A 57,671-nucleotide genomic window follows, 5' to 3' on the forward strand; every position below is an offset into this window, starting at 1 on the left:
ATGCTGCCTGCTGCTTGAACTCAGGGGAAAATGTACGTCTTTGCTTGCTCATCAAACACCTCTCCATGGCGAGCATTCTCGCCTAAATTGGTGTCCGGGTACATTAAACCACTACAATGCTCAGCGCTCCGGCCTTGTTTCGCTACCCTCGCTGAAACGGCAGCTGCAACATATAACTTTGCACATGTCGCAGTATTACGCCAAGGGCTCCGGCTTCGCGACCAACTTTATTGGCATAGGTCATGGCCACGGCGAGAGGCATTTCGGCGAGGAGTGGCAAGAGGCCCAACCAGTTAGCCAGTTCCTTGCTTATGCGTCAAATGTCTTGCTAGAGGATCCAGGGAATCTTTATGGTGGGCATACACACTGGCTTAGGATGCGGCTTAGAAGCAGGGATGGTCTGATGCTGGAGGATCGTGCTACAACACTTCGCCGCTTTCAAAAGGGTGAGTTGGCGTATAAGGTCACGCCTGTGGGGGGCTGCGCGAATCCCGGGCCGTGCGACAAGAATCCGATCGACGTGCTTCACGTCGGGTGCGTTTCCGAAAACTGCAAACACTTGGCCGGCAATCTAAAGAAGACAGAGCGCGTGGTAGCCGTCAAATCGCGCGAGCTGGAAATTCTCAGGTCAACGAATATAGGCTTGCCCGAGTTGATTCACGAGGAGACTGAATTCAAAAGACTAGTTGCCGGCTACAGCCTGGCTAGATCAGTGCAGACGCCGTCGAAAGGCAATCAATGATTAATGAACCTATGGCTCCATATTTTGAGGCGTTGGATCGGCTGAAGGCCGGCAAGCCACAAAATGTTGCAAAAGGCACCAAGATCTCCAACGATGCGGTTTCGTTGGAAGCGGGGCGAAAAAAGGGCAGTATCAAAAAATCGAGGTTGGGCTTTACTAGACTTATCGCGGATATCGATATTGCTGCTGCCGCTGCAGGATCGCCTCTGAAAACCCAAACGCAGATTGCTGACAAAGCCAGGAGGAAAATTCGCGATTTGCAGGTGGAACTCGATGCAGCACTTGGACGAGAACAGTCACTACTCATGGAGCTTTTTGAGGTCCGAACAAAGCTCAACAAGTTGACCGGTGAAAGAATTCTTCCGCTAAGGAGAAAATCTGCTGCCGTGCTGAAGTAACTTAGGGCATCAATCGTTGTGATCCCCCGGTCTGCTCGTCTTTTCGATGACTTTCCATGAAAGGCGTAGATTGGGGTGTCGAGACACGGGCGCTTCCAGCACCGCTGCCTCTCGCCTGAAATCGGTGCCAAAAAATTAAGGCCGTGGGATGTGCAGATCGCTGCGCCTCGGTGCATTTCGCTATTTTGGCTGAAACGATATGGACCTCACAGCTGATAGGTGCCACTGAGGAATCAATCTGCCACTTGAGAGAGAAATTTCCGCGCTCTTGTTTCGGTGTGTTAAGGTCGACTATCTCTATTTTAGAACAATGGAAACTGGACATATCTATGACCTCCTTACTTCAAGCGTGGCCAGCAATCCGCGCTAGCCTTCAGACCGCGAGCTTTTCTGAAATCAAAGAAATCACAGGCCTTGCGGGCCTCGATATCACCCAACTTGCCCATCTTGACCAGAAGCCTGAAAAAGGCGCAACTAAGGGGCAACTGACCACTGCTATTGATGGAATATTTGGACGGATGTCCTTGGTTGACCAGTCACGGTTTTTATCGATTGTCGCTGAAGAAATCCTCCGCCGCAATCCAGCCACAAAGGAAACCCTGGTCGAAAATCTTTCTAGACTGGGCTGGGTGTTTATAGACAAAGCGCTGATACCGATTCGCGTATTCGACCCATCAGATCTAGTGGAATTGCCCAACGCAACTCGACAAGACCTGGTCAAGGCCGCGCAACGGTTCCGCGACGGCGATCTGAGCGGCGCAATCTCCGCAGCTTGTGGCGCCGTCGATGCGGCTACTTCATTTGTATATCAAACTGCGCAACTTGGCGACCCGGCCGGAGCTTCCTTTCAAGAACGTTGCAAGCGTGCATTATCAGCCAGAGGTGTAGTACCCGCGTTGGCCGAACAACTAGGGGCGCTTGGGTGGTCGGAGGCGGAAACATTACCATTCAAGAAAAATTTTGAGGGTTCACTCATCCAGGGGGCCTATGTACTACAAAGTCTCCGCTCAAGAATGGGCGATGTTCACGGGACTAAACCAATCCTTAAACCATTGGTCTTCGATAGCCTAAAATGGGCCGAGCTCTTAGTTCGGTCGCTCTCGGAATGAACAATTTCGGTCCCGTACCTGCATGCAAATATCAAATTTGGAAATTTTGATATCTAACTTTCTGAAAACTTACAGAAAATAGAATCTTGAAAAGACTACGTCGAAATCGAATTATGGAAAGGGCAGGGGTGAACGCTGCCAGGGCTTTTTTCGAGGAAAATGGATGTACTTTCGTAGAGGTAGATTTAGCGAGCGATTATGGGAAAGATGCATATGTCGATCTAGGAGACGGGAAAAATGTAAGCCCGATCTGCTCAGCCCTTCAAATTAAATCTGGCCTTTCGTACAAGGTCGGAAACAACTACGTTATCCCTGGTAACGAAGAAGATATGTCGATGTGGAAGGATTCCACTATACCAATCATCGGGCTTGTTTTTGATCCCGGCGACAAACAGATTCGTTGGGTGAATATAAGCGAATATTTATGCGCTCATGAAGGGAAAATAACATCAATTCCGATTGCGGCTTCAGCCATATTGCAGAGTAGTAGATTGGTGGAATTTGCCAACTCAGTACGTCGTTCCGCTAAATTAAACAAAGAGAACCCGCTTTTGCAACTAAGCGATGACAATGAGGACAGGCAACGGCGAGCCATCGTTGACTGCTTCTTATTTGCGCGCACAGATTATCGATATTTCATTGGAATCAGAAATATGCTCCACTCGTTTCCACGAGAAACACGACGACTTGCTCTTCACGCACTCGGGCACTTGACATCACATCCTGATATATTCTGGACGGACAACAACTGGATACCTTCATTCATAAAGACGAGGGTACAGCCTTTTCTCCGATGGTCTTCGTATGAAGTCATTTCGATACTCCAAGTTGTAGAGCTGGAGGAGTATTCTCGTGGCTCACTTGGACTTACCGCTTTCATGTTGCTAACCGCGGATCCAAGTATTGAGAAGACTTTGGATGAGGTAATAAGCATGCTCAAATCAAGCTGCGATGATACATTCCACGCCGCAGTAATGCTGCGGCTATATCTCGCAGAAGAGGGGGCAGAAAGCGTCTTTTTACGCCTTGTCCGTGAAAGTCCTTGGCTTATGGATGAACCACTCATGCAAGAGGTTAAAGGAATCCTTGACGATCATGGATCGATTACCATTTTTTGAGGAGGCCTATCTCTCTTGCTGCTACCACGAAACTTCTGCTGTGTTTACTATAATTAGAAGGACTTGCTATGAATGACAATCTTTCCGTTGATGAAATTGCAATCTTACTCACCTCGCTTGAGTATTCAAGACAAAGAATCCGGGATGCGGATGGGACTCCTTTAAAGATTCGCAATGACGAGTTGACTGCACTGGAAAAAATCGCTGAAAAACTTCGCATCAACAAGAAAAGATTGTCCGATCCTTAACTACGCAAGGTGAGGCCAAAGCCTTGAAATCGAGTCTTTCGACTCCTTTCCTCCGACCCACCAACCGGCGAGCCGTTCGACATATGGTTTCCAAAGCCGAATTTGAGCTTCTTGCAAAAGCCGCAAATACGTAGCGTCGGTGCGTAGTGCTTTCCATTCGCCACCTGCAAAATTCGATAGCAAGAAGTCAATGCACAATACTGCTTCCATAGGCGGTGAAGCCATCCTGGGTGCTGGCAACAAAAGAACTTTGCCAAGTGAATCTGCAAGCTCATTCATCTCATGTCCGCCATGTTGAAAATGGAAGAGGGGATGAGCATCTCCTGATTCGTCACCTTCATCGAAAATATGTCGATCGAAATGCCAAGAACACATATTTCTACCATCCTCGGTTTCAATCCGGACCTTAAGTATAAGTTTTTCAAAAAAGTTTTCCGCTTCCTCATCGTAGGTGCCACAGAGGTCTAGATCAATCGTTAAATTCAACTTCTTTCCCAGATCCTTTGGGAGCGCTTTTTGAGGGGCATCGACATTTAGCATCAGGCCTGCAATTTGATACTCCCAGTAGCCGCCACGATCCTGTAAGCATTGATTGGCTGCGGACTTCAGCACATCTGCATTTAGGACGACAGTTGAGGAATTGCGTCCCAAAACTTGGGACAAACTTAGTAGATCATTTGACAATCTACGCCGAATCTCAGCCGGCTTTATTCGCTTAGCCATCTTAGTTCTTCTTCAAACGGTCAAATCTGTCGCGATCAACGGTACTAATTCTCCATCTATTCTTTTCAATACGATTTAGCGCTGCAAAAGCAGAAACATACCCCGTATCCTGCCACGCCCTTACGTTCATCTCGGCAACGCGGAAACCGTCCGCTGGATCTAGTGCTTTACCTGTTGCGACACAGACGCAGAAGAACTTATCACTGTATTTTTCTTCAATTGGCGCGGCTGCCTTTAGGTTGAGCTTAAATTTTCCGTTCAGAAGTTTCACTCGTTCGGTAGCTCCAATTCTACGGAGGTTGGGTTGTTTGGCCGCTAGACCAGACCACCAGACCTCAACGTTGAACCACCACCATCGCTGCCAACCCGCGTGAAATGGACCAGAATATTTAGAGGTCACCATTTTATTAAGAAGTTGTGTCCAGCTTTCGCCGGATTGATCGATATCGATACCAAGTCGTGCGGCGAGAAGTTTCTCATCAATAAGTAAGCCACTGGGAAGAATTAAATTATTAATTAGATATGTCGCAATCTCATGAACAGCTTTGCTCTCAACAAAATATCTAAATTCTTCAATAAAGGACTCGTGCAAACCAACATCATCGTCCTGCTTGAAGCCAAGCATCGTGCCGATTAGTTTTCCTTTTTTCGAATTTGCAATTTGCCTATACCCATCTACGAGCGAAATCATCTGCGCAGCAACTAGTCCAGGTTTGTCAATGATCTGGTCATCCTTCCCAAATACAGCGTCAAACAAATCCTGCGAAGTCTCATCAAACGATTTAACGAACTTCTCGGTAATCGACCAAAGTACTATCGGAAAAGGGGAGATTTTCTTTTCCGCCATCCGAGTACGCAGTTCTTGGGCCAACGTTGGTCCTCGGTAAGGAACCCTCGGGTGATCTTCGGTTGCCTCTTGATCTAAGCGCAGGTCCAACAAGAGCCCAAAATTATCTGCCTTGCTCGCGGCAGATATTTTTTTAATCTGCACCGCTAGATCTACTGGCGTATTCCTCACCACGATTAAGGATGGATTGCTGCGACTTAGAAGAGATAAAAGGTCGTCTATGGTTTTGTCTTGTTGGTCGTCAATGCATAGAAAGTTAGTATTTGGCATCGCCGATTTCCTCTTCTTTGGCTTTTGGAATTTCTATTCTGATACAGGTCGTATAACCAATGGGCGGCTCGATAACTTCAATTTCACCATTCGCCCCCTCTAAAATGTCGCGAACAATTTTCATACCAAGCCCAGTGCCAACCAATTTCTCGGAATCGCTAGATAAGACATTTGCTGGCGTACTAGTAGTGAAAAAAGCGTCAAATATTTTCTCACGATTTTCGATAGGTATGCCATCTCCAGTGTCGGAAAATTCGAGAAACAATCGCTCGTCAGCTGTTCCAGCCGAAATCAAAATCTTACCCTTGCCCCCTGCACGATGAATTGCCTTCATTGAATTCGTGAACAAGTTCAAAAAGATCGATGCCCACTCGGATTTATGCATTGGTCGAGTGAAAAGATCATAACCGTCAAAGTGCGTTTCGATATCAATTTTCTGTCGACCTAAGGTGGGTTTGACGACCGACGAGAATTCATTCACAAGATCTCGTAGTTCATGCACACCAAGTTCTCTGTGTGAATTATGAATCACTGCGTTATCAAAATATCGCACGTAACTACGCAGGAGCTCAATATTCCCTTTCATTGACTCACTTGATTGATGCAGAGAGGAGCCAGGAGGGACCTCGCTTTCAATAAGTGTCGCAGTAGCGCTCAAAGCAGCAATCGAATGTCTCACCTCATGGGTGAACTCTCCGATTGTAAGTCCTAGGCTAGCTAAGACTCTCAACATTCCGTTCTCTTCCAGAAAATCCTGTGATTCTTGTCCGAGCCTCTCCACGTCATCAGCCAATTTTTTAAATGTTTCTGAAAATGATTCTCCCGCCCCGGTTTGACCTGGAGGATCGTTTTCTTGATCCGGGTCAGGTTCTTGCTTAGGTTCCTTACTCGGGTCGGCATTTGGACTTTGGGGGGCAGCCGAAGCGGCGTTGGCCGCCGCCCTAATAGTTTCCGCAAGTTCAGCAGCTTTAGACATGGGTGATTTTTTTTCTGTAGATGTGTTTTCCCTGCCTTCCCCGGCAAAAATCTTCTTTTTCCGCGCGCGACCTAGTTCTATTACAGCCATCATGAGGGCGCGATATACGAAGTCTTGAAGTTGAAGAAAGGCATCATTTTCGATTAAGCCTTCTCGACTTGCAGTTTCCTCAAACCTGTCTCCACCGACGTCAATGATCTCGACGAATCCCAAGAAGTTTGTATTATGATGAGGTGGAAGTAGTTGGCGCAATGCACTCGATCGCTGAAGTCCCAGCCAATCATCAAATTGTTCGCCATACGGCAAGACTCTGAATCCATTGCGATATACTCGTATGCCGCCTTGCCTATTTAATACGTCTCGCGCCAGACTTCGGGTCCCCGGAGGCAACTCGTCTGTAATAAAATAGTGAGCATTGAATCGAATTCCTGCGATGAGTGGATATTTATCTATCGCAAGACCCGTTTTGGACCTGACTCTCGGATCAAAAACGATTTTTCTGTCGCGAATATCAATTTTATATTTTTCTGAAAGTAAATTGAGGACAGGCATTCCAGCGGCATCGACTTCAACCGATATCATGGCCAACGCGTGAGCAAAGATGCTTTGCTCTGCACTGGCAACGACTTGCACTTGCTGACCTTGGCGTCTGGAGAATTCGACCAGAAACCCTGGGTCAACGTTGGCCGCGCCATCACCTTTTTCGCTTAAAGGAAACGGCTGCAACAACTCCGAAACAAAACGAAATGTGCGCTGAATTTGCGCTTCGCTCCAGGCATCTCGGAGGTTAATTATGCGTAAAATTGTGCCTTTTTGAGGCTGCTTTGCACGTCGGTTAATTTGGTTGGAGATTAAATTTAGGTCTTTCCCACCCTCAAAGGTGTTCCAATCAATCTCTACCTCTAATGAGAAATCCTCTGCCTCTTGCTGTGTTGTGATGAGTAGCTTTGTTCCAAGTCGCTGCGCGGCAAAGCGTCCAATTCCTTTACGGCCGGCTCGTTGGCGCTTAAATACTGTGGAAACAGGTGAATCAACTTTCTCTTGTGTAGAAATGCGCATGAAACCGTTTATCAATTTCTCGCGGGACATTCCCTCCCCCTTATCCACTACTATTAACTCGCCTCCCTTCGATAGCGAATTGCTAAACGTAAGGTTTACTTCGGTCGCGTCGGCATCGAATGCGTTCTTAATTAACTCGGCTACCGCTGTCTCTTGCTTGGAAACAAGTTCTATGCCCAGACGATATACGTGACTAGCATCGACGGAAAATCGTACATTTTCTTCATCAAGTTTTGCTATATCAGCTGCAAGCGAAAGGATTTTTCCATAATTGACCTGGTTTCCTTTAAGCTCCTGTGTAAGTGAATCCTTTAAGACCTGAAGTGTCGTCATATCTTCTACCTAGTTAGGTTTTTCTTAGCATTTCGTAGCTGTTCAGGTCACTCCACCCGTCAGCCTTTCTATATCACTCGAAAATTAAATTGCGATTCGCGCTTCTTTGTAAATACTATAAACCGAAAAGGATTAACGAATTCGTCTTTGTCTAACCGTGGAAAGGCCTGCCCTAAGGCTTGGTAGTGTATTGGCCAAGTCCGTATCTGAGAAAAGAAAGTCATCTGCTATAACGCGAGCACCTTCTAGATCAGATTCACGTAATCTTGAGTCTAGTTGTTGAAATGCCACATCGATTTCATCCACAGAGCGGTCAGTTGGTAGATAAAGTACTAGCTTGAGTGCACTGGAAGGTTCTAATTTCAGCGCACCCGATCCACGTGGATGCCCAACTATCTCGGCCCCTAGTTGGGTAAAACTGGTGTACATTGAAACCGCTACCAATTTCATTTGGGAAACTGAGGTACCTTCATTGAAGAATACGCGATAAACAGAATTTGTTGCATATGCTCCAACGTGGTTAAGAACAATGCGCGGGCCGTAATCAGTCATAAACACGAAAAATGCATCCGGTACAGGATACTCATCTGCGAATTGATGCCATATCTGTCGTTTTGCAAATGTGGCATTGTCTTTTCGTTTTTCCTTAGGATAGCCGTTGAGGTATTCAACTAAATTCTCGGCCCGCGGAACTGCAGGAGTGGAAAGTGCTAAACATGCCACATGGTCGCTAATGTGTTGCTTTTTGTCAAGATGGTTAATCACCAGACCTTGAACAAAAACACTTTTCGGAAAAATATATTCCAAATGTTGGGCGTCAATATTGTGCTTTTTCCATTCCCGCTTAGACTTAATGAAGTAAGGAGTGTCACCCGTCACTAAACCGATACGCATAGTCGCAATCGAACCTAGAGTTCGCATCTCTGCTTTTGAGGATAGCGTCAAGTGTAGATTACCCACTTCGATTGGCACCATACCGTGTCCGTCGTAGGGTTGGTTATGAAGAGATGCGTGTAGGTCTGGGTTCGCAATCAATTTGGACAAATCATCGACACTATCGGCGCAAGTCACACGGAAGCTTCCGTTCTGGGGTTTTATGTCATAGCCGTCAGCCAAGAGAATAACAGTAGTTTCCTCTGTTCCCTCGCTGACAAACAGCCGTTCCGCTAACGTTATAGCAGTCACGGTTTTGAAGCAATTCAACAAGTATTTTCTGACTGTTGCGGAGTAATCGGCATACAGGAAGCTACCAGGGAGGACCAGGGCTACTCGGCCACCAGGCTTTAAAAAACGAAGAGCATGTAGGACGAAGTACGCCCATAGATTTGCACGCCTGTGGAGTTTGATCCCAAGGGCGTCAGTCCATGTATCTAATAAAGCACGTTGGTTGGACGAGAAATTGCTGTGTCGAATATACGGAGGATTGCCGATCACAAGGTCCACACCTCGATGCGGCAACTGATCTGGAAGGAACTTTATGAAATCTTGCTTGAAAAAATGCCCATCAACAGTCGCCCGCTCAACACGTTTAGCCAAATAGACAAATGCAAGTGGATCGATGTCGCACCCAAAAAGATTTTTTTCTGGAGTCTTACTTCCGAGAGCTGTAAGACGACTTACCGCTGCTTCGAGGAACGTGCAGCCGCCAAAACACGGCTCCAGGATCGTGTCCTTTGATGACCTTATGCCCCAGGACGAGAGGACGGTAGATACAGTCAGCGGCGTGTAGAACGCCCCAATTTTTTTACGGTGTGAAATATCGTGAGCCTGCACGTCAGATTCACGATCACGGCGGTTGTGGTCCAATAATGCAGCCATCAAGACTTGCTTTCCGTCTGACTTTTTTTGGACGACACATCCTTACACTTCCGCAGTACGATTTCCGAACTGTCCACAAGCAGCACTACCTCAACACTATCGCCCTCAGAAAGGCCCAACGTACGTAACAGATTTGCGTCCAATGTGACCCGGCGAAGACGCTGAATCGTAACTTCACCGAAGGAAACCTCGGAAAGGGCTAATTTAGTCACAGTTTTGTATCCAATCATACTTTTTTCGTTGCTATCCATTCTATCCTGAAACGGACCGTTTTACTACGCCGCCAGGTCCGTCCCCGCAGTAGAGCGTGCTGTCACTTGAAACGGAGGTATAACCTGTGCTGAAGCGCCTGTCCAGAAACAGACATAAATCGCGCTCCGTTTAGCCAGGATCAACTAGATCGTTCCGACCAAAAAGCGACCAACTACCGAGGCGAAAGCATTTTGGTTGTTGTGACACGACAGCGAACTAATATGAGTGGCCTGATAAATGGACAAGACTTTTCGTAGCGTGTCCATTTTTTGTATGGACAGATGGACGTAGACTGATTTGGCGCGATGCACATTCTCGCTGTGTGCGGCGGATGTCCATTTCTTGCAAACTTTTACGTGCCGCACTGCACATCACCATGATCGCGGGCCTGTTCGCGCTGGCTGCGGGCGCGCTGTGGCGGCGCTCGTTCTTTACCGGCTGGCAATTGCCCCTGTGGCTGCCGGCGCAAAAGGTGGCGGCGCTGGCCGGTGCGATGGCGGCCTTTTTATATGTGCTGCTGGCCGGCTTCGGCATCCCGGCGCAGCGCACCCTGTACATGCTGCTGGTGGTGGCGCTGGCCTTGTGGCTGGGGCGCATCACCAGCATCGTGCATATCCTGTGCCTGGCGCTGGGCGTGGTGCTGCTGCTCGACCCGTGGGCCGTGTTGTGGCCGGGCTTCTGGCTGTCGTTCGGCGCCGTCGCCACCATCCTGTATGCGACGGCGGGACGCACGTTGGCGCCCCTGCCGCCGCAGGCCAGCCGCTGGCGCCGGTTGTGCGCGGCCGTGGCGCTGGGCGCGCACACGCAATACGTGGTAACGGTAGGACTGGTGCCGTTGACGATGCTGCTGTTTTCACAGGTTTCGCTGGTGTCGCCCGTCGCCAATGCGCTGGCCATTCCCGTCATCAGCCTGATCGTCACGCCCTTGTCGCTGGCGGGCAGCCTGCTGCCCGGGCCGTTCTCCGACTGGCTGTTGCTGCTGGCGCACGCCATCGTGCAGATGCTGGCGCAGGTGCTGGAATGGCTGGGCGCGCGCCGCTTTGCCGTGTGGACGGCGCCCGCGCCGCCAATGTGGAGTTTTTGCTGGGCATTGTTCGGCACGGCCTGGCTGCTGGCGCCGCGTGGCTGGCCGCACCGCTGGGCCGGCATGCTGGGCTGGTTGCCGCTGCTGACGGCGTTGCCGTCCAGCCCGCCACCTGGCCGCATGTGGATCACGGCCTTTGATGTGGGGCAGGGCATGGCCTTGCTGGTGGAAACGCATGGCCACCGCTTGCTGTACGACACGGGACCCGCCTATAGCGCCGATTCGGACGGCGCCAGCCGCGTCATCGTGCCATATCTGCGCGCGCGCGGCATCGCCAAGCTCGACGGTGTGATCATCTCGCATAGCGATCTCGACCACGCGGGCGGCGCCATGTCCCTGCTGGAAAACGTGCAAGTGGGCTGGCTGGCCTCGTCCCTGTTCGGCGGCCACCCGGCCGTCGAGTTCCGGCGGGACGCGCACCGACCTTATCTGCACTGCGTGGCGGGCCAGAGCTGGACCTGGGACGGCGTGCATTTCGCCATGCTGCATCCCTTGCCCGCCAGCCACACGGACATTGCCTTGAAACCGAATGCCCGCAGCTGCACCGTGAAAATCACGGCAGGCAAGCATGCCATCTTGCTGGCAGGCGACATCGAGGCGGCGCAGGAAGCGCAATTGCTGGCGCGTTCGGCGCAAGGCGAGCTGGCGGCCGACGTGCTGTTGGCGCCGCATCACGGCAGCGGCACGTCTTCCACGCAGGCATTTCTTAACGCCGTGCATCCCGGGCTGGCGATCTTCCAGGTGGGGCACCGCAACCGCTACAGGCATCCGAAGGCGCAGGTGTATGCGCGCTATGGCGACATGGGCATCGTGCGGCTGCGTACGGATGTGGAGGGCGCGGTGGTGCTGGCGTTTGGCGAGGATATCGACGTGAGCTTGTATCGGGCCAGCCGGCCGAGGTATTGGCATGGGCGGTAGGCATGCAGTGCATGCCGCCGGCCGGTACTTCGCGTCGCGCATGAAGCGTTGCGCCAGCGCCGGCCTGCTCGACGGTGGCAGAGGTTTTTTTAAAGCCGTGGGTGACATTGTGTGATATTTCCTTTGGTTAATTTATTTATACTTCGTGCTGCTGAGTGCAAAGCTTTGGTGCGCGCGGCTATTTAGCGACATATTGCCGCCAAGCGCGCGGTCTATGACGATGCACTCGGGAAAACGCAGGTGGATGGTATCTGGGGAAGTAGGATTAACTGAAGGGTTTGTATGTTGTTTGCGTTTGGCTTCCTGGTGGTGGTTGGCGGATTTTGTCTCATGTCCAAGCCTTTCCGGCTCCTGTTCCTCACGGTTTTCTGCCTGAGCCTAGTGTATGGCTATAGCGTGTCCTACCATGTCAATGGCAGCGGGCCAGAGGTCGATGAAGTCAAGATGTTACTCAATTTATATAGCCTTAATATCGGCCTGTTTTTGCTTGCCTGCTACCTTGGCTATCAACTCAATGCCAGCCATTCTGCTGAAATGTATCAGCGTCGTCGCCTGGCCACGTTTAAGTTTCTTGTTAAATGGGGAGTGATTTACGCCATTTACAGTTTCGTCGTGCAAAAAATAATAAATAAGTTCATGGATGACGGTGATATCGGCTTCTTTGTCATGAAGGCTTTTGGCCTGTATTTCTTCGCCTTCTTCCTCTTTCTTGTTTTCGCCGTTCCCTGGCTGTTCCGCAGGCTGTCGGCACGAAGTTAAACTGGCATCCGGCTGCGGCAGGCGGCGCCGCGATGCCTATGTGTTTTACCCGCCGCGCGGCGCATCTGCCCGCTCATCCGGTATCTCCAGCCCCCGTTGCTTCACATATTCGAGAAACAGCCGCGCCCCCTTGGCCATGCGCGAGGTGCCATATACGGCATGGATGCTGGGGTCCAGTTCCTTCGATGAAGTCAGCCGATACGCCGTGCAGACGCGGCGCAGGGTGCCGTTGGCCACGGCGGGCTCGGCCAGCCAGCTGGCCAGGCGCACGATGCCGGCGCCCTCCAGGGCCGCCTGAAAAGTGGCGATGCCGGAAGTGAAGCGGAAACGCGGCTGCACCTGGTAGCGCACGTTGCGCTCGGTGGAAACGAAATGCCAGTCGCGCAGGATGCGCGGGGCCGAGTGCATGATGATGTCGTGGCCGGCCAGCTCTTCCGGCTCCCCGGGCGCGCCCATGCGGGCTATATAGGCGGGCGACGCGTACATGTAGCGGCGGTAATTCCACAGGGGGTAGCCGATCAGTTCGCTGGACTGGGGAAAGGCGCCGCGGATGGCGAAGTCCAGCTTTTCCTGGATGGGGTCGATCGACTTGTCCGAGAAGTGGATGTCCACCGAGACGTTCGGATAGTCGCGCGAGAATTGCGCCACCACTTTCGGCAAAAAGCCCAGCGAGAGAATTTCCGGTGCCGAAATGCGCACCCAGCCTTGCGGCGAGTTGCTCAACTCCGCCAGCTGATCTTCCGCCTCGGCCTGGGTTTCCAGCAGGTGCCGCGCCGAGGCGTAATAGGTTTCGCCTGCCGTCGTCAGGGTGAACTGCTTTTGCGTGCGCAGGATCAGCTCGGCGCCGATGGCTTCTTCCAGGAACTGGATGGCGCGCGTGACGGCCGAGGGCGACCTGCCCAGCATGCGCGCGGCGTGGATGAAGCTGCGCTTTTCCACCACCGTGCAGAAGGCGCGGATTTCCCACATCAGTTTCATCGACATCGCGCAGCTCCCGGCAAAAGAAGCCAGTAGACCGTACGCACCGCATTCCGTCAAGCGCCACGCCAGATTGCGCTTTCCGCAATATGAAGTTGCATCCGGAAAAATCCACGGCGCCTATACTGCCCCTGTTCCCATTCCTTGCTGCCTATCATGCTGACCATCTCGCTGCTGTGTTTATTTGCCTTCTTTGCCGGCCTCATCGATGCAGCCGTGGGCGGGGGCGGGCTGATCCAGCTGCCGGCGCTGTTTAACCTGATGCCGAACATGGCGTCGACTTCCTTGCTGGGAACGAACAAGTTCGCCTCGGCCTGCGGCACCATGTTTGCCGCCCGCTCCTACATCGGCAAGGTGACGATACCGTGGACGGTGGTGCTGCCGGCTGTCGTCAGCGCCTTTGTCATGTCCTTCCTTGGCGCGGCTGCCGTGTCCTATGTGCCGCAGCAGGTGGTGCGCCCGATGGTGCTGGTGCTGATCATCGTCATGGCCATCTACACCTTCATCAAGAAGGATTTCGGCAGCATGCATGCAGGACGCGCCATCGGCCGGCGCGAACGCATCCTGGCCGTCGTCATCGGCGGCGCCATCGGTTTTTATGACGGCCTGTTCGGACCGGGTACGGGCAGCTTCCTGATTTTCCTGTTCATCCGCGTGTTCGGCTTCGATTTCATCCTTGCCTCGGCCTGTTCGAAGCTGGTGAATATCGCCACCAACATTGCCGCGCTGGCCTTCTTCATTCCCGTTGGCCACGTCCTGTACGCGGTGGCGATCCCCATGGCCATCTGCAATATCCTGGGCGCCTTGACGGGCACCTGGATCGCCGTGCGCCGTGGCGCCGCCTTCGTGCGCATCCTGTTCCTGGTGCTGCTGGTGCTGCTGATCGTGAAATTGTCCTACGACATCTTCTTCAAGTAAGCAGCCGGAACCGAAGCGAGCCATGAAAACCATCCAGGGTGTGCTGTGGGACAACGATGGCGTGCTGGTCAACACCGAGCAGCTGTTTTACGAAAGCAACCGCGACTTGCTCTTGCCGTATGGCATAGAGCTGACGCCCAAGCAATTTTTTGACTGGTTCCTGGACAATAACTATGGCGCCTGGCACTTGCTGCTGGGGCAGGGCCACGATATCGCCGTGGTCAACCGCCTGCGCGTCGAACGCAGCCGTCTGTTCGCGCAACGTTTGCGCCAGGCGCGCCAGCTGGCCATGCCCGGCATCCACGGCGTGCTGCAAGCGTTGCGACCGCATGTGCGCATGGGCGTCGTCACCAGTGCCTACGAGCAGCATTTTCAGCTCAGCCATGCGACCAGCGGCATGGCCGCGTGCTTTGATTTCGTGCTGACGCGCGAAAGGTATGGGGAAAGCAAGCCGGCGCCCGATGGTTATCTGCTGGGCTTGCAGCGCCTGGGCCTGGACGCGGCCCACTGCGTGGCCGTGGAAGACTCGCCGCGCGGCTTGCGCGCCGCCAATGCGGCCGGGCTCGAGTGCATCATCCTGCGCAATGCCATGAACCGCGATTACGCGTTTGACGAGGCGTTTTGCGTGGTGGAATCGATGGCGGAACTGGGTGCCGTGCTGGCATCCTTCGTGCCAGGCCTGGCTGTGGCGCGGCAGCAATTAGAGTCCTCCCTCTGATACGTCTTGCCGGCATGCCATTACAATTGCCTATCGCATTTACCGGCACAGCCCCACGATGACACTCCCGCAGCTGCACTTTGCCCACGCCAATAGTTATCCTGCCGGTACCTACCGCAAGCTGTTCGGCTTGCTGGGCCAGTACTTCGAGGTGCAGGCGCTCGACATGCATGCGCACGATCCCGCCTATCCCGTCAGCACGGGCTGGCCCGAGCTGGTGCGCGAGTATATCGATGACCTGGAGCGCCGCTACAGCGGGCCCGTGATCCTCGTCGGCCATTCGCTCGGTGGCATGCTCAGCGTCATGGTGGCCAAGCAGCGGCCCGACCTGGTGCGCGGCGTGGTCTTGCTCGATTCGCCCGTGGTGGCGGGCTGGCGCGCCTTGCTGGTGCGCCTGGCGCGCAACACGGCGCTGGGCGAGCGCTTCTCGCCGGCGCGCTTTTCCGCCAGGCGGCGCAAGCTGTGGCCCGATGCCCAGGCCGCCTATGAACACTTTGCCGCCAAGGACATGTTTGCCATCTGGGCGCCGCAAGTGTTGCGCGACTACATCGACAGCGGCCTGGTGCCCCATGCGCAAGGGGTGCAGCTGCGCTTTACGCGCGAAGTGGAAACGGATGTATATCGCAGCCTGCCGCACCATATCGGCGGCCTCGTCAAGGATGGCTTTCCCGTGCCCATCGGTTTTATCGGCGGCACGGAATCGGTGGAATGCCGCCAGGCGGGCCTGAAAGCCACGCGCAAGCTGGTCGGTCCCTTTTTCCGCCAAGTCCCCGGTGGTCATCTTTTTCCGATGGAAAACCCAGAGCTGACGGCGCAAGTGGTGCGCGAGATGATCACGGCACTGCTGGCGAAGCGATAATCCGTCGGCAAGGATTTTCAGGGCGCGGGGGCCAACAACGGCGGATTTTCGCGTAAAATCCTGCCATCCGGGCCGCGCCTGCTTGAGGCGCGCCGCCCCAGCCATTCCGATATTCTAGAAAGATGCCCCAGCGATGACGATTAAAAGCGATAAATGGATACGCCGCATGGCGGAAACAACGGGCATGATCGAGCCGTTCGAACCGGGCCAGGTCAAGGAACGCGACGGCAACCGCATCGTATCCTACGGCACTTCCAGCTATGGGTATGACATCCGTTGCGCCGACGAGTTCAAACTGTTCACCAACATCAATACCACCATCGTCGACCCGAAGGATTTTGACGCCAACAACTTCGTTGACGTGTCCGGCAAGGGCTATTGCATCATCCCGCCGAATTCGTTCGCGCTGGCCCGCACGGTCGAGTATTTCCGCATTCCCCGCAACGTGCTGACGATTTGCCTGGGCAAGAGCACCTATGCGCGCTGCGGCATCATCGTCAACGTCACGCCGTTCGAACCGGAATGGGAAGGCTATGTGACCCTGGAGTTTTCCAACACGACACCGTTGCCGGCGAAAATCTACGCCAACGAAGGCGTGGCGCAAGTGCTGTTCTTCGAGTCCGATGAAGTGTGCGAGACCTCGTACAAGGACCGTGGCGGCAAATACCAGGGCCAGGTCGGCGTGACCCTGCCGAAGACCTGATCGCTTGGTCGCGGGCAGGGCGCGAGCCTTGCCCGCATTGGCTCTGCTTGCCTCGCCTCAAAGCCGGGCTGACAGCTGTTTTTGCAGCCAGGCTGTGAGTGCCGGCGACGCCTGGTACAGCGGCACGTGGCCGCGCAGCAGGATTTGCGCGCTGCGCCGGTAGGCCGCGCTGCCGATGACGATACTGCCCGTCGCCGCTTCCCGATGCGCGACGATGCTGGTGCCGAGGATGCCGGCCGGATTCTCGATGCCGATCCCGATTTCCGTCTTGTTCAATGCCACGGGCGGCACGCCACGCGCCAGCGCGTGCGCCACCGTGCCCGGGATCAGGCACGCGGCCGCCAGGCAGCAGCCGCCCGAGACAGCCAGCGAGGCATGGCCCGCTTGCGGCGTAAAGTAGCGCACCGCGATATTTCCCTCTGCCGCCGCCGGCCCCACGATGCAGAACTTGGGGATGGTTTCGCTGCGCGCCAGTGCTTCGCGCGTCATCAATGCGCCGTCGCGATGGCGCAAGCCCATCAGCAGGCCTGCCGCGCTCCACAATTGCCGGATCGCTTCCATGAAGGCGTGATCCGCTTCCAGCTCCGCCATGGATTCCTGCGCCGTCTTGCCGAATTGCCGCGCGCAGGCGATGACCATGGGCACGGCCACGTCCACGCAGGAAACGTCGTAGCCCAGCACCGTGTCCTGCGCCTTGCCCGTTGGCAGCAGCTGTCCCGTCTTGGCGCCCACCGGGTCGTGCAGGAACAGGTCGACGCGGGGAAAGCTGCCAGGCACGCCGGGGATGCCGGCCGCCGCAAAGCTGCCGTCCAGTTCGCGCGCCATGCGCGAGGTGGTGAGCACGCCCGTATTCGTGTTGCGGATATCGATGGCGTGCATGCCGATGGCCAGCGCCTCGATGACGCCGCTGTCCAGCCCCCACAGTTGCAGGGCGGACGACATATTGCCGCAATTGACGCTCCAGTCGATATCGGCATGCCCGCCTGCAAGCTGCGCCAGGGTGCTGACCAGGCGCGGCTGTCCCTCATGCCGCTCCACGTCCACGAGAAACACCTTGTTGCTGGTGGGCGCGCCGCGTCCCAGGCCCGTGAGCTGCCGGTTGCCAGGCAACTGGCCGGACTGGGGCGTGCCCATCAGGTGGCGCAGCAATTCCTCGCGCAGCGCCAGGTCGGCCGGCACGGATGCCGCATGCAAGACCAGCCCCGTCGATGTGCCGCCGCGCATGTGGTGGACGGGAAACTCGATCACGCCGCAGCGTTGGCGGGGGACGAGGTCGGGCAGGGCGGGCAGCAGGGGCATGGTCATTGCTCATCGGCATCAGGTGGGGCGTCCAGTGTGCCAGCTTTTCAGGCAACGGGGCAAGTGTGCGCGTGCCGCGTCTTTACGCGCCTTTACGTGGCTTTACACTCGCCACCCTCTGCCTGCCGCGCGTGCCTGCCGTTAACTGGAGTATTGAAACAGACGGGAGGCACTATGGTAGCGGCAATCGGATCAGGCGGGGCGGTGAGCGCGGCAGGCGGCAGTTCGGGCAGCGGTTCCGGCAGCAGCGCGCAGATCGCGGCGCTGCAAAAGCAGATCACGGCGGCGCAGAAACAATTGACGGAGTCGCAGAAGGGCGAGCAGACGGAGGCGTCGCAAAAGCTGCAGCAGCAGCTGGCGCAGCAAATCCAGGCCCTGCAGGCGCAAATTGCCCAGCTACAAGCTGCGGCAGCGCAGGCGCAGCAAACGACGCAGGCAGCCGGTGCCGCCGATACGGCGGCGAGTCAGGCAAAATCGACTTCGTCGACCCTGGGCAGCATCATCGATACGCAGGCGTAACGGCGCATCGGCTGTCAACAACGCCAGGCGTGCCGCGAGGTCAGCCTGGCGTTTTCACGGGCAGCAGCATTTCCACGCGCAGGCCGCCGCCAGTGCGCAGGCTGGCGGCGATGCGTCCGCCATGGGCGCTGATCACATGACGGGCGATGGCCAGGCCCAGGCCGTGGCCGTCCGTGCTGTGCTGGGTATTGCTGGCACGGAAGAAGGGCTCGAAGATGCTGGCCAGGTCGGCTTGCGGCACGCCGGGGCCACGGTCCAGTACGGCGATGCGCAATTGCTGGCCGCCATCGTGCAGCGCGATATGCACGTGTACGCTGGCGCCGTCCGGGCTGTGCTTGACGGCATTACGCACCACGTTTTCCACGGCGCGGGCCAGCAATTCCGGCTGGCCGGTAACGACAGTGTCCAGACTGGCGCCATCGCCTGCCACCTCGATGGCGACCTGGCGCGCGCCCGCCTCGTAGCGGGCGTCTTCCACGATGTCGTGCACGAGGTCGGCGATGCAGATGTGTTCGCTATGCGCATGTACGGCGCCTGCCTGCCCGGCGCCGGCATGCATTTCTCCCGCATGCACGGCGCCCGCTTCCAGTCTTGACAGTGTCAGCAGTTCACCGATGAGCTTATCCATGCGTTCGCTTTCGCGTTCGATGCGCTGCATCGAGGCGGCCATCTTGTCCGGCTGCTGGTGCGCCAGGCCGATGGCCGCCTGCAGGCGCGCCAGCGGCGAGCGCAGCTCGTGCGATACGTCATGCAGCAAGCGCGTCTGGCTATCCATGAGGCTGCGCAAACGGCCCGTCATGCGGTCGAAATCGCGGCCCAGGTCTGTCAGTTCATCGCCGCGCTTGCCGCTGGCTTGGAAGCGCGGCGCCAGGTTGCCGTGCGACGCGGCCTCGAACGCCTGCCGCAGGTCGCGGATGGGACGCGCGAAATACCAGGCCAGCAGGAAGGCGAACAGCAGGCTGGCGGCGATGGCGGCGGCCAGCGGAATGAAGGTGCGCAACGGCGCGTCCATGCGCGGTCCCGGCGGCATGCCGCCCATGCCGCCCATCTCGCGCGGCGGGCCACGCTGGTAATCGGCGCGCGGCGCGGCGCCCGCCTCGTTCGGGCGTGGTGCTCGCGGCATGCCGAGCGGACCCGTCATCGTCACGGCGTTGAGGGTATCGCGCGCGGCGCCTGCCTCGGCATTGCGGAAGCGTTCGGAGGATGGCAGGAACAGCAGGTAGCGCTTGCCATCGGCGCTGCTGGCCTCGCGTACCACGGGGTGCGGCTGCTGCTGTGCCAGCAGCGCGCGCGCCTTGTTCAGCATGGCGGGATGGACGGGCCTGCCCATCAGTTCGCGGCCCTGCGCATCGACGGCAAACACGCGCATGCGCCCCATCTTGCCGAGAAATTGCCGCAAGGCTGCGCTGCCACCCGCTTCCAGGGTGGCGCTGGCCGCCTCGATGGCCATTTGCGCGGGCGGGCTGGTGTCGATATCGAGCGCCCGCTCCTGTTGCGCGGCGCGGTTCTTCAGCCAGAAGGTGCCGCCGATGCCGATGGTGGCCGTCACTTGCGCCAGCATGATGCACAGGAAAAACTTCCAGAACAGCCGGCCCACGCTTACTCCTTGATCAGCTGATAGCCGAGGCGGTACACGGTTTGCAGGCAGGAGCGGCCATCTGCCAGGCTGCCCAGCTTGCGGCGCAGGCTGCTCAAGTGCACGTCGATATTGCGGTCGAAGCGGGCCATCGGCCGACCCAGCCCCAGTTCCGACAATTGATTCTTGCTCACGGGTTTGCCCGCATGGCGCACCAGCACTTCCAGCAAGTTGAATTCAGTGCTCGTCAGTTCCAGATGCGTGCCGGCCCAGGCGGCGCGGCGCTGTTCCGGCCACATCGTCAGCTGGCCCACCGCCAGCGGCGCCATGCCGGCGCTGTCCTGCGGCGCCGCCTGCGAGCGGCGCAGGATGGCGCGGATGCGCGCCGTCAGTTCGCGCGGCGTGCAGGGCTTGGTCACGTAGTCGTCGGCACCCAGTTCCAGGCCCACGATGCGGTCCGTGTCATCGCCGCGCGCCGTCAGCATCAGGATGGGCAGGGTGCTGCCGGCACGAATGCGGCGCAAGGTTTCCAGTCCATTCATGCGCGGCATCATGACGTCGAGGATGGCGATGGCGTACAGGCCCGTCAGTGCTTCGGCCGCGCCCCGTTCGCCGTCGTGCACGGCCTTGGCATCGAAACCTTCCTGCGTCAGGTATTCCTGGAACATGCCGACCAGTTCGACGTCGTCATCAATTAACAAAACCTTGCTCATGCCTGTGCTTTTTTCCGGTGGATATCGCCTGATGATAGCAGCCAAACGGGGCCGTTCAGCGGCGTTTTACCCGCTTTTACATACTTGCGCTTACATTCTGGCGCCTTCCTTTACACGCTTTTACGCGGCCCTAACGTTGCTTTACATGCCGGACGCCGACAATCAAGGCTGATCGCCACGAAAGGAAAACCCCATGAAATACCTGAGTATTGCCCTCTCCCTGGTGCTGCTGTCGGCCTGCAGCATGCCGCTGCTGGCCCTGGCCCAGCACGGTCCGGCGCTCGACGGCCCGCCGCCGCACGCCATGGAAGGGCTGCCGCGCGGTCCCGGCTTCGGCCCCGGCCCCGGTCCCGGTCCCGGCGGGCAAGGCTGGCCGCCGTATCTGCACGGTATCGAACTGAGCGAAGGACAGCAGGACAAGGTCTTTGCCGCCACCTATACCCAGGCGCCCTTGCTGCGCGAACAGCAAAAGATCGCCTACAAGGCCCATGCGCAACTGCGCGAGCTGGCGTCCTCGTCCGCTTATGACGATGCCAGGGCCAGCGCGTTGGCGAACACGGCGGCGCAAGCCATGGCGACGATCAGCTTGCAGCAGGCACGGCTGGAACAGCAATTGCTGGCCCTACTGACGCCGCAGCAGCGCAAGCAGGCGCAGCAGCAGCGCGAAGATGGTCCCGGTCCGCGCCACCCGCAATGACCCATCCACCACACAGAGAGACAGCATGAGCATCAGTGCCTTGAGTTCCACCAGCGCGGCCAGCCAGTTGAGCGCGTTCAGCCGCCTGAGCGGCAGTAGCAGCACCAATAGCGTCAGCGCCGGCGGCACGCCGCCGACAAAGCCGGACGATGGCGCCTTTCTGGATGCCATATCCAGCGCCCTGGCATCGATAGGCGTGTCCGCCAGCGATAGCGAAAGTGACGGCACGACGGATGCCGCGGCCGCCAGCGCGGCCAGCGGCAGCGACGCGGGCCAGGCCCTGGGCGCCTTTTTGCACCAGCTGATGGGCAGCCTGCATGCGCAAAGCGGCAGCAGCGCCACCGCGCCGGAAGAGGGCGCCGAACCGCCGTCCGGGCCGCCGCCCGGCGGTGGCGCGCGCAGCGGCGGGCCCGGCAATATCGAATCGGACTTGCAAAGCCTGCTGCAGCAGCTTGCGGCCACGTCCGGCGACAGCGCCGCCAGCAGCGGCAGTGCCGACGGCAGCGACAGCAGTGTGACGGATTTGCAATCGGGCTTTGCCAGCCTGCTCAGCGCGCTGGGCGCCGACGACAGCGGCAGTGGCACCAGCGGCAGTAGCAAACTGAGCAGTTTCTTGCAGGCGCTTTCGGGCAGCCTGGGCGCGGCGCACGCGGGCGGCAGCCTGTCGTCCAGCGGCAACCTGGTCAATACAACGGCCTGAACCATGGAACGCAGACTCGCCCTTGTCGCCAGGAAAGCGCTGCCGGAACGGGCCAGGCAGGCCCTGTTCCTGTGCGCCAGCCTGAGTCCGGCATTCGCGGGCTTGCCCCACTTGATGGAGTATGTATGGACTTACATGATCACGCTCTGGCATCCGACCTCGAAATGATGCATCGGCAGGCGGCCGAACGGCGCCAGGTCCTGCGCTGGCTGCTGGCCGGCGCAGCCACTTTGCCCCTGATCAGCTGCGGCGGCGGCTCCGACGCCGGCAGTACCGCGGTGGCGGACAGCGCCGCGGGCACCTCGGGCACCGGTACGCTGAACACGCCCGCGACGGGCGCCTGCACGGTGATTCCCGAGGAAACGGGCGGGCCGTATCCCGCCGATGGCACGAACACGAATGGCGGCAGCATCGTCAACGTGCTGAACCAGTCTGGCGTGGTGCGCAGCGACATCCGCGCCAGCTTCAATGGTGCCACGGGCGTGGCCGCCGGTGTGCCCTTGAGCATCAAGTTGCAGCTGATCAACGCCAGCGGCAGCTGTGCCACCCTGGCCGGCTACGCCATTTATGTGTGGCATTGCGACCGCGAAGGCTTGTATTCGCTGTATTCGAGCGGCGTGACGGGGCAGAATTACTTGCGCGGGGTGCAGGAAACGGATGCATCCGGCAAGCTCGCTTTCACGACGATCTTTCCCGGCTGCTACGCGGGACGCATGCCGCACGTGCATTTCGAGGTGTATCCCAGCCTGGCGAAGGCGGCCAGCGCCGCGAACCGCATCAAGACCTCGCAGTTCACCTTCCCGATGGCGACCTTGAACGAGGTCTACACGGCCAGCGGCTACACGGCCAGCGTGCGCAACCTGGCGCAGATCAGCTATGCCACCGACAATGTCTTCAGCGACGGCACCAGCCTGCAGATGGCCAGCGTGACGGGCAATGCGGCCGATGGCTATGTGGTCACGCTCACCGTTGCCGTGAACGGTTAGCGATCAAGCCGTCATGAAGCCCAGGTCGCGCTGGCTGAAGTTGCCGATATTCGGGAACACCTGGGCCAGCTGGCTGTCGGCCACGCCGAACCATCTGGCCAGGGTGGCGCCGTACTGGTCGACCGAAGTGGTCGGCAGCAGGGCGCCGGAACCGACGTCGAGCGCATGGCCCACGCCCGTGACGGGAAAGGCGCCGTAGATGTCGCGGCCCTTCACGGCGCCGCCCACGACGAAGTGGTGCGCGCCCCAGCCGTGATCCGTGCCGTCGCCATTGCTGCTGAAGGTGCGGCCGAAGTCCGAGGCCGTAAACGTCGTCACCTGGCGCCGCAGGTCGACGCCTTGCAGGGCCGCCAGGGTGCTGTCGAAGTAGGCCAGCGCATGGGCCAGGCGGGCCATCAGGTCGGCGTGCAAGACTTTCTGCCGGTCATGCGTGTCGAAACTGCCGAGTGTCACATAAAACACTTGCCGCTTGACGCCCAGTGCGCCGCGGCCGGCGATGATGCGCGCCACGGTCTGCAATTGCACGGCCAGGGGATTGACGCCCGCCACGCCCGTCACGGGGTGGATATACGGCGTGGGATTGGGCACGCCGCCCGCGCCGGCCGGCAGCATGGCGCCGGCGAGGATGCCCTGGCTGGTGATGGCGCGTTGCACGACGGCCGCGTGTTCCTGCTCGATCAGGTCGCCGCCCGCCTCGTTGATGATGGCGTGCAGCGCGCCCGCGCCGGCCGTGCTGCCAAACAGGCTGCCGCTCAGGCCGCGGATGGGCACGGCGCCAGCCTGGCCCACCTGGAACTGGCGCACCTGGCGTCCGCTGAGAAAGACGGTGTTGCCGGCCGCCGAGATGGCCGTGAAGGTGGCATTCGCGTTGCCGGCCCCCGCGACGTCGCCGATACGCCCGCCCCAGCCCGTGCTGGCGCCTTCCGGCGCGCCCGACTGCCACGTCGATTGCTGGTCGTTATGCGAAAACAGCTTGGGTGGCAAGGCTACGCTGCGGGCCTTGTACTGCGCCAGCGTGGTCGGGCCGATGAGGGTGCCCACGTTGGCCACGATGGCGGCGCGGCCGTTGTCGAACAGACTTTTCAGCGCTCCCAGCTGGGGATGCAAGGCAAACGCGCGGCCCGCCTGCGCGCTGGCGGGCGAGACAGGCAGCACGCCGCCCGTCTCGCCCACGCCCGGCAAATGGATGGAATCGCTGCCGCCCGTATTGCGCAGGCGCAGGTATTCCGTCCATGAGGCGTTATCCGTGGCCAGCACTGTATTGAATGCATCGTTGCCACCGGCCATGAACAGGCACACCATGGCCTTGTAGTCGTCCGCCGATTGCGCGGCGGCGTTGCCCATGGCGGCCAGGTTCAGGGCGAAGGGCGCGGCAGTGGTGCCGGCCAGGCCCAGCATGGAAGCGAGGAAGCGGCGGCGGGAAAATGGGGGAGTGCTCATGTGATCCATCTTATTTTTGCACCAGGTAGGCGGGCGAGGCCATGGTCAGGAAAATGGCCAGCTTGACGCGGTTGGCCTGGGCGGCGGCCACCTGCACGGCATTGCCGGCCGTGGCTGCGGGAAGGGCGACGCCATTCACGGCGGCCAGGATTTGCGTGCGCAGCCTGGCAGGCATGCTGCCATGCATCAGCAGCAGGTCGATGCGGTCGAGCAGGGCGCCCGGGTCGGCCGCCAGCGCCAGTTCGCGCGTGTAGTCGGGCGCGATATCGCGGTATTCGCCGGCGCCATTGGCAATGGTGGCCTGCATGTAGTTCAGGTAGCCGGTGACGGACGGCTCCGACGTGATTTGCAATTCCGGCGCCAGCAGGCCCGCGCTGGCCAGGGCAGAGTTGGGCGGCATGTAGCCGGGCCGGAAAAAGTTGAAGACGGACGGCGCATTCAAGGGACTCTGGCCCAGGCCGGCGAGCGGATCGTCCACATAATAGATGCGGTAGCGGCCATTCGCGGGCTTCGCGTCGAAGGCGCGCATCCAGTGCGCCAGGCGCAGCAGCGGTTCGCGCAACTTGCCGGTGCGCATGGTGGTGCCGGCCGGGGCCAGCGCATCCGGGTCGAGCAGCACGGCGCGGATGACGGCCTGCATGTCGCCGCGCACGCCGCTGCCATTATTCGCAAAGGCGGCGGCGACCCGGCCCACGTAGGCGGGGCTGGGGTTGCTGCTGACGAGGCGCTGAATCAGCTGGCGCGCCAGGAAGGGGCCAGCGTTCGGATGGTTGAACAGGGTATCGAGTGCCAGTTTCAGGTCCGCTTCGCCGCTGGTGGCGCCGGAAATGGCCTGGCCCAGGAAGCGTTTTTCCGCCGTGGAATGGAAGTCCGGGTAGTTCTGCATGGGTTGCCAGTCGCGGTCGGCGTCGATCACGCCGCCATTGAAACGCATCCAGTTGCGGTCGGGGCCGGCCCAGCCCCAGCCCGTCATGACCTTGGCCAGGCCCGCCACGTCGTCGTGGCTGTAAGTATCGATGGGCTTGCCACCGGAGAGTTTCAGACTGCCGTCGGCATTCAGCTGGTACAGGCCGATGGTAAACAGCTGCATCACTTCGCGGGCGAAGTTTTCATCGGGCGTGCGCGTGGCCGTTTCCTTCTGGTTGTGCAGGTGCGACAGGTACAGCCCCATCATCGGGTGCAGGGCCACGCCTTCGAGCAGGTCGCGGAAATTGCCAAACGCGTGCTGGCCCAGCATGTCGTAGTAGCTGGCAACGCCGCGCGGGCGCGCCACCAGTTCTTCATTCTGGATCGAAATGACGAAAATTTCCGACAGCGCAAAGGCCATGCGTTGGCGTAACTGGTCTTCACCGCGGATGCCTTGCTGCCAGAACGATTCATAGAACTGCGGGTAGCGGGTCTTTTCGCCGCCTGCGGCCTCGGCGGCCAGCATGCTGTCGATGTATTTGCGGTGCAAGGTTTGCGGCTTGGAAAACTGGGCCTTGAACCAGGCGTCGCTATTGCTGGCTGCCAGCGCATCGATGGCGGCCATGTTGGGACCGAAGGTGGCGCGGCCCAGAAAGCGCGACGCTTCCTGGCGTGTAAAGCTGACCGTCTTCGCGCTGGACGGCGTCGTCAGTGGGGGCGGCGGCACGCTGTCTCCCGGCGTTGCCGTGCCGGCCGGCGGGACGGCGCTGGCCGGCGGCGTCGATGCTTCCGGTTTCTGTATCGACGCCGTCTGGCTGTCGCCACCGCCACCGCCACAGGCGCTTAGCAGGCTCAGGAGTGCGATGGCCAGCAGGCGGCGCAAAGATGGGTTTGTCATGTAGTTTCTTCCAAGCAATCAAATTCTGGCCTCATTATTGTATGGCCTCGCGGCAAAAAACGCGTTTTCAAAAGACTATTTACGTCTTGCTCATCTTTTCATTTGCGCGGCATTTGGCTGCTTTTGATGTACTTTTCGCCGCACCTTGAGCGAACTTTATTTTTTTACAAGCGGAAAATATTTTTCAGGCGGCGCGGCGATTGTGGCCGTCAAACGACGTAAACATTCGTGCTAAGCAAGCTTGTTGGAAAGCTCATGACAGAGGCGAAACTGGCTTCGCCGGAAACCATGGTTTTTACGCTATCGGCGAAACGCCGTTCGCCCGGCTCGGCCTGGTTTTGCCGACATCGCCCTGTTTTTGCTGGCACGGCCCTTGCGGTAGCAGGGCATGGGCCGCGTGCCTTCCTTTACCGGAGCCTGCCATGACCAGCCGTTTGCTAGCCTACCGTCCCGAAATGGAATTACCTGAGCCCCTGGGCACTTTGCCCCTGCAGCACGAGGATGAACTGGCGCTGGCGGCGCAGCTGCTGGAGGTGCGGGCGCCGGCACAGTTCGACGCCTTCCTGCGGCACCAGCTCGGCGGCACGGTGGCCGGGCAGCAGCTGCGCGGCACGCCGCTGGAAGCGCCGCTGCGCCAGTTGCTGGGCAAGGCGCTGTCACCGATGCTGCCCTTGCATGGCGCCCCGGCCCAGGCGCGGCGCCAGCGCGCCGCGCGCATCTTCGGCATGGAACTGGAAGGACTGAGTCCGGAAGACAAGGAATTCGAACTGGCGCGCCATGTCGTGCACCTGATCGATGCCGTGCATGCGGAGCTGGCGCGGCAGGGCGGAACGGGCAGGCAGGCGGCGCCGGCCGCGCGCGTGGAAACGGCCTTGCTGCGCGTGGCGCGCACCCTGGCGCCAGGCTTGCTGCGGCAGGCGGCGCGCGCGCCGGAGCATGGGCAAGTGCGGAACGCTGGCCGCTGGCGCCGCGAGGACGGGCACATTGTCGTGCCCGATAGTTAGCCGCACGGCCAAGCCAGGCCGTGCGGCACTGGAGTGTTGCTGGGATGTCAACCGAGGTGTCTATTTTTAGGAGCTCATCATGCATGACATAGATCGTACGACCCTGGAATACGGGCAGGAGATGTCGGGTTTTGAAGCGGAGCAGTTCGAGTTCGGCCAGGGCGAGTGGAGCGGCGAAGGAGGCGCGAATGCCATGTTTTCCGAAGCCGAGGAGATGGAACTGGCCAATGAATTGCTGTCGGTCAGCAATGAGGCCGAACTGGAACAGTTTCTCGGCAATTTCCTGCGCAAGGCCGCGTCGGTCGCTGGCGGCATCATCAAGTCGCCCGTGGGCCAGGCCGTGGGCGGCGTGCTCAAGGGCGTGGCGAAGAAAGCCATTCCCCTTGCGGGCGGCGCCATCGGCGGCTATTTCGGCGGTCCGCTGGGCGCCAAGATCGGCAGCGGCCTGGCCTCGGCGGCCGGCAGCGCGCTGGGGCTGGAAGCGGAAGCGTCGTCGAATGAAGACCGCGAATTCGAGGGCGCCAAGCAGTTCGTGCGCCTGGCCGCCGACACCGTCAACCGCGCGGCCCAGGCACGCGGCAACGGCGATCCGCGCGCCATCGCCCAGGCGGCGGCCAGCGCGGCGGCACGCCAGTTCGCGCCGGGCTTGCTGGGCCGTCCCGGCGGCCAGGTGGCCACGCAGAACGGCGGCGCGGGTGGCTCTGGCGCCATGGCGCAGGGCGGCGCGCGCGGCCAGGGACAGGGCGGCATGCGGGCGGCCAGCGGACGCTGGGCGCGCCAGGGCCACAAAATCGTTTTGTACGGCGTCTGACATCATGGCCATCGGCGCGTATGCGGGCTGGATGCTGGCGCAAGAGGCGCGCTCGCTGCTGACGCGGCTGGCGCGGCTGGAACCGTTCGCGCTGATCGAACCGACGGTGCTGGCCGCCGCCCTGATGCCCAGCGCCCAGTCGGCCATCGAAAGCCAGCTGGTGCAGGGCCGGCGCGAACTGCGGCGCATGGTGGCCCAGTTCCAGTGGTGGCTGCGGCGCGAGCAGGCCGATGGCGCCAGCATGGCCACGGCCGCCGAGGCGCAGCGCCGCTTCACCTTCCTGCGCCTGAAATTTAACGCCGCGCTGACCCAGTTCGACCTGTTCAACGAGGTCATCACGCAGCGCAGCGAGCACAAGACGGGCGTATGGCTGGCGGGCCTCGACATCGTCGCCGCCGACGCGCTGGCGCTGCCCGGCAATGTGTACCAGGCGCCGCCCGTGGTCTGCTACCTGGACCGGGGGCCGGGGGCGGCCATCCGCCGCGCCCGTACGCGCTTGCCCGGAGGCGGCGACAATCCCGTCGCCATCATCCGCCTGCCGCGCGAACGCATGATAGGCAGCAGCATCGCCTCGTCGCTGGTGCACGAGGTGGGCCACCAGGGCGCGGCGCTGCTGGACCTGGTGGCATCCTTGCGGCCCATGCTGCAAGCCATGCAGCATGGCGGCGGTGCCGTGCACGTGTGGCAGCTGTGGGAGCGCTGGATTTCCGAGATCGTCGCCGATTTCTGGTCGCTGGCGCGCGTGGGCGTGGCCGCCACCCTGGGCCTGATCGGCGTGGTCAGCCTGCCGCGCGTGTTTGTCTTTCGCCTCAACATCGACGACCCGCATCCGGTGCCGTGGCTGCGCGTGCGCCTCAGCTGCGCCATGGGACGCGCACTGTATCCGCACCCGCAGTGGGACCGGCTGGAACAGCTGTGGCTGGCGTATTACCCGCTGGCGGGCCTGCCTTTGGGACAGCAGCGCCTGCTGGAGCAGTTGCAAACGAGCATGGCGGCCCTGGTCGGCTTGCTGGTGCAGCACCGCCCGCCCGCCTTGCGCGGCGTCTCGCTGGCCGAGGCCATGGCCGTGCACGCGCGCCAGCCGGCCATGCTGGCCAACCTGTTTCGCTGCTGGAACCTGGTGCCGGGCCAGATGTACCAGGCCACGCCCACCCTGGTGTTTGCCGTGCTGGGCCAGGCGCGCGCCAGCGGCGGCCTGAGTCCCGAAGATGAAAGTGAGCTGCTGGGACGGCTGCTGACGCACTGGGCCTTGCGCAGCACGCTGGATACGTCGGAACTGTGCGCCGATGTCGTGCGGCATGGCCGCCAGCCTGGCAGGACGCTGCCGCCCCTGGCATCCCGTTTGATTATCCATTGAGGAGAATGACATGAGCAGCAAGATGAGCAACAAGATGGGTGGCAAGGACAGGGGGGCGGGCCAGGCGGGTCCGAAACACCAGGGCGGCAGCATCGCCGTCACCGTCCACGAGCACGATAGCGGGACAGTGCTGGTGAATGCGGCCATCAGCCTGTACCGTGGAGCGGAGGCCGATTGCCACAACTTCCTTGCCGGCGCATGGCAGCCGGACCCCGCCATGCTGGTGGGCGTGCGCTGGACCGACGGCGCCGGCCGTACCGTGTTTTCCGACCTGGCGACGGGCAGTTACGTGGGCGTGTACGGCAATTTCCCCGTGACCTTGCCCCAGTGCGTGACGGTGCAGGCCGGCTGCAGTGCCGTGCTGTGCTTCACGCCCCAGCTCAATGCGCAGGTGGGGCTGGTGTTCGAGACGGCCGATTGCCAGCCCAGCGACTGCAATTTCGGCAGGGTGGGCGACCGCGCCATCGCCAGCGTGGCCTTTGATGGCGATCAAAGCGCCGATGGACGCGAGCAGGTGCAGGTGCTGGCGGCCGCGCCGTGGGTACCCCTGCGCGGCACGCCGAACGCCTTCTCCACCCCGGTGCGGCGCGCCGGCATGCACCGTTTCACGGGACAGATGATGCTCGCGCAGCGTCCGGATTTGCGCAGCGCCCTGCCCGTGCCGGAAGGCCTCAGTCCGCACGCCATGCTGGCCGTGGACGCGGAATACGAGACGGAAGAGCGCCAGCCGCAGCCCATCTTGGGCAATGTGGGCGTGTCGCTGACGCGCACGGAAACGGAGCCGACGGAAGACTTGCCCCTGTGGACTCTGATACGCAACAGCACCGAGGCGATGTCATTCACCAATTACCTGCACTTCATGGACAGCCTGTTCTGCGGCGACCTGGCCAATGTGCGCGGCTTCGAGCAGGAGCGCTTTGTCAAGAAGGCCGAGATGTTCCAGCAGCTCAAGCAGCGCCGCGCGCTGCCGTTCTCGGATGCCGATTCCTACCGCGTGCTGAAAGTGGCGACGGAAGCGTTCGTGATGGTCAATTGCGGCGTGCTGAACCAGCCGCTGGCCTTCAATCCGGCGGAAGACAATGCCTACCTGGACCGGCGCGACATCCCCCAGGGCCGCGACCTGGAAACGGTGCTGCGCAATGACTACCTGGAAAACATCGACGGCTTCCAGACCTTGCCCTACCTGGCTGTGATCCGCCGCAAGCTGCCCGACATTCCCATCAGCATACCGCGCGGCCAGGAAGGCGAAGTGGACCTGTGCTTTGGCATCATCCAGGAAAAACTCGCCAATCCCTGCCTGCTGGAACTGATCTGGTCGTACTGGCACGAAGAGGGCATGCTGGTGCAGACCATGAACGCCATTGCGCAGCGTTTCCAGAACCTGCGCGCGCCGGGCCACCATCTCGATCCCTTGTCGAACACGGAAATCGACATGCTGCGTCCGCTCAATAATTTACTCTGGGGATACACGCAGGATGAACAGCATCGGCTGACCGTGATGCGCCGGAACTATGAGTATGACCATCACTACGGTGTGCGCCTGGACGGCAAGGCAGTGCAGCACTTCCGGCCAGCCGATAGCCGCTCCAAATTCCTGGAGGCTTTCCACCACTTGCTGCGCCTGCTGACGTCCTTTTACAAGCAGGATGACGACACCACCGTGAAGGCGGACGCCTTCCCCGTGCTCAATGCCTTGAAGGAAATCCACCTGATCCTGTCGCAGGGCGCGCACAACCAGTTCGGCGACTTGCCGTCGACGGCGCGCATCGAGATGCTGATGCAGCAATGGATGCTGGCGCGGCCGGAATTCCGCGAATTCCTGCCCACGCGCGTGATGGTGGCGTATCCGGAACCATGGATGGACAGGGTCGATGCCATGAAGAAATTGCAAGGCTGGACGGATACGAGCGTGATGCATTTCCGCAACCTGGCCATCTTCGGCGAGCAGCTGTTGCTGTCCGCGCGCTATGGCAACTGGAGCGACATCTACGAACCCACGCAGGCGTTCAACTGGGCGCGCTTCTGGCGCCCGCAGGTGCAAGGCTATATCCACGGCTACCGCGCCGCCACGGGGGTCGACTTGTCCGTCGACAGCAGCGACCCGGCGATCGAATCGACCATGCCATCGGTGCTGCTGCGCCAGCGCCTGAGCCAGCAGCTGCGCAGCGTCTAGGGCGGGGGCGGGGCGCGTGCATGCTCGACTTTACAAGTGCCCTGTACCTGGGCATGCGCCATCCGGCCGCCGGCCTGGCGCCGTGGAGCACTTTGAGCCTGGGCAAGCCGGCGGCGCTGCAGGAACCGCCGGGTGCGCTGGCGCTGGCGGCCGATCTGGCCGCGCTGCAAGGCTGCGAAGCGGCCTGCGTGCTGCCATCGACCTTGCATCTGTTCTGGGACCTGTTCGGCATGTTGGCTGCCGACCCGCTGGTGGTCCTCGTCGATGGCGGCAGCTATGCGATCGCGCGCTGGGGCGCCGAGCGGGCACAGGCGCTGGGCTTGCCACTGCAGGTGTTTCCCAGCGGCCAAGTGGCGGCGCTGCGGCGCCTGGTGGCGGCCTGGGGCAGGCTGGGACGGCGTCCGCTGATCCTGGCCGATGGCTATGTACCGGGCAGCGCACAGGCGCCGCCGCTGGCAGCCTATGCGGCCATCGCGCGGGCCGAGGGTGGACTGCTGCTGCTTGACGACACGCAAGTGCTGGGCGTGTCGGGCGCGCAAGGCGGCGGCTCGGCGCGCCAGCATGGCTTGCGCGGCGGATACGATGAACTTGGCGGCTACCTGCTGATCGGCGCTTCGCTGGCCAAGGGCTTTGGCGTGCCGCTGGCCGTACTGGCCGGCAGCCGCAAGCTGCTGCGGCGCTTCGCGTCACACAGCCAGACGCGCGTGCATGCCAGTCCGCCTTCGGCCGCCGTGCTGGCGGCGGCGCGGCGCGCCCTGACCTTGAATGCGCAGCAGGGCGACGCCTTGCGTGCACGCCTGGCGGCCAGGGTGGCGCAATGGCGGACGGGGATGGCGGCGGCCGGCATCGCCTGCCAGGGCGGTAGCTTCCCCGTGCAGCGCCTGCCCGGACGCGCGCATTTGCAGCCAGCCTTGCGCGCCGCTGGCGTGCTGGCGCTGGCGCAAGCGGGGGACGGTCCCGGCGCGCTGACTTTTCTGCTGCGGGCCGACCAGACGCCGCGGCAACTGGAACAGGCGATGGACTTGCTTGAACATCACACGAGGAGGCGATATGAACGAAGCGTTTGAAATGCTGCCCTTTGCGGGGCGGGAGGGAGCGGCCGGCGAGCAGCAGCGGTTGGGGGAATGGTCGCAAGAGTGGACGCAAGAGGGGCAGGGAGAGGAAGAGGGCGAGTGGGAAGGTGAATGGGAAGGTGAATGGGAGGGGGAATGGCAAGGCGAACGTGCGCGGCCAGGCGGCGGGCGCGGCGCCATGCGTGGCGGTGGCTTGCGTGCGCGGCCACCATTGCGCGGCCCGCGCCGTCCCGCGCCGCCGCGCTACCAGGCACAGGGCCGCCGTCCGCCCCGCCATGCGCCGTCCTATCCGCCGCCGCCCTTGCCATATCTGCCGCCGCGCTACCGGGGCTGGGGCGGCTATGGGGCCATCTACCCCAGCATGTATCCGGCGCCGTATCCCGTATTCGGCGACCGGCAGGAGCCGGCGCCGTATCAGGATACGCGCCAGTATCAGGACCAGTATCAGGACCAGTATCAGGACCAGAATCAGGGGCAGGACCAGGGGCAGGACCAGGGGCAGGATCAAAACCCGGACCAGGATGACGGCCGGATACAGGACGAAGTGCCGCCCATCCTGGCGTCCACCCTGGGCCGCGTGCCGGGCGCGGCCGCCTTGCGCTACCAGGCGCTGGGAGCGATTCCGCAGGCCGTCAACGATGCGAACGCCACGGGGCCGGGCCTGTATGTGATCGAGTTCAATACCAAGGATGGCCGGCGCGCCTACAGCGGCCAGACCGATGATTTGCGGCGGCGCCTGAAACAGCATCATCTGTGCGGCAAGATGATGGGCATGGACATGAGCGCGCATGACGTCTATGTGGCGCCACTGTCTTCGGCGGCACAGCGGCGCAGCCTGGAAAAGGATATCCACAGCGACATGTTTACCCACCGGCGCGGCGTGTTGACGAACCAGCGGCGCGAACTGGAAATGGCCGTGCTGGGCGAAATGTGGGGCTGACAACGATAGTATCTTGACGACTGCGAAGGAGAGCATCATGCACCAACTCGAATGTGAATGCGGGCAATGCCGGCAGCGGGCCGGCACCGCGTTTGAAGTGCTGGAATTTGGCGCGACCTGGCCAGGCAAGGGCCGCGCGCCTGCCGTCTTCAGCGAAGAGGAAGAATTGCAGCTGGCCATGGAATTGCTGGAAGTGGCCAGCGAGGAGGAACTGGAACAGTTTCTCGGCAATGTCTTCAAGAGCGTGTGGAAGGGCGTCAAGAAAGTGGGCGCTGGCATCGCCAAGGTGGCCAAGCCGCTTGGCGGCGCCTTGAAGGCCGTGGCCAAGACGGCCTTGCCCTTTGTCGGCGGCGCCCTTGGTTCGATGATCCCGATACCGGGTGTGGGCACGGCGCTCGGTTCGGCCCTGGGGCGCGCGGCCAGCAATGCGCTGGAACTGGAGTTGGAGATGCAAGGCGAAGCTGAGGGCGGGGCACCGGCCGACCGTGAACTGGAACTGGCGCGCCGCTTCGTGCGCATCGCCGGGCAGGCGGCGCGCCTGGCGGGCGAGGGCGATGGCAGTGCGCGGGCCGTGGAAAGCGCACTGACGCGTGCCCTGCACCAGCAATTGCCGCATTTCCGTTCGCCTGCGCCGCAGCAGGAAGATGAAAGCGGGCGCTGGCGCCGGCGCGGCAACCGCATCGTCGTGATGGGCGACTGGCAATAGTGCGGCAAGATGATCATCGATTGCCATTGCCATGCGGGTCCCGGCGACGGCTTGAGCGGGCCGTGGGACAGCGATGCGCCGCTGCAGGCCTACTTGCGCCGTGCGCAGACGGCAGGCATCGCGCGCAGCGTGCTGTTCGCTGCCTTCCACTCCGACTACGCCATCGCCAACCACGGCGTGGCGCGCATCGTGGCCAGCGATCCGCAGCGTTTTTATGGTTATGCCTTCGTGCATGCGCGGCGCGACAGGGGCCGCATCATGGACCTGGTGCGCACGGCCGTCGAACGCTACGGCTTTGTCGGCATCAAGGCGCACCGGCTTGATGCGCGCATCAGCGGCGAAGTGTGCGACGCGGCCCGATTTTTCGGCTTGCCCGTGCTGTACGACCCGGCCGGCGAAGTGGCCGTGGCCGAGCTGCTGGCGCAGCAGTATCCCGACGTCAATTTCATCTTGCCCCACCTGGGCAGCTTCGGCGACGACTGGGCGGCGCAGCTGGCGCTGATCGACCATCTGGTGCGCCACCCGAACATTCATGCGGACAGTTCCGGCGTGCGCCGTTTCGACTTGCTGCAGCAGGCCGTGCGTCGCGCGGGGCCGCACAAGATCCTGTTCGGCTCGGACGGTCCCTGGCTGCATCCGGGGCTGGAATTGCACAAGATTCATCTGCTTGGCTTGCCGCCGCTCGATGCAGCGTTGATCACGGGCGGCAATTTTTTGCGGCTGTCGCGGCTGTCGCGGCTGGCGTGAGGCAGATCAAAAGACAGCCGGCGGTGTCGTGGAAGTGGCAATACTCGCGGCAGTAGCGGCTTGCTCCTCGCAGGAGGCCGCCTTGCGGCGTATCTGCAGGGCACGGTCGGTGATGCCCAGGCGGGCGGCGGCGCGCTGGTTGTTGCCGTGCTCTTCATCGAGCACCAGACGGATGGCCATGTCGGTGGCGCAGCGCGTGATGTGCGACAGGCTGCAGCCCAGGGCCAGGCTGCGTCGCACGGCCGCCTCGAAGTGCTGGTCGGGCCAGCATGGCGCCAGCAGGCATTCCTCTGGCGGCAGGGCGCCGATGGTGATGGGGCCGGGGCCGCAATGGCGGTGCCAGATGCGCGTGACGGTCTGGCGCAGTTCGCGCACATTGCCCGGATAGTCGCGCAGCAGCAGGTATTCGCGTACGGCGGCGTCGAGCGCGGGCGGCGGCTGCTGTGCCAGTTCCGCGAGAAAATAATGCGCGAGCGGCAGGATATCGTCCTGGCGCTCACGCAGGGGCGGCGTCCGGCAACGCCAGCCGGCGATGCGGTAATACAGGTCGGCGCGGAAGGCGCCGCGCGCCACCTCGTGTTCCAGTTCGCGGTTGGTGGCGCAGACGAGGCGAAACTGCGTCGGTTGCCAGGTATTGCCGCCCACGCGCTTGTATTTGCGCTCCTGGATGGCGCGCAGCAGCTGCGCCTGCAGCGGCAGCGGCAGCTCCCCCACTTCATCGAGGAACAGCACGCCGCCGTCGGCCAGGGCGAAAGCGCCGTCGCGCGCGGCCGCCGCGCCTGTAAACGCGCCCCGTTCATGGCCGAACAGTTCGCTGCCAGCCAGTTCCGGCGACAGGGTGGTGCAATCGAGGATAGTGAAGTCGCCGCTGCAGTTGCCGAGCCGGTGGACCAGTTGCGCCAGCAAATCCTTGCCCGTGCCCGTTTCGCCCGTGATCAGCATCGACGCCTGGCTGAAGGCGGCCATTTCCACCACCTGGTGCAGCACGGTCAGCCAGGCTGCGCTGTCGCCCACCAGTTGCAGGCGTACCGCGTCGGACGCCAGCAGTTGCGCCACGGCCTGCCAGCGCTGCAGCCGCGCCAGCACCGGGCCCGCATCGACGCTAGTCGCCGGCCACAGCAGCACATCGAGGGCGCCGGCCGCCAGCAGGGCGCGCTGTTGCGCGCAGCTGGGGAGTTGGCCGCAGGCGGCGATGGCCATCACGTGCGCATGGCGGCACAGCGCCGGCAGCGCTTGCAGCAGCGCGGCATCGGCCTCGGCAAACAGCACGATGCCGGCTGCGTTCTCATCGCCATCGTGCCGCCGGGCTACAGTTACCTGAGCCTGCTTCAATGCCGTCATCAGCAAGGCGCCGCTGCCAGCCGCCGCCTGCTGCATGATTTCCAGCCACACCTTGAGCGTCATATGCCAGCCATCGCGAGGGCACGAGTGGCCCATCTTAGAAGCCCGATACCCCAGCCGTTTGATCTGGCGCAAGCGTGCGCGCCGCCCCCCAATGAAAAACGCCGCCAGATCTGCATCAGGCGGCGCCATTAATGACGTTCAACGCACGTCACGACGGTTCATCCAATCGTGGCAAGCGCCAGTGATTTATGGCCGAGAAGCGCAACCGTACTCCAGTACGGTGAGCCTCGCCGGCCGCAAAGCGCGACAAGCGAGATTGGATGAGCCGTCACTAATCATCCAGTTTGACACAGTCAACGAAGTAACCACGCTTGCCGTCGACTTCGCGTTTCACCAGGCCATGCACATCCGTCTCGAAGCCGGGGAAGCGCTCGTTGAAGTCGCGTGCGAAGCGCAGGTAGTCGACGATGGTCTTGTTGAAGCGCTCGCCCGGGATCAAGAGCGGGATGCCCGGTGGGTAGGGCGTCAGCAGGATGGACGTGATGCGGCCTTCCAGTTCGTCGATGGCGACGCGCTCGATTTCGCGGTGTGCCATCTTGGCAAACGCGTCCGACGGCTTCATGGCCGGGATCATGTCCGACAAATACATTTCCGTCGTCAGACGGGCCACGTCATAGGCCTTGTAGAAATCATGGATCTGCTGGCACAGGTCGCGCAAGCCCATTTTTTCGTAGCGCGGGTTGGCGGCCGCGAATTCCGGCAGGATGCGCCACATCGGCTGGTTCTTGTCGTAGTCGTCCTTGAACTGTTGCAGCGCCGTCAGCAGGGTATTCCAGCGGCCTTTGGTAATGCCGATGGTAAACATGATGAAGAACGAGTACAGGCCGCATTTTTCAATGATGACGCCGTGTTCCGCCAGGTATTTCGTGACGATGGACGCGGGGATGCCCGTGTCGCCAAACTGGCCGTCCAGCGACAGGCCCGGGTTGACGATGGTTGCCTTGATCGGGTCGAGCATGTTGAAGCCGGGAGCCAGGTCGCCGAAACCGTGCCAGTCGTCCTCGGCGCGTATCATCCAGTCTTGCTGCTGGCCCATGCCTTCGTCGTTGAAGCTGTCCGGTCCCCAGACCTGGAACCACCAGTCCTGGCCCCACTCCTGGTCGATCTTCTTCATGGCGCGGCGGAAATCGAGCGCTTCCATGATCGATTCTTCCACCAGGGCCGTGCCGCCCGGCGCTTCCATCATGGCCGCGGCCACGTCGCACGAAGCGATGATGGAGTACTGCGGCGAGGTCGAGGTGTGCATCAGGTAAGCCTCGTTGAAGGCGTCCTGGTCCAGCTTGACCTGTTCCGATTCACGCACGAGGATTTGCGAGGCCTGCGACAGGCCGGCCAGCAATTTGTGCGTGGACTGGGTCGAGAAGATCATCGATTCCTTGGCGCGCGGACGGTCCTTGCCGATGGCGTGCATATTCTTGTAGAAATCGTGGAAGGTGGCGTGCGGCAGCCATGCTTCATCGAAGTGCAGGGTGTCGATCTTGCCGTCCAGCATTTCGCGCAGGGTTTCCACGTTGTAGATCACGCCATCGTAGGTCGATTGCGTGATGGTGAGAATGCGTGGCTTCTTGTTTTTCGCTTCGCGCGCGAACGGGTTCGCTTCGATCTTGCGGGCAATGCTTTCCGGCGTGAATTCATGCAGCGGAATGGGGCCGATGATGCCCAGGTGATTGCGCGTTGGCATCAGGAACACGGGGATGGCGCCGCACATGATGATCGAATGCAAAATCGACTTGTGGCAGTTGCGGTCGACGACGACGATGTCGCCTGGCGCCACGGTCGAGTGCCACACCATCTTGTTCGAGGTCGAGGTGCCGTTGGTAACGAAATAGCAATGATCGGCATTGAAAATGCGCGCGGCATTGCGTTCCGAGGCGGCCACAGGACCCGTATGGTCGAGCAGCTGGCCCAGTTCTTCCACGGCGTTGCAGACGTCGGCGCGCAGCATGTTTTCACCGAAGAACTGGTGGAACATCTGGCCGATCGGCGATTTGAGGAAAGCCACGCCGCCCGAGTGGCCAGGGCAGTGCCACGAGTAGGAACCGTCGTTGGCGTAGTGCACCAGCGCGCGGAAGAACGGCGGCGACAGGCCGTCCAGGTAGGATTTCGCTTCGCGGATGATGTGGCGCGCGACGAATTCCGGCGTATCTTCGAACATGTGGATGAAGCCATGCAGTTCGCGCAGGATATCGTTGGGGATATGGCGCGAGGTGCGCGTTTCGCCATACAGATAGATGGGGATGTCGGCGTTCTTGTAGCGGATTTCCTCGACGAAGGCGCGCAGCGACTTCAGCGCGTGGTCGGTCTCTTCGACGGAACCGCCGCCGAATTCCTCATCGTCGATCGACAGCACGAAGGCCGAGGCCCGCGATTGTTGCTGGGCAAATTGCGACAAATCACCGTAGCTGGTCACGCCCAGCACTTCCATGCCTTCTTTTTCCATTGCGGCGGCAAGGGCGCGAATGCCCAGGCCGGACGTATTTTCAGAACGGAAATCCTCGTCAATGATGACGATAGGGAAACGAAATTTCATGCATGTCTCCAAAAAAGCAAGCCGCCCCTGACGTAATGGAGGGGCGGACTAGGGCGCGGCAGCCTGGTGTTTAAGGGAACCCGGCAGTCGCAGAAAAAAAATAAGAACGGGATTCTCGCAGAAATGCGGCCTCTGCGGGAAAAAAATATCGCACCACTGTTGCACCAGCCTGCGCTAGCGTGACGCAATGGTGTGACAGCAGTATTACAGCAAGCATCAAGACGCAAACGCCAGGCTCAGGCGTGCGGCGAAAACGCCACCTTATCAGGCTTTGCGCTGCAGCGTGACAAAGGCGTAAGGCAGGCCGGTTTTCTCCGAAACATGCGCTTCGCGCGCGGTTTCTTGCCACACGGCATGATCCACGGCGGGGAAAAAGGCGTCGCAATCAAAGGTCTGGCCGATTTCCGTGATGATCAAACGCTGTGTCAGGGGCAATGCTTGCTTGTAGATCTCGGCGCCGCCGATGACATAGCCTTCGGCGCCGTCGAGCAGGGCGATGGCCGCTTCCACCGACGCCACGGCTTCCACGCCGTCATGGCGCCAGTCCGGATTGCGCGTGATGACGATGTTGCGGCGGTTTGGCAGCGGACGGCCGATGGAGTCGAAGGTCTTGCGGCCCATGAGGATGGGGTGGCCCGTCGTCAGGCGCTTGAAATGCGCCAGGTCTTCCGGCAGCTTCCACGGCAAGGTGTTGTCGATGCCGATGCCGCCTTGCTGGTCGGTGGCAACGATGATGGTCAGATGGCTCATTGATTCTATGAAGTTAGTGGGCGCGGTGCGCTATGCCCGCCATTATCGTTGAAATTGTCCATTGCCTCCAGATGCGCACGTATCGCGCCAGCCAGCGCGTGCGGCGCTTCCAGCGGAATCATGTGGCCGCTCATGTGCCCGCATCCGCCGTCCAGCATGCGCAGGGTGGCATGCGGCAAACGGGCCGCCATGGCGCGCAAGTGGTCGGGATTGACGAGCTTGTCGTCCTCGGCGCCCACGATCAGCACGGGGCAGGTGATTTCCGGCAAGCGCGCCATCAGGTCCGGGCGCTCGATGGTCGTGATGAATTGCGCCAGCAGCACGTCCTTGCCCAGGTCCAGGCCCATGTGCCGGATCAGCTCCGTGATCGAGGCGTCCTGCAGATGCGCTGGATGCAGCAGTTCGCGCAGGCGCTGGCGCGTGATGCCCGCATAGGCGTTGCGTTCGAGCATGGTCACGACTCGCTGGCGCGTGGCAATTTCCCCGGGCTGCAGCCCTTGGGCGGAATTGGCGATCAAGGTCAGGGATTTCACGCGCTGCGGATGCGCCAGCGCGTGTTCGAGCGCCAGGTAGGCGCCCAGGGAAAAGCCCAGCAGGTGCGACGCCGGGGCGCTGTGGCTGGCGATCAGCGCCTGCATCTGCGCACGCGTGCGCGCCAGATGCAGGGGAATGTGCCGCAGGTCGGCCTTGTCGCCCAGCAAGGGGGACAGGCGCGACCACAGCCGGGCATCGCACAGGGTGCCGGGAATGCAGTCGAGCCGCGTGCTGCCTGCGTGCGGTGTCATGCCAGGGTTCAGATCGCTCATGGGAAGGCAAAATTCTTGTCGAGCGGCATTATCGGTCATTTCCCGCCATTTTGCTCCGGCATGGCTGGCCAGGATGGCAAGGTATGGCAAGGGCTGGCATTATTTTCAATAGTGCGGCTATGGCACGCATTTGGTTTATGGTAGGCTCATGGCTCATCTTGCCGGGCAACCGGCGTAGTGACCTGACGTAGTGCCCTGAAACACCGAATGCAACCTACTAATTAAAAGGAAATACCATGGCGATCAGTCTGCAAAAAGGCGGCAATGTCAACCTGAGCAAGGAAGCTCCTGGCTTGAAGAAAATCGTGATTGGCCTGGGCTGGGACCCGCGCGCCACCGATGGCGCCGCATTCGACCTGGACGGCAGCGCTTTCCTGCTGAAAACGGACGGCAAGGTTCGTTCCGACGCGGATTTCATTTTCTACAACAACCTGAAGTCGGCTGACGGCTCCATCGTCCACGCTGGCGACAACACCACGGGCGGCGGCGATGGCGACGATGAAAAAATCGCCGTCGACCTGGCCAACGTGCCGGCCGACATCGACAAGATTGCCGTGGCCGTCACCATCCACGACGCGGAAGCGCGCAAGCAGAACTTCGGCATGGTCGGCAAGGCCTACATCCGTTGCCTGAACGGCGACAACGGTGCGGAAATCGCCCGCTACGACCTGTCGGAAGACGGCTCGACGGAAGCGGCCATGATCTTCGGCGAAGTCTACCGTGCCGGCAGCGAATGGAAATTCAAGGCCATTGGCCAGGGTTTCAAGGGCGGCCTGGGGCCTCTGGCACGTTCTTTCGGCATCAACGCTTAAGAACACCTGTCAAAACCACCGGCGCGGCGCGATTTGCGGCCTCCGATGTTCACTGCCTTGGCGGCCCCGTGCATAGCACAGCTCCGCGTCCCGGCCACAACTCACTGCCGCTCGCTACGGTTTTGTCAGGTCTACTGAGAGCTGCGGAAAACGGCCCATGGCGGCGTTGCGCCACCTCGCCGTACCATGCGTACTGTCTTCGGTGGCGCGCCTTGCCCTGCACCGTTGTCCGTAGCTCTTATCGCTGTGTAAAGAACACAGAACGGCGGTTCATGGCGGCCTGGTGCTGCCATGGACTTACTGCACATTCGGACGACGCGCCCGGCCTGGGCCGTGGTCCGATGCTCCCACATCTGAATACATCATTCCATGGAAAACCTGATCAAGGGGCAGCGTCTGGCGCTGTCCGGCCTCGTCACGGGCAATGTCTTGCAACTGGGCATCAGCAATGCCGGCCTGGCGCTGGACTTTGCCTGTTTCGGCATCGACGCTGGCGGCAAGCTGTCCGACGACCGCTACATGACATTCTTCAACCAGCCGCGCACGCCGTGCGGCGGTGTCGAAACGCAGGCGCCCGCTGGCGATGCAGCCGGTTTCAGCTATCAGCTGGACCGCTTGCCGGCATCCATCGAGCGCCTGGTGGTGACGGCCGCCATCGATGGCGACGCCACCATGGCGCAGCTGGGCAGCGGCTATCTGCGCCTGCTTGACGGCGCCCGCGAACTGGCGCGCTTTGCGTATGCGGGAGCGGATTTCGCGCAGGAAAAAGCCGTCATGCTGGGCGAGTTCTACCGCAAGGATGGCGCCTGGCGCTTCATGGCTGTGGGACAGGGTTTCAACGGCGGCCTCGATGCGCTGGTGGCGCATTTTGGCGGCGAAGTGGCGCAGCCGGCCGCCGCGCCTGCACCCGCGCCGAAGATTTCCCTCTCGAAAATCTCGCTGACCAAGGCGGGCCAGACGCACAAGGTGTCGCTGGAGAAGGGCGCCGGCGCGCCGAAAAAACTCACGGTGAAGGCCACCTGGGTGGATAACGGCGATGGCGACGACGATAACGACGACCTCGACTTGCGGGTCGGCATCCTCTTGCCGAATGGCCAGATGCGCTTCATCCAGGCGCCCGATACCCCTGGCAATTTCGATGCCATGCCCTTCGTGCGGCATATGGGCGACGTGGCGGGCGCCTCGGGCAAGGAACCGGCCACGGAAACGGTGGAAGTCAATCCCGCGCTGGCGCTGCACTACGGCGGCTCGGTGGGCCTGGTCTTCAGCGTATATTCGGCGCTGGCCAACGGCGCCGTGTCCGTCGCATCCATGCGCCCGAAGATGGTCATGCAGTATGGCGAGCAGATCGTCGAGTGCGCGTTCGACTTCCGCCTGTCCAAGGCGGCCGACGACGACACCGTCTACACCTATGTGATCGGCATGGCCCGTATCACGCCGGACAGCATCATTCTGGAGCCGTCCGGCAAGACGTCCGACCCCGGCAGCGAGGCGACGCCGTGGCTGAGCTGGCAGGGCGACAGCCTGCAGCTGGCCTTTAACGGTCCCGTCGTGTTCAAGGGCGAGGACAAGGATGACGAAGATGATTTCAATGCGGACAACCCGCGCCGCTACATTCCCTAGGAGATACTGATGGAAACCTTGAGCAAGGGACAGCGCTTGCCGCTGGCCAATCTCGTTCCCGATGGCGTGCTCGACATCGGCGTGGCAGCGCAGGGACTGGCGCTGGACGTGGCCTGCTTCGGCCTCGATGCCGGCGGCAAATTGTCCGATGAACGCTACATGACCTTCTTCAACCAGCCGCGCACGCCATGCGGCGGCGTGGAAGCGCGCAGCGGCAGCGGCGGCGATGTGGCCGCTTTTGCGCTGCAGCTGGCGCGCCTGCCGGCCAGTATCGACCGCCTCGTCGTGACGGCGTCCATCGATGGCGGCGGCGTGATGTCGCAGCTGCAAGCTGGCCATGTGCGGCTGCAGGCGGGCGGGTGCGACCTGGCGCGCTTTGCCTTTGCGGGCACCGATTTTGCGCAGGAAAAAGCTGTCATGCTGCTCGAGCTTTACCGCAAGGAGGGCGGCTGGCGCTGCATGGCCGTGGGCCAGGGTTTCAATGGGGGACTGGACGCGCTGGTGCGCCATTTTGGCGGCGAAGTCGACCAGGCCACCCCTGCCACCCCAGCCACGCCTGCTGCATCGGCCATCCAGCAAGCCAAGATCAATCTGGAAAAGCGCGTCGAGCGGGAAGCGCCGCAGCTGGTCAGCCTGGTCAAGCAGGCGGGCGTGTCCCTGCAAAAAGTGGGCTTGGCGGATCACCGCGCCAAGGTGTGTTTGTGCCTGGATATTTCCGGTTCCATGGGCCGCCTGTATAAAGAAGGCCTGGTGCAGCGCTTTGCCGAACGCATCCTGGCCCTGGGCTGCAAGTTCGATGACGATGGCGAGATCGACGTTTTCCTGTTCGGCAAGAACGTCCACCACCCGGCGCCGATGGCACTGAGCAACTGCAATACCTATGTGAGCCAGGCGATACAGCGCCATCCGCTGGAAGGGGACACGCGCTATGGCGCCGCCATGCAGGCCATCCGCGCCTTTTATTTTCCCGATGCCCGTGGCGGCGAGCGCACGCGGCCCGTCGCGGCCGAACTGCCCGTATATGTCATGTTCGTAACGGATGGCGGCACCAGCGACCAGGCGACGACGGAGAAGCAGTTGCGCTGGGCCAGCAATGAACCGATCTTCTGGCAATTCATGGGCATCGGCAAGGGGCGCAAATCGAAAAGCAAGTTCCTCGCCGCCTTTGCCGATTCCGATTTCCCCTTCCTGGAGAAACTCGACGAGTTGCAAGGACGCCTGGTCGACAACGCGAATTACTTTTCCGTCAGCGCGCCCGACGAGCATAGCGACGCTGAGCTGTATGATTTGTTGATGACGGAATACCCGGGCTGGCTGAAGCTGGCACGTGGAAATGGCTTGCTGAAGTAATATTTCCTTGGCCTCATCCTTATCGGATGAGGCTGGAATGCCACAAGCGCAAGAGATTTGTAAATTGAAGTAAATAACAATGGTTCGCATTTGCTTTGGTACTTGTAGTCGTGGCATGCTTTCACTGTGCCCACACCTGTGCCCTCACGCTGCGGCGTAGCGCCTCATCCGTAGCGTCTCGATTACTTTTTTAGCCCAATGCATACACTCCTTTTCCACTGTCTGGCGGGCAGCAGCCTGCTGGTCGCCAGCGCCGCCGTCCAGGCGCAAACCCCAGCCACCGGCGAGACCGTCGTCAAACCCGCACCGGCACCAGCGCCCGCCAAGGCGCCGGCAGCCGACGCGCCGCCCTCCGTCAGCGTGACGGCCGAGCGGCCCACGGGCCGCATCGACCGGCAAGTCTACGACGTCAAGTCCGACGTCGGCAGTACGAATGGCACGGCGGCCGATGCGCTCAATAACGTCCCCTCGGTCGCGGTCGATCCCGATGGCAGCGTATCCTTGCGCGGCAGCAGCAATGTGCAGATTCTCATCGACGGCAAGCCGTCGGCCATGCTGCAGGGCGATTCGCGCGGCGCCACCTTGAACGCCATGGCGGCCGACGATATCGAATCGGTGGAAGTGATCAACAATCCGGGCGCCCAGTTCGGCAACGAGGCGGGCGGCGGGCCGATCCTGAACCTGGTGATGCGGCGCAACCGCAAACCGGGCGGCTTTGCCACCGTCAACGCGAATGCGGGCATTGCCGGGCGCTATAACACGGCCGTGTCCGGCACCTACAACGAGGGGCCATGGGGCTACCAGGGCGGCATCAATGTCCGCCACGACGGGCGCAATTCCGTCGGCGAAGTCAGCCGCGAGCGCCTGGACCGGGACACGGGCGCCTTCGCCCCCAGCAGCCAGCGTTCCACCAGCAATGGCTTGAACGACTCGCTGGGCGTGAACGGCACCGTCAACTACAACCTGAACGCCAGCGACACGCTGGCCGCCAGCGTGTCGTATAACGGCCGCAGCAATGACCAGCGCTCGCAGGACCGCTACCTCAATGGCGACAGCCTGGGCAACACCATCGGCGACTATACGCGCAGCACCGTGCGCAATGGCGACAGCCGCAACTACAGCTGGGGCGGGCGCTACGACCACAAGGGTGAATTGCCGGGCGAAAGCCTGAAAATCGATTTGCGCGTGTCGTCGTCGACCAACGAGAGCGACAGCGACTACGCCAACGCCTATGCGCTCGCGCCCGTCAACGCCTTCGACAGCCGCGCGCGCCAGCACAGCGAAACGGGCAACCGCATCGTCGACTTCAGCGGCGACTACGAGCGTCCGCTGGCGGGCGGCACGGCCAAGCTGGGCTACAAGGTGGCGGACAACAAGAGCAGTTTCGACACCTTGTATACGGACATCAATCCGGCCAGCCTTGCGGAAACCGTCAACCCCATGCGCAGCAACCGTTTCGAGCTCGACGAGCGCACCATCGCGCTGTACGGTTCCTACCAGATGCGCCTGAACGAGCGCTGGGGCGCGCTGGCCGGCTTGCGTGCCGAATACACGGACTTGAACGTGCGCCAGATTACCAGCGGCGTCGAGGCCAGCAACAATTACGTCAATTACATCCCCAGCCTGTTTGCCACCTACAAGGTCAGCGACGAAAGCAATCTGCGCTTCAGCTATGCGCACCGCATCCGCCGCCCGAACGCGGGCGACCTGAATCCGTACGTGGTGTACCGCGACGAATTCAATGTGTCGGCCGGCAACCCCAAGCTGAAACCCACGCAGACGGACTCGTTCGAGATCGGATACGAAACCAAGATCGCCGGGCTGGAAAGCAGCTTGCGCGCCTACCACCGGCGCGACACGGATGCCATCGTCGACTACCGCTACTTTATTAGCGACAACGTGCTGCTGACCACGCGCGAAAACGGCGAAGGCAGCCATTCGAGCGGCCTGGAATTCAGCGTCAGCGGCAAGCTCACGCCATCGCTGACCCTGAACACGAGCGGCAACCTGGCGCGCAGCCAGCAGACCAGCTCGGACGACCTGGGCAACCGCAGCACGCGCACGGCCAACGCCCTGAGCGGCCGCGCGCGCCTGAACTACCAGTTCGACCCCAGCAACCAGCTGCAGCTGGCATTGCAAATGCAGGGCAAGACCTTGTCGGGACAGGGTTATCGCTCACCCAACAACACGGTGAACCTGAGCTGGCGCCACACGGTGACGCCACAGCTGAGTCTGGTGATGAACGTGACCGATGTGTTCAACAGCAACAAGATGGAAACCGTCATCAACAGCGCGACCCTGCGCGAGACGAGCACGCGCCGCTTCGATGGACGCATGCTGTACGTGGGCTTGTCGTTCCGCCTGGGCGGCGCCGGTTCGGCGGCAAAAGAGGGCGAACGCGAGCCGCGCTTCGGTCCGCCAGGCGGCCGCGGTCCCGGCGGCCCTGGCGGTCCCGGCCCCGGTGGGGGCGAGGGACCGGGTTAAGTACGCCAGGCCGGGCTAGGCAGCGGCGGCGATTTCCGTGAGGAAGGCGACAAAGCTGTCCGCATGGCGTTCGAAATGCCAAGTGCCGGCGCCGTGTTCGGCCGTGTAGACGGGGGCGTCGCCGTCGGTGATGGCGCCCAGGTCGAGGCAATACGGATCGGCGCCCGCATCGGCGATCACCAGGTAGTGTTCCGGCCAGCCGGCAATGCTTTCCTGCGTGACAGGGTTCCATGCATAGCCGTGCTGCCGCTTGACGAGTTCCGCCGCGCCATACAGGTTCAGACCCTGGAAATAATTTTCCCCGTCGATGCTCACGCGCAGCGGCGAGTAGCAGGCCAGAAAGCGCTGATAGTGCTCCGGCAAGGTCCAGTGGGCAGCGATCTGCCGCAGGTCTGCCGGGTCGGCGATGGCCAGCCAGTTCGACGGCTGCGCCAGGTCCTGCTCGCGCCGGCGCCTGGCCGCCAGTTTCTTTTCCAGCTGCGCGGCGGCTTTTTCCAGCGGCGAGTGCGGTGCCGCCAGCGAGGCATGCGTGGCCGGGGCAGCGAAGCCGTGGCCAGCGGGGTAGCCATCCGCCTGCCAGGCCAGCACCTCGGCCAGGCGCAGCTGCTCCACCTTCCAGTGGCCGGGATCAAGCATCAAGCCCCGGTCGAAGGGCTGGCCGCTGAAGACGGCCAGGCTCTTGACGGCCTTGGCACGCGCGCTCAACTTTGCTTCTGGCTTGGCGGCCAGCGCCACCAGCGGGCCATACGCGGCCTTGCCCATGCTCTTGAGCATGCCATCGACGGCCCAGTAGCTGAGTTCGGGCACGTCCAGGCAGGTGGTGAAGAAGTCGCCGCACTCGCCAGGTTCGGCCAGCGCGATGATGTCCGTCATGAGGAAGTTGCGCCAGTGCAGCAGCTGGCCTTCTTTGGCGTAGCCGACGAGGATGTCGAGCACGGCCTGCCGCTCGTCCATCCCATGCTTGTTCAGCAGCCGGTCTTTCAGCCGCGCGAACTTGTTGCCATCCGTTTCGTCAAACAGTTTGCGGTGCAGGGCCGCCAGTGCAGTGACCGCCATCAGACTGCCATTGCCGCCTTGATGGGCGCGTGATGTTCATAGCCGTCCAGCGAGAAGTCGGACGGTTCGATCTTTTCCAGCCATTCCGGCTCGTACTTGCCCGTCTTGGCGTAATCAGGCACGCGCTCGGAAATGACAAACTTCGGCGCCGGGAAGGGCGTGCGCTTCAATTGTTCTTCCACCATCTCCAGGTGGTTTTCATAGATGTGCGCGTCGCCGATGAAATACGTGAACCAGCGCGGCGTATAGCCCGTCAGGCGCGCCACCAGGTGCAGCAGGGCCGCGCCTTCGGCGATATTGAAGGGCGTGCCCAGGCCGATATCGTTGCTGCGCACATACAGGCACAGCGAGATTTCGCGCGTGCTGGCGTTGGGGATGAACTGGTACAGCAGATGGCAGGCGGGCAGGGCGACGGCATCGAGCACGGCCGGGTTCCAGCCGTGGAACAGGATGCGGCGGCTGCCCGGGTTAGTCATGATGGTGTCCAGGCATTCACGCAACTGGTCGACGGCCTTGTACAGCAGGACTTTCTGCACGCCGGCCTCGACGATGGGCGCGACCAGGGTAAAACCGTTCGCTTGCGCGTCGGCGATCTGCGCCGGCTGGCTGGCGTCGAGCAGTTTATACGCGGGCCATTGGCGCCATTGCACGCCATACACGGGGCCTAGGTCATCCTCGCCCTCGCGGTAGGGGTTGGCCAGCCACTGCGCGTTTTCATTGGCGTTCTGGTCCCACACCTTGCAGCCCAGCGCGCGGAACTCGGCCGCGTTGCGCGAGGCGCGCAGGAAGGCGCACAATTCGCCGATCACGGATTTGAAAGCCAGTTTCTTGGTGGTCACGGCAGGGAAATTGCCATTTGCCAAGTCGAAACGCATCATGGCGCCCGGCACGCTCAGGGTGCGGATGCCCGTGCGGTTGTCTTGCCAGCTACCCGTTTCGAGGACGGTCTTGATCAAATCTTGATATTGCTGCATGTATTTCTCCAACGGTAAGGACGCTGATTGTAACGCAGGCGCGACACGCCCGATGCGCCGCGCAGACATAATTACGCCGCTGCCTTACATGCAATCATGACTCTGTGGTAATTTGTGTGTCCTTAAAGAAATACAGAAATGGCAGATGCTGGCACCATGTTCTTGCGACAATTTGTAAATAATAATAATGCCGCCGTGGTGGAAATGAGCAGGGCCGATTTTCTCAGGGCTAACCTGCGCCTGATCCTGGCCTGGCCCCTGCTGTGCCTGGCCCTGTGCGCCGTGCTGTGGACGGCCACCTTGCTGCAGCTGGAGGCGGAAAAGAAGGTGGCGCAGCAGCAGGCGCTCGACAGCGTGGCCTCGCAATCGAAGGCATATGGCCAGTATCTGCTGCGCACCCTGGAGCAGATGGACCAGCTGACCCTGCAGCTCAAGTATGAATGGGAAAATTCGCGCGGCCATCTGCGCCTCGACCAACTGAAGACGCAGGGCATGTATGCCTTGCCGCAATTTGCCATCGTTGCCATCCTCGACCGCAAGGGGCATGCCGTCACGGCCACTGCGCCCTTGACGCGGCTGCGCACGAATGAGCGCAGCAATTTCCTGCTGCGCCACTGGCGCAGCAATTCCAGCGCCTTGCGCATCGCGCTGGGGCGGGTCAATCCGGCAGATGAGGCGGCAGCGCCAGCGGCTGACGAAAGCCTCGTGCACTTCACGCGCCGCCTGGAAGACGAGGATGGCAATTTCGACGGCGTGCTGCTCATTTCCATCCATTCCAGCTATTTCTCCGAATTCTATGACAGCGTGAACTTTGGCAAGCTGGGCATGTCCGCCATGGTGGGCGAAGAGGGTGAATTGTTCAGCACGCGCCTCGGTGCCCGCGTCCTGCCGGCGCACGGCAGCAGCGCCACGCCGTTTCTCGACACGAGCTTCCTGGAAACGGACAGCGGCGCCATGGAGTCGGGCGGCCGGGTGGCGTTTTCCGACAAACAAAACCGCTATGTGGGCTGGCAGGCGCTGAAAGCCTATCCGTTTACGGCCGTGGTGGGACTGGCCGACAGCGAAATGCTGCATCCCTACCAGGAGACGCGCACCATCTACATCGGCATCGCGTTCGGCGTGACCTTGCTGCTGCTGGGTTTTACGGTGATCGCCACCGTGCTGTCCCTGCGCCTGGCCTGGCGCCACCACCAGTCCGAAGGCGTGCGCAACGCCTACCGCATGGCCACCGAAGGCACGAGCGACGGCTTTTTCATCATCACGGCCCTGCGCGGCGAGGATGGCGCCATCGCCGACTTCGAGATCGTCGACTGCAACGAACCGGGCGCCGGCTATTTTGGCGTGCGCCGCGAGCAGCTGCTGGGGATGCGGTTGCAATCGCGCGCGCATGAACCGTATTTCCGCGACCTCATTCACAATTACCGGGCCGCCATGGTATCGGGCTTTTCCGAGGAAGAGATCGAGCTGCCGGACGGCAACCCGTTCAAGCTGCGCTGGATACGCCGGCGCCTGGTGCGCAGCGGCGACCGCCTGGCCGTCACCCTGCAAGACATCAGCACGGCCAAGGAGCACGAGCGCGACTTGCGCCGCGTGGCCAATGAAGACGGCCTGACGGGTTTGCCCAACCGCTACTGGCTGCAGCAATTCCTGCCCGGGGCGCTGGGCCGCGCCGCCATCGCGCGGCACATGCTGGCGCTGCTGTTCATCGACCTCGATGGCTTCAAGGATATCAACGATACGCAGGGCCACGCCGAAGGCGATAAAGTGCTGCGCGCCGCCTCCTTGCGCCTGAAGGCCGTGCTGCGGCCGGGCGACCATGTGGTGCGCCTGGGCGGCGATGAATTCGTCGTCGTGCTCGACCCCGTGGAAGACGACAGCCGCGCCGAGCAGGTGGCGCAGCGCATCGCCATCGCCTTCGACGAGCCGTTTTACCTGGGCAGCGAACGCCACAAGATGGGCGCATCGATCGGCATCAGCCTGTATCCGCGCGATGGCGCCGAGACGGACGTGCTGCTGAAGAACGCCGATATCGCCATGTACGCCGTGAAGGTGGCGGGCAAGGGCCACCACCGTTTCTTCCAGCCGGAACTGTTCGAGACCATCCGCAACCGCCGCGAACTGGAGCAAAGCCTGGTGGCGGCGCTGGAGCAGGACCAGTTCCTCGTCGTCTATCAGCCCCGCGTCGATGCCATGAGCGGGCAGCTGTGCAGCATGGAAGCGCTGGTGCGCTGGCGCCATCCGCAGCACGGCATGGTGCCGCCGCTGGAATTCATTCCCGTGGCCGAGAGCAGCGGCCTGATTTCGCAGCTGGGCGAAGTGGTCATCGAGAAGGTCTGCCAGCAGATGGCGCACTGGCAGGCGGCCGGCCAGGAGCTGGTGCCCGTGTCCATCAACGTGTCGGCGCGCCAGTTCGGCCGCGGCGACGTGCACCAGGTGCTGGCGTCCGCGCTGGCGCGCCACCGCATCGATGCGCGCCTGATCGAGGTGGAAATCACGGAATCGGCCATGATGGATGAACAGAACCGCGCCGTGGAGCAGCTGTCGGCCATCCGCGCGCTGGGCGTGCGCCTGCTGGTCGACGATTTCGGCACGGGCTACTCGTCGCTGTCGCAGCTGCAGAAGTTCGCCATGGATGGCTTGAAGATCGACCGCGCCTTCACCATGGAGCTGGGCCGCTCGGAGCAGGGCGAAGTGTTCGTGCGCGCCATCTTGTCGATGGCGCATGCGCTGGGCATGAGCGTGGTGGCCGAAGGGGTGGAAACGCGCGAGCAGCTCGACATCCTGCGCGCCCTGCAATGCAACGAGGTGCAGGGCTATTTCATCTCGCGTCCCGTGCCGGCCGAACATATGCTGGCGCTGATGCGCAAGCGTTTTTTAATACCACTTCCAGCCCCCGTGCTGCCACCCTACAGCCCCGTTCATGGCGCGGCAAACAACGTCATTTCATAAAAAGAGCGATCGTTCGCTTTTTTTTCAAAAATATTATATGCTTCGCTCATGCCGTCCGTGAATTGGAGTTCACGGCGGCAAGAAATGTGCAGGACGGGTCAGGTTGAGACGCCCGAGACAATATGCCGAAGTACACACTAATATAAAGAGAGACGAACTTGAAACCGAACTTTAAACATAGCTATCTGCCCCTCCTGATCATCGCCGCATTCGCCGGCATTTCTTCCACCGCACAAGCATCGGGTTACCGTTTCGGTTCGCAAAGCGTCTCCGGCCAGGGTTCGGCCGACGCGAACGGCGCCGAAGCGGCCGACGCATCGACCATTTTCTACAATCCGGCCGGCATGTCGCGCCTGGAAGGCACGCAGTTCGTCGGCGGCGGTACCCTGGTGGTGCCGCATTCGACCTACCAGGACACGGGTTCGAAGACTTTCACCGGCCGCAATCCGGGCGGCACGACCAAGGACTACGCGCCGGACGCCGTCTTCGCGCCTGCCCTGTACGCGAGCAAGAAGCTCAATGATCAATGGACCGTCGGCATGGGCATGTTCGTGCCGTACGGCGCCAAGCTCGATTACGGCAATGACTGGAGCGGCCGCTATGCGATCACCAACATCAAGCTCGAAGCCATCGCCCTGAATCCTTCCGTTTCCTTCAAGCTGAACGAGCATCACTCGTTCGGTTTCGGCGTTACCGCGGAACACATGAAGGCCGAACTGGGCCAGGCCGTCGACGTGCCTGGCACGGTTGCCTTCCTGGGCCAGCATGCGCCAGCCGCATCGCAAGCCTTCCTGGCGAATATCGCCAAGACGCAGGGCCTGGCCGCCGCGCAAGCCGCCGGTGCCGCGCTGCAGGGCGCCAAGGATGGCCACGCCTCGATGGATGGCGATGACTGGGGCTTCGGCTTCAACCTGGGCTATCTGTACCAGCTGAACGAAGGCACGCGTTTCGGTATCTCCTACCGTTCGTCGATTTCGCACAAGCTGAAAGGCGACACGATCTGGGACTTCTCGCAAGTGTCGAACAATGCGGCCGTCAACGGTTTCATTTCCGCCGCATCGGGCAAGGTCAATTCGAAGGCGCTGGTGGAAGTGCGCACGCCTGAAACCCTGTCGGTCAACGCCTTCCATCAGATGGATGAGCGCTGGGCCTTGATGGGCGACGTCACCTGGACCCGCACCTCGCGCCTGGAAAACCTGGACATCCAGTTCCCGCCAACGGCCGAAGGTGCTGAGCGCATCCGCCAGAACTGGAAGGACACCTACCGCGTCTCGCTGGGTGCCAACTACAAGTACAGCGAAGCGCTGTTGCTGCGTGCCGGTATCGCCCACGACCAGGCGCCAGTGCGCAGCGCCGAGCTGCGTCACCCGGCTCTGCCGGACAGCGACCGCATGCAGTACTCGATCGGCGCGAACTGGAAGCTGAACGCGAACTCCTCGCTGGATCTGGCCTACAGCTATATCGACTTCAAGGACGCTTCGGTCAACTACACGAATAACTGCTCGCCGGTGACCAAAGGCTGCACCGGCAATGGTGAAACCACCAAGGGCCTGTTCAAGACCCGCATGCAGTTGATTGGTCTCGCTTACAACTACAAGTTCTAAGCAGGTAGTGGCGGCCGACCCGGCCGCCATGAAATGAAAAAAGCGCCTTCGGGCGCTTTTTTTTTCGGGGTCAGACCCGCTGGGGGAATGTGCGCCCATGGCGGACATTCCGATCCCGCAGGGACCGACCCCAGCCTTTTATGGGTTTTCGGATGTGTCTGTCGTGTTGTCGGCTTACGCGCTGCGCGCTAAGCCGACCTACGCCGACCCACGCCGACCTACGCCGCTCAGGCCTTGATGCGCAGGCCCTGGTCCAGCAAGGTCAACGCCTGCCGCACGCTGTCGTCCGGCATGTCCAGCAAGTTATCTCCCACATACCATTCCACCACGCTGTGGCCGGGCAGGGCGGCGTGGCTGGCGCGGCCGAACAGCCAGATGCCGTGGTCGGCGGCCACCTGGTTGCGGATGGCGATGGCCCGTTCGCGCGAGACGGGCAAATGCAGGTGCAGCATGTTGGCCTGCGGGGCGGCGGGATTGACGGCTATCGATGGAAAATCGCGCAGCAGCGCGTACAGCCACTGCGTGCGCGCGAAATACCGCGGCATGGCGGCGATGCGCGCATCGAACTGCATGGCGGCGGCCACCACGTAGGGCGTGCGGTGGACGATATTGCCGCCCTGGCGGCGGAACCATTCGCGCGCCCGTTCGACAAAGGTGCGGCTGCCGGCCAGCATGGCGCCGCCCAAACCACCGATACCCTTGTACAGCGACACATACACGGAGTCAAAGCCGTCGCAGATGGCCGGCAGCGGCTGGCCAAAACCCGCTTGCGCCTCCCACAGGCGCGCGCCATCCATGTGCAGGTGGATGTTGTGGTCGCGGCAGTGCCGCTTGATGTCGTTCAATTCGTCCCACGACGGGCACTGGCCGCCGATTTCGCGCATCGGCAGTTCGACCTGCACGGCACCCAGCGCATCGGGCACGGCGCGCAAGTCGTCCACCGTCCACGGGCGGTGCGGGTCGCCCAGCATCAGCCCCTTGAAGTGATCGAGCAATTCATGGTTGCCCCGTTCATGGCGCAGGATGTGCGACGTCGGATGCAGCGCCACCAGCGGCGAGCCGCGGTCCTGGCACGCCAGGCGCAGGGCCGTCACTTGCGTCATGGTGCCCGTGATGCAGAACACGGCCGCCTCGAAACCCAGCAGGCTGGCGATCTTGTTCTCGAACTGTTCGATCAGCGCGCCGTCGCCATAGGTGTCGTGCGCGATGTCGTTGGCTTCGCACCAGGCGGCCATGGCGGCGAAAGTGGCCGCCGGGGTGGGCTGGCGGTGGCCCGGCAGGACGGTGTGGCAGCGCTGGCGCAGTTCGAGCTCGGTCAAGGTGTTTTCCTTACAGGGTGGCGGTAGCCAGTTTCGCGCCGAAGCCGATGAACACGGCGCCCACGCCGCCGCCCATGCCGGCCGACAGGCGGCGACGGCGGCGGAAAGTGTCGGCCAGGCGGGCGCCGACAAAGATGATGGCGGTCAGATAGCTAAAGCTGATCACCTGGCAGATCAGGCCCAGGCCGATGAAGGACAGTACGGGATTCGGGAAGGCCGGGTCGACGAACTGGATGAAGAAGGAAATGAAGAACAGGATCGCCTTCGGGTTCATCAGGCTGATGATCAGCGCCTTGCGGAATGGATCGCTTTCCTTGACGACCGCCGGCGTGGCCGCCGCTTCGCCTTCAGCCGGCGCGGGCGTGCGCAGCTTGCGCCAGCAGCCGATCAGCATCTGCAGGCCGATCCAGCCCAGGTAGGCCGCGCCGATATATTTCACGACATAGAACAGGGCCGGGCTGGCTTTCAGCAGCGAGGCGACGCCGCAGGCCGACAGCACCATCAGGATCAGGTCACCGGCGAAGATGCCGAAGGCGCCCTGGTAGGCCGGGCGCACGCCCCGTTGCGCCGCCACCGACAGCACATACATGGAGTTGGGGCCGGGCAGGATGACGATAAAGATCGTCCCCAGTAAAAAGGTCCAGAAATCGGTGATGCCCAGGTTGGCGTGGAATAAAGCGTTCATGAGGGTTCTGCTTAATTGATCTGTACATGATGGAATTGCAAGGCCGCCAGGTTGGCATAAATGCCGCCGAGGGCGACCAGCGAGGCGTGCGTGCCCATCTCGACGATCCGGCCGTCTTCCATGACGACGATGCGGTCAGCCCGCTGGACTGTCGCCAGGCGGTGCGCGATGATGACGGTGGTGCGGCCCACCATGGCCGCTTCCAGCGCCTTTTGCACCAGGCGTTCCGATTCCGCGTCCAGCGCGCTGGTCGCTTCGTCAAGCAGCAGCAGCGGCGGGTTTTTCAGCAGGGCGCGGGCGATGGCGATGCGCTGGCGCTGGCCGCCGGACAGGCGCACGCCCCGTTCGCCAAGGAAGGATTTGTAGCCGTTCGGCAGGCGTTCGATGAATTCGTGGGCTGCCGCCATTTTTGCCGCCGCGATCACTTCCTCATCGCTGGCGCCGGCGCGGCCATAGCGGATGTTTTCCATGGCGTCGGCCGAGAAGATCACGGTATCTTGCGGCACGATGCCGATGGCGTCGCGCAGGGTATGCAGGTCGAGCTGCTTGATATCCACGCCGTCAAGGCGGATGCTGCCGCTTTGCGGGTCATAGAAGCGCAGGAACAGCTGGAACAGGGTGGTCTTGCCGGCGCCGGACGGGCCGACGACTGCCACCGTTTCACCGGCGCGGATATCCAGGCTGACGTGGTCGAGCGCGTAGGTGTCCGGGCGCGACGGGTACGAGAACACCACGTCGTTCAAGGACAGCGCGGCGCCATTTGCTGCGCGTGCCGGCAGCGGCAGGGGTGCGGCAGGCGATTCGATTTCCGACTTGACGGCCATCAGCTCCAGCAGGCGCTCGGTGGCGCCGGCGGCGCGCTGCGCCTCGCCCATCACTTCGGACAGCGCGCCGATGGCGCCGGCCACGATGGAGGCGTACAGGATGAACTGGCCTAAGTCGCCGCCCGTCATCGATCCTTCCAGTACGGCGCGCGCGCCCAGCCACAGCACGAAGACGATGGTGCCGAAGACCAGCAGGATGGCGATCATGGTCAGCAGGGCGCGGGCGCGGATGCGGCGCATGGCCGTCATGAAGGCGCCTTCGACGGAGTCGCCGAAGCGCTTCGATTCGATTTTCTCGTGTGTAAATGCCTGCACGGTGGGCATGGCGTTGAGGATTTCGCCGGCCATGGCCGAGGCGTCGGCGATGCGGTCCTGCGAGTCGCGCGACAGCTTGCGCACACGGCGGCCAAAGACGATGATGGGCACGACCACCAGGATCAACAGGCCGATGATGATGCCGGCCAGCTTGGCGCTGGTGACGAACAGCATCACCAGGCCGCCCAGGAACAGCAGCACATTGCGCAGCGCCATCGAGATGCTGGTGCCGACCACCGCCTGGATCAAGGTCGTGTCGGTGGTGATGCGCGACAGGACTTCGCCCGTCTGCGTGGTTTCAAAGAATTCCGGGCTTTGCGTGACGACGTGGCGGTACACGGCGCTGCGGATGTCGGCCGTGACGCGTTCGCCCAGCCACGATACCGTATAAAAGCGCGCCGCCGTGGCCAGCGCCAGGATGGAGGCCACGCCGAACAGGGCCAGGAAGACCAGGTCCACGTGCTGGATGCTCTTCGAGCCGGCCGCGCCGCCGAAACCCAGGTCGATCATCTGCTTGAAGGCGGCGGGAATGGCCAGGGTGGAAGCGGCGGCCACCACCAGCGCGATACCGGCCAGGAAGAACTGCTTGCGGTATGGCGTCAAAAAGGGCATCAAGCCCTTGAAGGCGGCCAGGCTGCCTTTTTTCAGTTCGCGGCTGCTGCCGGTATCGGGAGTTGGTGTGCTGCTTGCGGCGGTTGCTGTACTCGTGCTGCCTGTTTCTGTGCTGGTTGTCATTGTTTTCCGCTTTGATTTACATATTCGATGGTGCTGATAACGCTTATAACTTCATCGGCTGCACGTAGCCCGTCAT

General features: G+C 61.4%; 47 protein-coding genes and 2 pseudogenes (1 of these 49 running past the window's edge). 29 read left to right on the forward strand and 20 right to left on the reverse strand.

The features are described from left to right. The 5 genes and pseudogenes from ACQ4WR_RS26955 to ACQ4WR_RS26975 form a co-directional block, all read left to right on the forward strand. Positions 1-742: pseudogene (locus ACQ4WR_RS26955) on the forward strand (hypothetical protein); the annotation flags it as partial. Next, complete coding sequence (locus ACQ4WR_RS26960) at positions 739-1,140, forward strand: hypothetical protein (RefSeq protein WP_436491081.1); 402 nt, start codon at positions 739-741, stop codon at positions 1,138-1,140. The pseudogene ACQ4WR_RS26955 and the gene ACQ4WR_RS26960, both read left to right, overlap by 4 nt. A gap of 329 nt (positions 1,141-1,469) precedes the next feature. Then, positions 1,470-2,249: a hypothetical protein gene (locus tag ACQ4WR_RS26965; RefSeq protein WP_436491083.1), complete on the forward strand. Its 780-nt coding sequence runs from the start codon at positions 1,470-1,472 to the stop codon at positions 2,247-2,249. Between the two features lie 86 nt (positions 2,250-2,335). Further along, positions 2,336-3,367: a DUF4365 domain-containing protein gene (locus ACQ4WR_RS26970; RefSeq protein WP_436491085.1), complete on the forward strand. Its 1,032-nt coding sequence runs from the start codon at positions 2,336-2,338 to the stop codon at positions 3,365-3,367. Positions 3,368-3,435: 68 nt separating this feature from the next. Then, complete coding sequence (locus tag ACQ4WR_RS26975; RefSeq protein ID WP_436491086.1) at positions 3,436-3,615, forward strand: hypothetical protein; 180 nt, start codon at positions 3,436-3,438, stop codon at positions 3,613-3,615. Here ACQ4WR_RS26975 and ACQ4WR_RS26980 read toward each other — a convergent pair whose 3' ends face one another. From ACQ4WR_RS26980 to ACQ4WR_RS26995, 4 genes are all read right to left on the reverse strand, one after another. Continuing rightward, on the reverse strand, positions 3,616-4,338 hold the full coding sequence (locus ACQ4WR_RS26980) for a hypothetical protein (RefSeq protein ID WP_436491088.1): 723 nt from the start codon (positions 4,336-4,338) through the stop codon (positions 3,616-3,618). A 1-nt stretch (position 4,339) separates the two neighbouring features. After that, the gene (locus tag ACQ4WR_RS26985; RefSeq protein WP_436491089.1) at positions 4,340-5,455 is read right to left on the reverse strand and encodes a hypothetical protein; all 1,116 of its coding nucleotides are present in this window, start codon (positions 5,453-5,455) and stop codon (positions 4,340-4,342) included. Beyond that, positions 5,442-7,823, reverse strand: coding sequence for a sensor histidine kinase (locus ACQ4WR_RS26990; RefSeq protein WP_436491091.1), 2,382 nt, complete (start codon positions 7,821-7,823; stop codon positions 5,442-5,444). The genes ACQ4WR_RS26985 and ACQ4WR_RS26990 overlap by 14 nt, the downstream gene beginning before the upstream one ends. A gap of 132 nt (positions 7,824-7,955) precedes the next feature. Then, entirely contained in the window at positions 7,956-9,641 is a 1,686-nt protein-coding gene (locus ACQ4WR_RS26995) for an HsdM family class I SAM-dependent methyltransferase (protein ID WP_436491092.1), read from the reverse strand. 610 nt (positions 9,642-10,251) lie between these two features. On the opposite strand from ACQ4WR_RS26995, the pseudogene ACQ4WR_RS27000 reads away from it, so the two are divergent. Together ACQ4WR_RS27000 and ACQ4WR_RS27005 are read left to right on the forward strand one after the other, a co-directional pair. After that, positions 10,252-11,895 (forward strand): annotated as a pseudogene (locus ACQ4WR_RS27000) (DNA internalization-related competence protein ComEC/Rec2); the annotation flags it as partial. A gap of 330 nt (positions 11,896-12,225) precedes the next feature. Continuing rightward, a complete protein-coding gene (locus tag ACQ4WR_RS27005; RefSeq protein WP_436491094.1) occupies positions 12,226-12,654 on the forward strand; it encodes a hypothetical protein in 429 nt (142 codons plus the stop codon). A 45-nt stretch (positions 12,655-12,699) separates the two neighbouring features. Here the strand turns inward: ACQ4WR_RS27005 and ACQ4WR_RS27010 are convergent, their stop codons facing one another. Beyond that, complete coding sequence (locus ACQ4WR_RS27010; protein WP_436491096.1) at positions 12,700-13,638, reverse strand: LysR family transcriptional regulator; 939 nt, start codon at positions 13,636-13,638, stop codon at positions 12,700-12,702. Positions 13,639-13,788: 150 nt separating this feature from the next. Between ACQ4WR_RS27010 and ACQ4WR_RS27015 the strand changes: the two genes are divergently transcribed. The 4 genes from ACQ4WR_RS27015 to dcd all read left to right on the forward strand — a co-directional run bounded on the left by ACQ4WR_RS27015 (position 13,789) and on the right by dcd (position 16,830). Further along, positions 13,789-14,550, forward strand: coding sequence for a sulfite exporter TauE/SafE family protein (locus ACQ4WR_RS27015; protein ID WP_102299253.1), 762 nt, complete (start codon positions 13,789-13,791; stop codon positions 14,548-14,550). A gap of 22 nt (positions 14,551-14,572) precedes the next feature. Further along, positions 14,573-15,268, forward strand: coding sequence for an HAD family hydrolase (locus ACQ4WR_RS27020; protein ID WP_436491098.1), 696 nt, complete (start codon positions 14,573-14,575; stop codon positions 15,266-15,268). Between the two features lie 58 nt (positions 15,269-15,326). Continuing rightward, positions 15,327-16,127 carry an alpha/beta fold hydrolase gene (locus ACQ4WR_RS27025; protein ID WP_436491099.1) on the forward strand — a complete coding sequence of 267 codons (801 nt, stop codon included), beginning with the start codon at positions 15,327-15,329 and terminating at the stop codon, positions 16,125-16,127. 133 nt (positions 16,128-16,260) lie between these two features. Then, positions 16,261-16,830, forward strand: coding sequence for a dCTP deaminase (gene dcd, locus ACQ4WR_RS27030; protein WP_034755486.1), 570 nt, complete (start codon positions 16,261-16,263; stop codon positions 16,828-16,830). Between the two features lie 57 nt (positions 16,831-16,887). On the opposite strand, the gene ACQ4WR_RS27035 is transcribed toward dcd, so the two are convergent. Beyond that, the gene (locus ACQ4WR_RS27035; protein ID WP_436491100.1) at positions 16,888-18,129 is read right to left on the reverse strand and encodes a PrpF domain-containing protein; all 1,242 of its coding nucleotides are present in this window, start codon (positions 18,127-18,129) and stop codon (positions 16,888-16,890) included. A gap of 204 nt (positions 18,130-18,333) precedes the next feature. On the opposite strand from ACQ4WR_RS27035, the gene ACQ4WR_RS27040 reads away from it, so the two are divergent. Next, positions 18,334-18,648 (forward strand): FlxA-like family protein, encoded by a 315-nt coding sequence (locus ACQ4WR_RS27040; RefSeq protein WP_436491102.1) that lies wholly within the window; start codon positions 18,334-18,336, stop codon positions 18,646-18,648. Between the two features lie 40 nt (positions 18,649-18,688). On the opposite strand, the gene ACQ4WR_RS27045 is transcribed toward ACQ4WR_RS27040, so the two are convergent. Further along, a complete protein-coding gene (locus tag ACQ4WR_RS27045; protein WP_436491104.1) occupies positions 18,689-20,245 on the reverse strand; it encodes an ATP-binding protein in 1,557 nt (518 codons plus the stop codon). A gap of 2 nt (positions 20,246-20,247) precedes the next feature. Then, positions 20,248-20,937: a response regulator transcription factor gene (locus ACQ4WR_RS27050; RefSeq protein ID WP_436491106.1), complete on the reverse strand. Its 690-nt coding sequence runs from the start codon at positions 20,935-20,937 to the stop codon at positions 20,248-20,250. A 193-nt stretch (positions 20,938-21,130) separates the two neighbouring features. Between ACQ4WR_RS27050 and ACQ4WR_RS27055 the strand changes: the two genes are divergently transcribed. The 3 genes from ACQ4WR_RS27055 (at position 21,131) to ACQ4WR_RS27065 (ending at position 23,320) form a co-directional block, all read left to right on the forward strand. Further along, positions 21,131-21,634: a hypothetical protein gene (locus tag ACQ4WR_RS27055; RefSeq protein ID WP_436491108.1), complete on the forward strand. Its 504-nt coding sequence runs from the start codon at positions 21,131-21,133 to the stop codon at positions 21,632-21,634. A 25-nt stretch (positions 21,635-21,659) separates the two neighbouring features. Next, positions 21,660-22,334 carry a hypothetical protein gene (locus ACQ4WR_RS27060; protein WP_436491110.1) on the forward strand — a complete coding sequence of 225 codons (675 nt, stop codon included), beginning with the start codon at positions 21,660-21,662 and terminating at the stop codon, positions 22,332-22,334. 125 nt (positions 22,335-22,459) lie between these two features. Continuing rightward, positions 22,460-23,320, forward strand: a complete 861-nt coding sequence (locus ACQ4WR_RS27065; protein ID WP_102299247.1) for a dioxygenase family protein — start codon at positions 22,460-22,462, stop codon at positions 23,318-23,320. A gap of 3 nt (positions 23,321-23,323) precedes the next feature. Here ACQ4WR_RS27065 and ACQ4WR_RS27070 read toward each other — a convergent pair whose 3' ends face one another. After that, positions 23,324-24,769, reverse strand: coding sequence for a DUF1501 domain-containing protein (locus tag ACQ4WR_RS27070; protein ID WP_436491112.1), 1,446 nt, complete (start codon positions 24,767-24,769; stop codon positions 23,324-23,326). Position 24,770: 1 nt separating this feature from the next. Continuing rightward, entirely contained in the window at positions 24,771-26,564 is a 1,794-nt protein-coding gene (locus ACQ4WR_RS27075) for a DUF1800 domain-containing protein (protein WP_102299250.1), read from the reverse strand. A gap of 422 nt (positions 26,565-26,986) precedes the next feature. Between ACQ4WR_RS27075 and ACQ4WR_RS27080 the strand changes: the two genes are divergently transcribed. The 8 genes from ACQ4WR_RS27080 (at position 26,987) to ACQ4WR_RS27115 (ending at position 35,375) form a co-directional block, all read left to right on the forward strand. Further along, positions 26,987-27,568, forward strand: coding sequence for a hypothetical protein (locus ACQ4WR_RS27080; RefSeq protein ID WP_436491114.1), 582 nt, complete (start codon positions 26,987-26,989; stop codon positions 27,566-27,568). Between the two features lie 79 nt (positions 27,569-27,647). Beyond that, on the forward strand, positions 27,648-28,379 hold the full coding sequence (locus ACQ4WR_RS27085; protein WP_436491116.1) for a hypothetical protein: 732 nt from the start codon (positions 27,648-27,650) through the stop codon (positions 28,377-28,379). Positions 28,380-28,383: 4 nt separating this feature from the next. After that, complete coding sequence (locus ACQ4WR_RS27090) at positions 28,384-29,736, forward strand: hypothetical protein (RefSeq protein WP_436491117.1); 1,353 nt, start codon at positions 28,384-28,386, stop codon at positions 29,734-29,736. 10 nt (positions 29,737-29,746) lie between these two features. Further along, positions 29,747-31,909, forward strand: a complete 2,163-nt coding sequence (locus tag ACQ4WR_RS27095; protein ID WP_436491119.1) for an 8-amino-7-oxononanoate synthase — start codon at positions 29,747-29,749, stop codon at positions 31,907-31,909. Positions 31,910-31,929: 20 nt separating this feature from the next. Then, positions 31,930-32,976: an aminotransferase class I/II-fold pyridoxal phosphate-dependent enzyme gene (locus ACQ4WR_RS27100; RefSeq protein WP_436491121.1), complete on the forward strand. Its 1,047-nt coding sequence runs from the start codon at positions 31,930-31,932 to the stop codon at positions 32,974-32,976. After that, on the forward strand, positions 32,960-33,922 hold the full coding sequence (locus ACQ4WR_RS27105; protein ID WP_436491123.1) for a GIY-YIG nuclease family protein: 963 nt from the start codon (positions 32,960-32,962) through the stop codon (positions 33,920-33,922). Before ACQ4WR_RS27100 ends, ACQ4WR_RS27105 begins: the two co-directional genes overlap by 17 nt. A 37-nt stretch (positions 33,923-33,959) precedes the next feature. After that, a complete protein-coding gene (locus ACQ4WR_RS27110; protein ID WP_436491125.1) occupies positions 33,960-34,628 on the forward strand; it encodes a hypothetical protein in 669 nt (222 codons plus the stop codon). A 9-nt stretch (positions 34,629-34,637) separates the two neighbouring features. Continuing rightward, the gene (locus tag ACQ4WR_RS27115) at positions 34,638-35,375 is read left to right on the forward strand and encodes an amidohydrolase family protein (RefSeq protein WP_436491127.1); all 738 of its coding nucleotides are present in this window, start codon (positions 34,638-34,640) and stop codon (positions 35,373-35,375) included. A gap of 6 nt (positions 35,376-35,381) precedes the next feature. Here ACQ4WR_RS27115 and ACQ4WR_RS27120 read toward each other — a convergent pair whose 3' ends face one another. The 4 genes from ACQ4WR_RS27120 to ACQ4WR_RS27135 all read right to left on the reverse strand — a co-directional run bounded on the left by ACQ4WR_RS27120 (position 35,382) and on the right by ACQ4WR_RS27135 (position 40,865). Beyond that, complete coding sequence (locus tag ACQ4WR_RS27120; RefSeq protein ID WP_258003225.1) at positions 35,382-36,779, reverse strand: sigma-54-dependent transcriptional regulator; 1,398 nt, start codon at positions 36,777-36,779, stop codon at positions 35,382-35,384. Between the two features lie 271 nt (positions 36,780-37,050). Next, positions 37,051-39,309 carry an arginine/lysine/ornithine decarboxylase gene (locus tag ACQ4WR_RS27125; RefSeq protein ID WP_102299341.1) on the reverse strand — a complete coding sequence of 753 codons (2,259 nt, stop codon included), beginning with the start codon at positions 39,307-39,309 and terminating at the stop codon, positions 37,051-37,053. 264 nt (positions 39,310-39,573) lie between these two features. Continuing rightward, on the reverse strand, positions 39,574-40,059 hold the full coding sequence (locus ACQ4WR_RS27130) for a dihydrofolate reductase (RefSeq protein ID WP_102299342.1): 486 nt from the start codon (positions 40,057-40,059) through the stop codon (positions 39,574-39,576). A 5-nt stretch (positions 40,060-40,064) separates the two neighbouring features. Further along, positions 40,065-40,865: an alpha/beta fold hydrolase gene (locus ACQ4WR_RS27135; protein ID WP_436491130.1), complete on the reverse strand. Its 801-nt coding sequence runs from the start codon at positions 40,863-40,865 to the stop codon at positions 40,065-40,067. 236 nt (positions 40,866-41,101) lie between these two features. On the opposite strand from ACQ4WR_RS27135, the gene ACQ4WR_RS27140 reads away from it, so the two are divergent. The 4 genes from ACQ4WR_RS27140 to ACQ4WR_RS27155 all read left to right on the forward strand — a co-directional run bounded on the left by ACQ4WR_RS27140 (position 41,102) and on the right by ACQ4WR_RS27155 (position 47,134). Beyond that, the gene (locus tag ACQ4WR_RS27140; protein WP_102299345.1) at positions 41,102-41,677 is read left to right on the forward strand and encodes a TerD family protein; all 576 of its coding nucleotides are present in this window, start codon (positions 41,102-41,104) and stop codon (positions 41,675-41,677) included. Positions 41,678-42,046: 369 nt separating this feature from the next. Next, on the forward strand, positions 42,047-43,300 hold the full coding sequence (locus ACQ4WR_RS27145) for a TerD family protein (protein WP_436491132.1): 1,254 nt from the start codon (positions 42,047-42,049) through the stop codon (positions 43,298-43,300). 9 nt (positions 43,301-43,309) lie between these two features. Next, positions 43,310-44,650, forward strand: coding sequence for a VWA domain-containing protein (locus ACQ4WR_RS27150; protein ID WP_436491134.1), 1,341 nt, complete (start codon positions 43,310-43,312; stop codon positions 44,648-44,650). 198 nt (positions 44,651-44,848) lie between these two features. Further along, positions 44,849-47,134 (forward strand): TonB-dependent receptor domain-containing protein, encoded by a 2,286-nt coding sequence (locus tag ACQ4WR_RS27155; protein ID WP_436491135.1) that lies wholly within the window; start codon positions 44,849-44,851, stop codon positions 47,132-47,134. Between the two features lie 15 nt (positions 47,135-47,149). On the opposite strand, the gene ACQ4WR_RS27160 is transcribed toward ACQ4WR_RS27155, so the two are convergent. Both ACQ4WR_RS27160 and ACQ4WR_RS27165 read right to left on the reverse strand, forming a co-directional pair. Further along, positions 47,150-48,190 carry an SMI1/KNR4 family protein gene (locus ACQ4WR_RS27160; RefSeq protein ID WP_436491137.1) on the reverse strand — a complete coding sequence of 347 codons (1,041 nt, stop codon included), beginning with the start codon at positions 48,188-48,190 and terminating at the stop codon, positions 47,150-47,152. Further along, positions 48,190-49,164, reverse strand: a complete 975-nt coding sequence (locus tag ACQ4WR_RS27165) for a thymidylate synthase (protein WP_436491139.1) — start codon at positions 49,162-49,164, stop codon at positions 48,190-48,192. The genes ACQ4WR_RS27160 and ACQ4WR_RS27165 overlap by 1 nt, the downstream gene beginning before the upstream one ends. 156 nt (positions 49,165-49,320) lie before the next feature. Here ACQ4WR_RS27165 and ACQ4WR_RS27170 point away from each other — a divergent pair, with 156 nt between their 5' ends. Further along, positions 49,321-52,113 (forward strand): bifunctional diguanylate cyclase/phosphodiesterase, encoded by a 2,793-nt coding sequence (locus ACQ4WR_RS27170; RefSeq protein ID WP_436491169.1) that lies wholly within the window; start codon positions 49,321-49,323, stop codon positions 52,111-52,113. A gap of 158 nt (positions 52,114-52,271) precedes the next feature. Continuing rightward, positions 52,272-53,717, forward strand: coding sequence for an OmpP1/FadL family transporter (locus ACQ4WR_RS27175; RefSeq protein ID WP_423708800.1), 1,446 nt, complete (start codon positions 52,272-52,274; stop codon positions 53,715-53,717). Between the two features lie 227 nt (positions 53,718-53,944). On the opposite strand, the gene ACQ4WR_RS27180 is transcribed toward ACQ4WR_RS27175, so the two are convergent. The 4 genes in view from ACQ4WR_RS27180 to ACQ4WR_RS27195 are tightly spaced (at most 43 nt apart) and all read right to left on the reverse strand, a layout consistent with a single transcriptional unit that may run on beyond the window. After that, positions 53,945-55,036: a threonine aldolase family protein gene (locus ACQ4WR_RS27180; protein WP_102298495.1), complete on the reverse strand. Its 1,092-nt coding sequence runs from the start codon at positions 55,034-55,036 to the stop codon at positions 53,945-53,947. A gap of 10 nt (positions 55,037-55,046) precedes the next feature. Further along, the gene (gene leuE, locus ACQ4WR_RS27185) at positions 55,047-55,721 is read right to left on the reverse strand and encodes a leucine efflux protein LeuE (RefSeq protein WP_102298496.1); all 675 of its coding nucleotides are present in this window, start codon (positions 55,719-55,721) and stop codon (positions 55,047-55,049) included. Between the two features lie 11 nt (positions 55,722-55,732). Next, positions 55,733-57,595, reverse strand: coding sequence for an ABC transporter transmembrane domain-containing protein (locus tag ACQ4WR_RS27190; protein WP_436491142.1), 1,863 nt, complete (start codon positions 57,593-57,595; stop codon positions 55,733-55,735). Between the two features lie 43 nt (positions 57,596-57,638). Next, positions 57,639-57,671: the end of a lipocalin-like domain-containing protein gene (locus ACQ4WR_RS27195; RefSeq protein WP_436491143.1), read on the reverse strand. The gene runs 1,044 nt beyond the window's last position; 33 of the gene's 1,077 nt are visible here — the last part of the coding sequence; the start codon falls outside the window, past its right edge; the stop codon is at positions 57,639-57,641.

The organism is Janthinobacterium amylolyticum (genome assembly GCF_051380655.1).
GTDB lineage: Bacteria > Pseudomonadota > Gammaproteobacteria > Burkholderiales > Burkholderiaceae_D > Janthinobacterium.

Bases quoted from the DNA above. Each gene is read 5' to 3' on its own strand.
- ACQ4WR_RS26960 (WP_436491081.1), top strand. From the start codon at position 739: ATGATTAATGAACCTATGGCTCCATATTTTGAGGCGTTGGATCGGCTG.
- ACQ4WR_RS26965 (WP_436491083.1), top strand. From the start codon at position 1,470: ATGACCTCCTTACTTCAAGCGTGGCCAGCAATCCGCGCTAGCCTTCAG.
- ACQ4WR_RS26975 (WP_436491086.1), top strand. From the start codon at position 3,436: ATGAATGACAATCTTTCCGTTGATGAAATTGCAATCTTACTCACCTCG.
- ACQ4WR_RS26980 (WP_436491088.1), bottom strand. From the start codon at position 4,338: ATGGCTAAGCGAATAAAGCCGGCTGAGATTCGGCGTAGATTGTCAAAT.
- ACQ4WR_RS26985 (WP_436491089.1), bottom strand. From the start codon at position 5,455: ATGCCAAATACTAACTTTCTATGCATTGACGACCAACAAGACAAAACC.
- ACQ4WR_RS26990 (WP_436491091.1), bottom strand. From the start codon at position 7,823: ATGACGACACTTCAGGTCTTAAAGGATTCACTTACACAGGAGCTTAAA.
- ACQ4WR_RS26995 (WP_436491092.1), bottom strand. From the start codon at position 9,641: ATGGCTGCATTATTGGACCACAACCGCCGTGATCGTGAATCTGACGTG.
- ACQ4WR_RS27005 (WP_436491094.1), top strand. From the start codon at position 12,226: ATGTCCAAGCCTTTCCGGCTCCTGTTCCTCACGGTTTTCTGCCTGAGC.
- ACQ4WR_RS27010 (WP_436491096.1), bottom strand. From the start codon at position 13,638: ATGTCGATGAAACTGATGTGGGAAATCCGCGCCTTCTGCACGGTGGTG.
- ACQ4WR_RS27015 (WP_102299253.1), top strand. From the start codon at position 13,789: ATGCTGACCATCTCGCTGCTGTGTTTATTTGCCTTCTTTGCCGGCCTC.
- ACQ4WR_RS27020 (WP_436491098.1), top strand. From the start codon at position 14,573: ATGAAAACCATCCAGGGTGTGCTGTGGGACAACGATGGCGTGCTGGTC.
- ACQ4WR_RS27025 (WP_436491099.1), top strand. From the start codon at position 15,327: ATGACACTCCCGCAGCTGCACTTTGCCCACGCCAATAGTTATCCTGCC.
- dcd (WP_034755486.1), top strand. From the start codon at position 16,261: ATGACGATTAAAAGCGATAAATGGATACGCCGCATGGCGGAAACAACG.
- ACQ4WR_RS27035 (WP_436491100.1), bottom strand. From the start codon at position 18,129: ATGCCCCTGCTGCCCGCCCTGCCCGACCTCGTCCCCCGCCAACGCTGC.
- ACQ4WR_RS27050 (WP_436491106.1), bottom strand. From the start codon at position 20,937: ATGAGCAAGGTTTTGTTAATTGATGACGACGTCGAACTGGTCGGCATG.
- ACQ4WR_RS27055 (WP_436491108.1), top strand. From the start codon at position 21,131: ATGAAATACCTGAGTATTGCCCTCTCCCTGGTGCTGCTGTCGGCCTGC.
- ACQ4WR_RS27060 (WP_436491110.1), top strand. From the start codon at position 21,660: ATGAGCATCAGTGCCTTGAGTTCCACCAGCGCGGCCAGCCAGTTGAGC.
- ACQ4WR_RS27065 (WP_102299247.1), top strand. From the start codon at position 22,460: ATGGACTTACATGATCACGCTCTGGCATCCGACCTCGAAATGATGCAT.
- ACQ4WR_RS27070 (WP_436491112.1), bottom strand. From the start codon at position 24,769: ATGGATCACATGAGCACTCCCCCATTTTCCCGCCGCCGCTTCCTCGCT.
- ACQ4WR_RS27075 (WP_102299250.1), bottom strand. From the start codon at position 26,564: ATGACAAACCCATCTTTGCGCCGCCTGCTGGCCATCGCACTCCTGAGC.
- ACQ4WR_RS27080 (WP_436491114.1), top strand. From the start codon at position 26,987: ATGACCAGCCGTTTGCTAGCCTACCGTCCCGAAATGGAATTACCTGAG.
- ACQ4WR_RS27085 (WP_436491116.1), top strand. From the start codon at position 27,648: ATGCATGACATAGATCGTACGACCCTGGAATACGGGCAGGAGATGTCG.
- ACQ4WR_RS27090 (WP_436491117.1), top strand. From the start codon at position 28,384: ATGGCCATCGGCGCGTATGCGGGCTGGATGCTGGCGCAAGAGGCGCGC.
- ACQ4WR_RS27095 (WP_436491119.1), top strand. From the start codon at position 29,747: ATGAGCAGCAAGATGAGCAACAAGATGGGTGGCAAGGACAGGGGGGCG.
- ACQ4WR_RS27100 (WP_436491121.1), top strand. From the start codon at position 31,930: ATGCTCGACTTTACAAGTGCCCTGTACCTGGGCATGCGCCATCCGGCC.
- ACQ4WR_RS27105 (WP_436491123.1), top strand. From the start codon at position 32,960: ATGAACGAAGCGTTTGAAATGCTGCCCTTTGCGGGGCGGGAGGGAGCG.
- ACQ4WR_RS27110 (WP_436491125.1), top strand. From the start codon at position 33,960: ATGCACCAACTCGAATGTGAATGCGGGCAATGCCGGCAGCGGGCCGGC.
- ACQ4WR_RS27115 (WP_436491127.1), top strand. From the start codon at position 34,638: ATGATCATCGATTGCCATTGCCATGCGGGTCCCGGCGACGGCTTGAGC.
- ACQ4WR_RS27120 (WP_258003225.1), bottom strand. From the start codon at position 36,779: ATGACGCTCAAGGTGTGGCTGGAAATCATGCAGCAGGCGGCGGCTGGC.
- ACQ4WR_RS27125 (WP_102299341.1), bottom strand. From the start codon at position 39,309: ATGAAATTTCGTTTCCCTATCGTCATCATTGACGAGGATTTCCGTTCT.
- ACQ4WR_RS27130 (WP_102299342.1), bottom strand. From the start codon at position 40,059: ATGAGCCATCTGACCATCATCGTTGCCACCGACCAGCAAGGCGGCATC.
- ACQ4WR_RS27135 (WP_436491130.1), bottom strand. From the start codon at position 40,865: ATGAGCGATCTGAACCCTGGCATGACACCGCACGCAGGCAGCACGCGG.
- ACQ4WR_RS27140 (WP_102299345.1), top strand. From the start codon at position 41,102: ATGGCGATCAGTCTGCAAAAAGGCGGCAATGTCAACCTGAGCAAGGAA.
- ACQ4WR_RS27145 (WP_436491132.1), top strand. From the start codon at position 42,047: ATGGAAAACCTGATCAAGGGGCAGCGTCTGGCGCTGTCCGGCCTCGTC.
- ACQ4WR_RS27150 (WP_436491134.1), top strand. From the start codon at position 43,310: ATGGAAACCTTGAGCAAGGGACAGCGCTTGCCGCTGGCCAATCTCGTT.
- ACQ4WR_RS27155 (WP_436491135.1), top strand. From the start codon at position 44,849: ATGCATACACTCCTTTTCCACTGTCTGGCGGGCAGCAGCCTGCTGGTC.
- ACQ4WR_RS27160 (WP_436491137.1), bottom strand. From the start codon at position 48,190: ATGGCGGTCACTGCACTGGCGGCCCTGCACCGCAAACTGTTTGACGAA.
- ACQ4WR_RS27165 (WP_436491139.1), bottom strand. From the start codon at position 49,164: ATGCAGCAATATCAAGATTTGATCAAGACCGTCCTCGAAACGGGTAGC.
- ACQ4WR_RS27170 (WP_436491169.1), top strand. From the start codon at position 49,321: ATGTTCTTGCGACAATTTGTAAATAATAATAATGCCGCCGTGGTGGAA.
- leuE (WP_102298496.1), bottom strand. From the start codon at position 55,721: ATGAACGCTTTATTCCACGCCAACCTGGGCATCACCGATTTCTGGACC.
- ACQ4WR_RS27190 (WP_436491142.1), bottom strand. From the start codon at position 57,595: ATGACAACCAGCACAGAAACAGGCAGCACGAGTACAGCAACCGCCGCA.